Genomic DNA, 57671 nt, shown 5'->3' on the forward strand with positions numbered 1-57671 from the left:
CATGGGCGGCGTCCCGCAGAGTGATTCCTGCGACAAGGCGCAAGACTGGGCGCTCCCCGCCATCAAGTGCTGCTGCACCGACTCCAATTGAATCCCCCCACTCTCTCCCTGTGACACCCAACCTTCGCCGAGTCCGGAGCGACAGCGCAGCGTGGAGGCGACCATGAGCGCCCTGTCGAAGCTCGGCACCCTCACACAGCCTTGGTGCTCGGCGCCCAGGACATGGTCCAGCTCGGCCCCGAGGACGGAGTGCTCCAGGCCGCCGCCGACGCCGCCGAGTGGCGCACACCCCTCGAAGGCGCCGCTTGACATCGAACGCGGGATTTGACTCGCTGTCCCCATGGCCCCGCGCGAGGTTCCGATCGTCCTCGGCATCTTCGTCGCAATGGCGGCCCTCGTCGCGTTCGCCGTCGCCGCGCAGCTCGATCGCGCCGAGCCTCGCCCCGAGGGCGCGCGCGTCGTTCAGCTCGACCCGCGCGCCCGGCACGCGTCCACCGCGGACGGTCTCGCCATCGGCGGCGTCGCCCTCGCCGGTCTCATCACCGCAGCGACCGCAGTCCGCGCGCAGCGCCGGCGGAGCGCGGCGCGGGGTACGGACGCCGGCGCGCCCGCGGGACCTGGCCCCGGGGGCCGGATGTTCACGCGGCGCGCGGTCCTGGCCATGTCCCTCTGGACATGTTTCGATGTACCTGCTCTATGGTACATGCTCCGGCGGCCGCCCGCCGAGCTGCCGCTGTTTATCGGCCCGTGTGTCCTGCTCCTGCCGCCGATCCGCGTCTACCTCCGCTACCGCGACGGCGAGGCGGAGTGGGTCCCGTGGATCCTCGGGTGCGCCGCGATCACCCTCGCTATCACGGCCGACCCCCGGAGCGCGTGGGCTGTCGCGTCGCTCGCGCTGGTCTGCCACGCCTGCGCGCTCGCGCAGGAGCGCCGCAGGCGGCAGACCGGATGAGCTGACGTCACCAGCGACCCAAGCGACGCGACCGGGTCCTTCGCCTGAAGAACCCGGTCGTCGCGCTCGTGATCCGGCGCTCAGCCGGCCGCCCGGAGGAGCATGGCCAGCGCGCGCGGCAGCGTCGGCGCCCCCGCGCCGAGGAGCAGCGCCACCGGGTCCATCGACTTGGCCCGCTGCCGCTGCAGCTCGCTCTCGGGGTAGCGGCGCGTGATCATGTGCCAGTCGAGGATCCCCGCCATCCAGTCCTTCAGCCCCTCGATGTAGGCGTCGAGGGCTTTGCGGGCCTCGTCGTCGAGCCCCGTGTCGGCGACCAGCGGCGGGATGTCGTGGGCCAGGATGTGCTGGAACTGCTGCATGCGCGACGTCATCAGGTCGTTGGCGACCTCGACCGCCCGCTCCCGCGGGATGTCGAGGAACGTCTGCAGCACCAGCACGATGTTGTGGAGCTCGCCCTCGAACTCGATCTCCTTCTGGTACGAGAAGATGTCGTTCATGAAGCAGGCGTAGTCCTGCGCCGAGTCCTCGAGCCCGCGCAGCGGCCGGGACAGCAGCACCTCGCGCGGGATTTTGCCGCCCTTGGTGACGCGCGCCAGGTTCATCGTCATGTCGGAGCCGAAGGTGCGGCGCCGCATCTCGACGTAGTCGACCGGATCGGGCACGCGGTGCTGCGTCTGGTTCATCAGCTCCCACAGCCAGCTCGCCGTCATGTCCTCGACGCTCTTGCGGAAGACCTTGCGCGCCTCGACGTCGAGCCCCGCCACGGTGCGCAGCCACACGTCGAGCAGGCCGGCCTCGAGCGGGTTCGCCGGTGGCGGCGTCGGCTGGCCGTCGACCGGCATGAACAGCGACAGGCGATCGTTCTGCAGCTTGGCCGCCGCGAAGTTGCGGGTGGCGCCGAACACCACCGGGAAGTAGTCGTCGCCGTACGTGCCCCACGTCAGCCACGCCGACGACACGTCGAGCTCGGGCCCCGTCGCGTCCGGGTGGAGCCGCGCCGAGCACTCCGCGAAGTCGTAGCCCGCCACGCGATCCTCGTCCCAGATGCAGCCGCCCGGCACGCCCGGCACCGGCGCCAGCATCCCGGTCGCCCGCGCGTAGTCGATGCAGTGCCGCTTCGCCCGCTCGAGGTTGGGGTTCACGCGCGCCGTGTACGGCATCGTGAACGCCGGCAGCGTGGTCGGCCCGACCGGCTGGAACAGCAGGTGCGAGAAGTTCTTGATCCGCTTGAGCCCGAGCGCGCCCGGCGACACCCCGATGCGCACGCCCGAGGTGCCGAGGCCGGTCGGCCCGTTCAGCACCCGCTCGATCAGCGTCGCCGCGCGGCTGGCCGCGTCGGACGCCGCGCCGCGGCCGAGCCGGCGCTCGGTGCCGACGCGGAAGCTCGTCGGCAGCGCCTCGGGCGACAGCTCGATCGACTTGCCCTCGCCGCCCTGCCCGCCCTTGTTCATGTAGCGGCTCGAGCGCATGTGCCACTCGTGCCCGCCCGACTGCCAGTCCTGCAGGCCCTTGACGTACTTGAACACGTCGAGGCGCTCGTCGGGGGTCAGCGCGTGCTCCTCGAACAGCGGCGGCAGCTCGACCAGCGCCGTGTTCTCGAACTGCTGCAGCCGCGACGTCAGCAGGTCGTTGGTGATGTCGGCCGCCTGCTGGGTCGGCACGCCGAAGAAGCGCTCGACCACCAGCACGCAGTTGGCGTTCTCGCCCTCGCGCTCGACCTCGCGCTGGTACGAGAACAGGTCGTTGCGCAGGTGCACGCCGTCGCTGAACGTGTCCTTCAGGACCCGCAGCGGCCGCGTCTCGGCCACCCGCGCCGGGATCTCGGCGCCCGCCGCGTGCTCGACCAGACCGGCCGACCACGGCGCGCCGCCGACCTTGCGCCGCATCTCGATGTACTCGATCGGGTTCGAGACCCGGCTCTGGCGGATGTTGCCGAGCTCCCACAGCGACTCCTCGAGCAGGTCGCGCGTCGCGATGTGAAAGCGCCGGCGCCAGTCGGCCGAGCGCGACGGCGCGGTGCGCCGCCACAGGTCGAGCAGCCCGGCCTCGACCGGGTTGGTCGGCTCCGGGATCGGCGTCGCCAGGTCGACCGGCATGAACGCCCGCAGCCGCGCCAGGTACTCCTTGGCCCCGGCCATGTCCTTCGTCCGCTTGTAGACCTCGAGGAAGTGGTCGTCGAAGAAGAACACCCACACGTACCAGTCCGTGACGAGGTCGAGGTCCTCGCTCGAGCAGTCCGGATGCGTGTACGCGCACAGCAGCGCGTAGTCGTGGTTGTCGAGGTCCTCCTCGGTCCACACGCCGGTGTCGATCATCTCCATCGCGTAGGCCCACTCCTTGGTGTGCCTGCGCGCGCCCTCCAGGTGCGGATTGATCCGCGCCGGGTGCGGCATGTAGAAGTCGGGCAGCTGAAACGGCTGGCTCATGATCGCCCCTACGCCCCGATCTCCACGTCCTCGAGCATGCCGAGCGCGTCGGGCACCAGCACCGCCGCCGAGAAATAGAGGCTGACCAGGTACTCCTGGATCGCCCGCTCCTCGACCCCGATCGCGCGCACCGACAGGCTCGGCTCGACCTCGTCGGGGATGCCCTGCTGGTACAGCCCGATCACGCCCTGCGAGTCGGCGCCGGTGCGCATCGCCAGGATCGAGCTGGTGCCGTCGCTGCGGATCGGGATCTTGTCGCTCGGGACGATCGGCACCCCGCGCCACGCCGTCATCGCCGCGCCCTCGATCGCGGTCGGCTGCGGGTACAGCCCGCGGCGCGTGCACTCGCGGCCGAACGCCGCGATCACCCGCGGGTGGGCCAGGAAGAACCGCGTCGAGCGGCGCCGGGACAGCAACTCGTCGAGGTCCTCCGGCGTCGGCGGCCCGCTGCGCGTCGGGATCCGCTGCTTGAGGTCGACGTTGTGCAGCAGCCCGAACTCGCGGTTGTTGAGGAGCTCGTACTCCTGCCGCTCGCGCAGCGCCGAGATCGTCAGGCGCAGCTGCTCCTGCGTCTGGTCCATCGGCTCGCTGTACAGATCGGCCACGCGCGTGTGCACGCGCAGGATCGTCTGCGCCACCGACAGCTCGTACTCGCGCGGGCGCAGCTCGTAGTCGACGAAGCTGATCGGCAGCGCCGCCTCGCCGGTGTGCCCGGCCGACATGGCGATCGCCTGCTGCCCGCTCTTGTCCTGCGGCTGGTCCCGGCGGCGCGCGTAGGCCTCGACGTGGGCCTTCAGCGCCGGCGAGTCGGCGGCCGCCTGCAGCAGCACCTGCTCCGACAGCGTCAGCACGGTGCAGCGCGTGACCGCCTTGACCGAGTACGGCCACGCGTCGCCGGTGGTCGCCAGGCCGTCGTCGCCGAAGTGGTCGCCGTCGACCAGGTGCCCGAGGACCAGCGCATCGTCGTACTTGCCGGGGGCCAGCTTGATCGCCTTGCCGTGCGCCAGCAGCACCACCGAATCGGCCGGCGTGCCGGCGGCGACGATGATCTCGCCCGGCGCCACCTCGCGCTGGACGAAGCGGTCGGCCAGCGCCGTCAGCACCGCCTCGTCCTCGAATCCGCGCAGCAGCGGCAGCTCGGTCAGCTCGCGCGGGATGACCTGCACCCGCGGCCCGGTGCTGACGAGGCCGACGCGCCCGTCGCCGATCGTGTAGGTCAGGCGGCGATTGACGCGGTAGGTCCCGCCGGGCACGTCGACCCACGGCAACAGGCGCAGCAGCCAGCGCGGGGTCACGCCGACCATCTGCGGCGGCGATTTGGTGGTCGTCGCCAGGTTGCGCGCCGCCGCCGTGGCGAGGCTCGCCTGCACCGATTCCGTGAACTTCGACGTGTCCGTCATGACCTCATGCTCCTCTACTGCGCGTATCCGTGATCACCAGGGCCTCAGCGGCCGATCTCCGCGTCCTCGAGCACCGCGAGCGCGTCGGGGACCAGCACCGCCGCCGAGTAGTAGGCGCTGACGAGGTAGGAGATGATCGCCTTCTCGTTGATGCCCATGAACCGGACCGACAGGCTCGGCTCGACCTCGTCGGGGATGCCCGGCTGGTGGAGGCCGATCACGCCCTGGTTCTTCTCGCCGGCGCGCAGGAGGATGATCGAGCTGGTGCGCGTGTCGGTCACCGGGATCTTGTTGCACGGCAGGATCGGGACCCCGCGCCACGCCGGCACGTGGTGCCCGAGCAGCTCGACGCCGGTCGGGTAGATGCCGCGCTTGCTGCACTCCTGGCCGAACGCCGCGATCGTGCGCGGGTGGGCCAGGAACGCCGTCGGCTCCTTCCACACCAGCGCCAGCAGCTCGTCGAGGTCGTCCGGGGTCGGCGGGCCCGAGCGCGTGTGGATGCGCTGCTTGAGGTCGGCGTTGTGCAGCAGGCCGAACTCGGGGCTGTTGATCATCTCGTGCTCCTGCCGCTCGCGCAGGGCCTCGATGGTCAGGCGCAGCTGCTGCTGCGTCTGATTCATCGGCTCGTTGTAGAGGTCCGCGACGCGCGAGTGCACCTGCAGGACCGTCTGCGCGACCGAGAGCTCGTACTCCCGCGGCGACAGCTCGTAGTCGACGAACGTGCCCGGCAGCGCGACCTCGCCGCGGTGGCCGGCCGCCAGCGCGATCTCGGCCTCGCCCTGCCCGGTCTGCGGCTTGCTGCGGGCGGCCTTGAACCGCTCGACCTGGGTCCGCAGCGCCGGCGACTGCTCGACCGCGTCCTTGAGCGCCTTCTCGGGCAGCGTCAGCGCGATCACGCGGGTCACGGCCTTGACGCTGAAGCCCCACACGTCGTGCTCGTCGACCAGGTTCTGGTCGCCGAAGTGGGCCCCGTCGCCCAGCACGCCCAGCACCGTCTCGTCGCCGTACTTGCCGGCGCCGATCTTGTTCACCTTGCCGTGGGCGATGAGGAACACCTGATCGGCCGGCTTGCCGGCCTCGACCAGCACGTCGCCCGGCTTGTACTCGCGCTGCACGAACTTGCCGGCCAGCGCGCCGAGCACCTCGACGTCCTCGAACCCGCGCAGCAGCGGCAGCTCCGTCAGCTCCTGCGGCACCACCGACACCTTGGCGCCGACGTTGGTGAAGCTGAGCCGCCCGTCGCCCACCGCGTAGGTCAGGCGGCGGTTGACGCGGTAGACACCGCCCGCGGCGCGCACCCAGGGCAGCACCTTGAGCAGCCACCGCGAGCTGATCCCTTGCATCTGCGGCTCCGACTTGGTCGTCGTCGCCAAATTCCGCGCTGCTGCGGTCGCCAGGCTGGTCTGTTGCGCGCCTTCACCGGGTTTCTGTGCATTCGTCATGACGTACCTCGACATTGCTCCCACTGCGACGATTGACCCGTCCTCCGAATCTGCGCGTGGATCCCCCCTGGGCAATTGGGCGCAGTCATTCGGAGGTCACAAGAACCGTACAGGCTCGTGACATCCCCGCGCGAACCGATCGCGCGAAAGTGTGTCGATTGAATTTGTGTTGAGGGACCTAGTACCCAGTCAAAAATAGGCTGTCAATGTAAAATTCGACGCGCGCTCGCGAGCACGCAATCGCACCTGCGCGGCCGCGGAGGTGGCATGAAACGCCCGTGGGCGCCCACTGGGCGCCCACTGGTGACGCTCATCACGATTGGCGAATACGCGCGCTCATCAGATTCGCCGGCGGACAATCGGGGGACAACCGGCCTCGACGGCGGAGCCCCCTTTGCGTAAGAATCAGGCCCGGATGACCGCGGCAACCCTCGTGAATAACGCGCTCGTATTCGGCGCGGCGCTCCTCTTCGTCATCTTCGTGTCGCTGTTCTTCTCGCGGCAATCGGCCCGGCTGCTGCGGGTGGCCCTGCGCCTGGTCCGGGCGCCCGACCACGAGGCGCAGGCGACGGCGCTGGCCCGGCGCGCCTCGCGGGCGATCATCGTCGTCGCCACCGTGGTCAGCATCGCGCTGATCTGTGCCGCAGTGGCCCTCACCATGTACGAATTGGACGTGGCCCCGATGCTGTGGGGGTGGGCGCAGGGCTCGGTGCTGCGCGACCCGGCGGCGGCGCTGCAGCTCGTCCTGGCGCTGGCGGGCGTGGCCGCGGCCGCGTTCGTCATTCACCGCTTCATCCGCGTCGTCGTCCGCTACCTGATCGCCGGCCTGCGCAAGAGCCCCGCGTTCGCCCGCCACGACGAGCAGCTCGCCACCCTGCTGGGGCGCCTCCTCGTGACCCTGCGCTGGGGCACGCTCCTCGGCGCCCTCGCCCTGTGCGCCGCGCTCGCACCACCGCCGGAGCTGGTGAACCGGGCGCTCGACACCGTCACGGTCGTGGTCCTCGGCGTCCTGATCGCCCGCACGATGATCGTCATCGCGCACCTCGCCGTCGACGTCGTGGTCCACTTCGCCCACGGGCGCGAGACCCACCGCACCCTGCGCTACGTCGGCCGCCTCGAGCACCTCGCGGGCATCACCAAGCGCACGCTCGATTACTTCTTCTTCGTCGGCGCCGCGACCTGGATCTTCGATCAGGTCCGGCCGGGCGGGTGGCTGTCCGAGATGGGCCTCATCGGCATCCGCCTGATCGGGCTGGTGTACGCCGGCCGCGTGATCATCGAGGTGTTCGAGCTGTTCGTCCGCGAGCTCCTGCTCGCCGATCCGAACAAGCGCAGCGAGGCCGAGCAGAAGCAGCGGCTCACCCTCGTCCCGGTCGCCAGCAGCATCCTCCGCTACGCCATCTACTTCTGCATGACCGTCATGGGCCTGCAGGAGCTCGGCGTCGACACCTCGCCGATCCTCGCCGGCGCCGGCCTGCTCGGCCTCGCCGTCGGCCTCGGCGCCCAGGCGTTCGTCGGCGACGTCGTGTCCGGCTTCTTCATCCTGTTCGAGGGCATGTTCCACGTCGGCGACCGCGTGCGCGTCGGCGACGTCGTCGGCGACGTCGAGGAGATCGGCATCCGCGTGCTCAAGATCCGCGACGAGGCCGGCGTCCTGCACTGCATCCCCAACGGCGAGGTGCGGAGCGTCGCCAACCACGCGCGCCTCTACGTCAACGCGATCGTCGAGTTCACCCTCCCCTACGCCGCCGACGTGCAGCGGATCGTCGACGACCTCAAGGCCCACCTCGTCGCCTACCGCGAGCAGTGCCCCGATATCCTCGAGGACTCCGAATTCGTGGTCCAGGATCTCGCCGCGACCGGCGTGCTGATCCGCACCGTCACCCGCGTCAAGCCCGGCCGCGACGACGCCACCTCCGAGCTGCTGCGCGGCGAGCTGCTGACCGCCCTCGTCGCCGCCGGCGTCGCCCCCCAGTCGTGCCAGATCGTCGCCATGACCGGGCAGGGCCTCCGCTGACGGCGGCGGCCGTCTCCTGATCCATGTCCCTTCGGACAGACTGCCCATTCACCGGCGAACGCGACGATTCACGGCAGTCCCGAGGTTCCCACCTCCCCCTCGCTCGTCTCCTTCGCCGGCAGTTCCGATCCACGTCAGAGCCTGCGCGCGACGCCACCCACTACAGTGCTCGATCATGACGCGGACGATATCGATATCATGGGGCGCCGCGGCGCTCGTCCTCGCGCTGGCGTGTAATTCGGGCGGCGGCGGCGTGGGCACCGATCAGCCCCCGGAGGACCTCGACGACGGCAGCGACGATCCCCCCTCGACCGAGGGGTTCACCGACGGCACGCCGCAGCCTCAGCCCGTCCCGGACGTCGGCCCCGGCCCCGCCTTCGAGTGCGACCCGTGGCAGCAGGACTGTCCCGAAGGCCAGAAGTGCAATCTCTACAGCCTCGACGGCGACAAGGAGCTCGACGGCGCCAGGTGCGTCCCGCTGGTCGACCCGGCGCAGCAGCAAGGCGAGCTGTGCTTCGCCGAGGACGGCTACGGCGCCGGCCTCGACGACTGCGACGCCGGCCTGGTGTGCTGGGACGTCGCCCCCACCGGCGCCGGCCATTGCGTGAAGATGTGCGACGGCGCCGCGGGCGTTGCGACCTGCCCCGAGGGACAGCTGTGCACCAAGGGCTTCGGCGACTACAACTACATGTGCCTGTCGCCCTGCGACCCGCTCGAGCAGAACTGCATCGAGGGCGAGCTGTGCGCCTCCGGCAGCGAGGGTTACGTGTGCGCCCCCGACGCGTCGGGCGTCGAGGGCCAGATCTACGCCACCTGCAAGGCCGCCAACGCCTGCGACCGCGGCCTCCTGTGCGCCCCGCCCGAGGCCGCGCCGGGATGCACCGCCGGCCCCACGGACGGCTGCTGCCTGCCCTTCTGCGAGGTCGGCGGCGTGTGCCCCGACGGCCTCGAGTGCGTCGCCCTGCACGACCCCGAGCAGCAGCCCGGGCTCGATGCGATCGGCGTGTGCGCCAGCCCACCCTGACCGCTCGCCTCGACATGTCTGAATGGACATGCCCTGAAGGACATGCCCATTCCGCGCCGGCTCAGGCGCTCGCCTCGCGGTCGAGCAGCGCCCGCTTGCGCTCGACGCCCCAGCGGTAGCCCGACAGCCCGCCGTCGCGCATGACCACGCGGTGGCACGGGATGGCGACCGCGAGCGCGTTGGCCGAGCACGCCTGGGCGACCGCCCGCACCGAGCGCGGCGCGCCGATGCGCTCGGCCACCTCGGCGTAGCTGACCCGCTCGCCGGCCGGGATGGCGCGCAGCGCCTGCCACACGCGCTGCTGGAACGCGGTGCCGCGGACATCGAGCGGCAGGTCGAGCCCGACCCCCGGCGCCTCGACGAACGCGACCACCGTCGCCACCTGGCGCTCGAACTCCGGGTCGCCGCCGATCAGCTCGGCGCGCGGGAACCGGTCCTGGAGGTCGCGCACCAGCCGGTCCGGATCGTCGCCCAGCAGGATCGCACAGACCCCGCGCTCGCTCGCGGCGACGAGGATCGATCCGAGCGAGCACTCGCCGACGGCGAAGCGGATCGCGGTCGCCGCTCCGCCGGCGCGGTAGGCCGACGGCGTCATCCCGAGCACCTGATCGGCGCGCTCGTAGAAGCGCCCGCCCGAGCCGTAGCCGGCCCCGTAGATGGCCTCCGTGACCGTGCTGCGGCGCCCGAGCTCGTCGCGCAGGCGGGCGTCGCGGTGGGCCGCCGCGTAGGCCTTGGGCGTCAGCCCGGTCACCGCCTTGAAGATCCGGTGCACGTGGTACGCGCTGAGGCCGGCGCGCTCGGCCACCGCCTCGAGGCTCGGCGCCGTCTCGGCCGCCTCGATGAAGCGACACAGCCGCGCCACCAGCTCCGCCTTCAGCTCGGCCCGCGACGGCTGACCCGGCTTGCAGCGCTTGCACGCGCGGAAGCCCGCGGCCTCCGCGTCGGCCACAGTGGTGTGAAAGGCGACGTTCTCCGGGCGTGGAGTACGGGACGCGCACGACGGCCGGCAGTACACCCCCGTCGTCACGACCGAATAGAAGAAGCTGCCGTCGGCGGCCGGATCGGCCGCGACCACGGCGGGCCAACGAGGATCGCTCGTCACGGCTGCCGCGCGCGCTTCGGACCTGGTGGACATGACGTTCTCCTCTCCGTGGTCGGCGGACCTTCGCCGCCGCCGCAGCCAAGCTAGCCGCTCGCCCGGCGCGATGCACTCCGGGTCTTGCTCTCGAATTCGAGGCTGCCGCGGCGAACGCGCAAGACGGCTGCTTCTGCCGACTGCGCGCCCGCCTGCGCGACAATATGTCTTCAGGGACATGTGCCGATCGCCGCGCGCAGCGCCCGCTCGCCCGCGGTTGCGCCCGCGCGATCCATCGCGCATCCTGGAGACGAAGCCCGCGCTCTCGGCGGGCTTCACGCTTTTTGTCCGAGGGCATTTTCCCATGCAACCATCCCCACCGATCACGATCTCTCGCCTCGACCTCGGCCGGCTCAAGCGCCTGCTCGCCAGCCCCGGCGTGCGCGACACCGACGCCGCGCTCGCCCTCGACGACGAGCTCGAGCGTGCCGCCGTCGTCGACCCCGAGGCGCTCCCGCCCGACGTCGTGTCGATGAACTCGCGCGTGCGCCTGCGCGAGCAACGGACCGAGCGGGAGCTCGAGCTCACCCTCGTCTATCCGTCCGACGTCGGGCCCGACCGCGTCTCCGTGCTCGCCCCCGTCGGCAGCGCGCTGCTCGGCCTCAAGGTCGGCCAGGACATCGAGTGGCCGCTGCCCAACGGCCGCATCGCCGAGCTCCGCGTGCTCGAGATCCTCTACCAGCCCGAGGCCACGGGCGACGACCTCGACGCGTGACACCGGACATGTCCGAATGTGCATGTCCATCCAGACATGGGAAAAGAGCCATGCCTGTATGAACATGCTCGTTCAGACATGTCACACGAATGACGGCGCCGGGCCGCTGTCCCCGGCCCTCCAGCCGGCCGCTCGCGCGCTCGCGCCCACGGTCGCGGCCGCCGGCCCCACGGCCGTCGACCCCGCTCGGCTCCGCCCGACCTGACGTGCCCGGGCGCGGAGCGTCTGCGCCGGACGTCTGCGAGCACGGCCGCGAGCACGTCGCGCGGCGCACCTGCTCCCGGGCCGCTCGCCGCCGCCATGGCCAGCGCCTGCGCGATCCATCACCGCACCGCCACGGCCGCCCGTGATGTCTCGCCCCCGCCGCGGCGTTCCCGGGCCGTTGGCGCCCGCGTAGCCTGGCTGGGATGTCGGCAACCTCGTCCTCGCTCGCGTGCCTCCGCGTCGCCCTGCTGCACGCCCTCGGCGTGACCCTCGCCCCCGGCTGCACCCGCCCTCCGCTCGACGACGCCGGCACCGCAACCGCCACCGCCACGGGCACGAGCACGAGCACGAGCAGCACCCCCCTCAACACCTCGACCGCGCCCGGCGACACGACCGCCGCGCCCGACCCCACCACCGGTTCGGCGACCACCGCCACCACGCTCGTCAGCACCGCCACCACCGCCGCCGACAGCGGCACGGGCCTCGTCACCACCACCGGCGTCGAGCCTGCGACCACCACCACCGGCACCACGACCGGCACCAGCACCGGCGACGTCGGCGGCACCACCGGGCCTGCGTGCGTCAGCCTCATGGATCTCGGCGACCCGTTGATGCCGGCCGACCTCATGGAGATCCCCGGGTGCGAGGATTACAACGCCAGCGACTGTTATGATTACATGCGGATCTGCGTCCCGCTGCCCGACGGCCTGGACAGTTGCGACGCGTGCGCCCCCGACTGCATCGGCCCGATCCCCGAGCTGTGCCCCGATTTCGGCTTCCAGCTCGCCTGCGGCCCGTTCACCGTCGACGGCGAGTGCTGTCACGTCATCCAGTACAGCTGGAACTGCACCGACGGCCGGCCCTTCCTGGTCGAAGGGACAGCTCGCACCGCCGCCGCGACCCGCCGCCGCGACTGGCTGGCCGACGCGCCCGGCCCCGCCGACGAATTCATCGCCGTCCTCGATCCGGCCGCGCGCGCCGAGCTGGCCGCGCTGTGGACCGCCGACGCCCTCGCCGAGCACGCCTCGGTCGCCTCGTTCGCGCGCTTCACCCTCCAGCTGCTCGCGCTGGGCGCCACCCCGTCGCTGGTCCAGGACGCCTGCGCCGCCCAGCTCGACGAGGTCGTCCACGCCCGCCTGACCTTCGCGCTCGCAGCGGCCTACGGCGGCGCACCGGTCGGCCCCGGCCCGCTGGCGCTGGACGGCGCGCTCGCCGGGCCGTCCGACCTCACCGCCATCATCGTCGCCGTCGTCCGCGAGGGCTGCGTCGGCGAGACCCTCGCCGCGGCCGAGCTCGACCTGGCCGCCCGGACATGTGACGATCCCGCCCTCGCCGCCACCCTGCGCCGGATCGCCGCCGACGAGCAGCGCCACGCCGCCCTGGCCTGGCGCACCGTTCAGTGGGCCCTCGGCCGCGGCGGCCCGGCCCTGCGCCGCGCCGTCGCCGACGCGCTCACCGTCCGCATCGTCGCCCCGCCGCCCGACCGCCTCGATCCCGCGGTTTTGCGCCGCCACGGCCGCCTGCCCGCCGCCGAGCGCGTGGCCCTCGCCGCCCAGTGCATGCGCTCCGTCGTCATCCCGTGCGCGCGGGCCCTGCTCGACGACCTCGCGGTCGCCCGCCCGACCGCCGACCTCCTGACCTGACAGCAGCGACGCGCGCTCCGCTCGGAGCCGGTCTCACGATTTCCGCCGCGGACGAGCGCGCCCGGCCCCGCGTCCGCGTCTTCTGTTACCATCGGCGCGTGCGCGTCCCCGCCTCCGCCTCCTTACATTCGCCTGCCCCCTCGCGCCGCGCCGGCGGGCGGAGATTCGCGTGGAGCCTCCTCCTGTCTCTCGGGACAGCCGCGTGCGGCCGACCTCCCGCCGACGAACCCGCGCCCGCCGCGGCGCCCGTCCCCGCCGCCGACGTCGACCGAGCCTTGCCTCCGCCGGCCCCGCCGGCCAGCGTCCGCGGCCGCAAGGTCCTCGCCGAGGCCACCTCCGCGTATTCGAAGATCCGCGTGCAGCAGCGCGGCACCCGGCGCACCCTCGGCTTCGTCCGCGAGCGCGGCGACGAGTTCGTGCAGACGATCGTCGACCTCAAGGACCCCGACGCGCCGGCCCACGGCTACGCCGAGGCGATGGCCGCCCCGTTCATGGTCGTCGACGACCCGCGCGAGCTGCTCGTCATCGGCCTGGGCGGCGGCACCCTGATCCGCTTCTTCCATTCGCGCGCGCCGGCGGCCCACATCGACGCCGTCGAGATCGACCCCGAGGTCGTGCGGCTCGCCGCCGAGTGGTTCGGCGTGGTCCCCGGCCCGCGCCTGCGCGTGTTCACCGACGACGGCGTGCGCTTCATCGCCGGCGAGGGCGATTCCTACGACATCATCTGGCTCGACGCGTACCTCGACCCCGGCGCCCCGGGCACCGACAACGCCGGCGTCCCCGAAGAATTGCGCGGCCTCGGCTTCCTCCGCCGCGTGAAGGCCCGCCTGCGCCCCGGCGGCGTCGCGGCCTTCAACATTCATCATTTGACCGGCTACCACGAGCACGTCAATGCCATCGCCGAGGTGTTCCCCCGCGTATACGTGGTCCGCCGCCCCGGCTCCAACGAATGGATCATCCTCGCGCTCGAGCAGGACACGGAGCTCGACGCCGAGGCGCTGCGCCGCCGCGCCGCCGCCCTCGACGCGCCCGGCACCTGGGGGATCTCGTTCGCAGCGCTCGCCGAGGTCACCACGCCGTGGCAGCGGTCCCCGACCTGAGCTTCGGCGACTCCGCGATCGCAGGTGCCCGCGGAGTCGTGTCCCCGCGCGGATCCGCACGAGCCTCGCTAGGCCGTGACACCTCCGTGTCAGCGCACGCGGCCGCCGGCGAGGCCCGCCGGCGGCCTGTGATATGACCGAGCGAGGGAGACTGTAGCGTGACCCGGAACAGCCCACTTTCCGCCCCAATCGCCGCTCTGACGCTCGCCGCCGCCATGGCCGCCTGCGGGGACTCTGCCGCCGTCACCGACAGCGGGACGACGACCACGGGCTCGACCACCTCCATTGAGGAGCCGCCGACCGGCACCACCACCGGCGGCACCACCCCGACGACCACCGACGGCACCACCACCGAGCCCGCCCTCCCCGAGCCCGACCCGAACGTCGACTGGCCGACCCTCGAGTGCGACCCGCTCGACCCCAATTATTGCCTGTTCCCGTTCCCCAACAATGTCTATACCACCGCCGATCCGAGCACCCCGACCGGCCGGCGCGTCGCCCTGCCCGCGGGCTCGCTGCCGATGTCGAGCGGCGGCGTGCTGCCGCAGACCGAGGTGTTCGCCGAGCTCGACGGCTTCTCGGGCGGCCTGCCCGGGATGGTCCACATGCCCGGCGCCACCATCACCGGCCTGCCCGGCCCGTGGAGCATCGAGCTGTCGATCACGACCGACAGCCCGACCATCGTCCTCGACGCCGAGACCGGCGAGTTCGTGCCGCACTTCTCCGAGCTCGACATGTCGCTGAGCGACGACTCGCGGCGCACTCTGCTGATTCGCCCGGTCCACCGCCCGCGCGACGGCGCCCGCTACATCTTCGCCGTCCGCGACGTCGTCGACGCCGGCGGCCAGGCGCTCGCGCCCTCGCCGGCGTTCGCCGCCCTGCGCGACCTGACGCCGTTCCCCGACGACCCGTCGATCGACGCCCGCCGCCCGCTCTACGCCGACATCTTCAAGCGCCTCGGCGAGGCCGGGATCCCGCGCGACAACCTCCAGCTGGCCTGGGACTACACCGTCGCCAGCACCGAGAACACGACCTCGCGCCTGCTGCACATCCGCGACGACGCGCTCGCCCAGGTCGGCCAGGCCGGCCCCGCCTACGAGATCGACAAGATCACCGAGGATTGCCAGGAGCACATCGCCCTGTGCGTCGACGGCAAGATGACGGTCCCGCTCTACCTCGACAAGCCCGAGTCGGGCGGCCGCTTCATCCTCGACGACGACGGCCTGCCGACGCAAAACGGCACCGCCGAATTCCCGTTCACCGTCCGGATCCCCCACAGCGCGTTCACGGCCCCGTCGACCCCCGTCGCCTACGGCCACGGCCTGCTCGGCAGCCGCAGCCAGGTCGGCGCCGGCCACTTCGCCGAGTTCGCCGACACCTACAATCACATCCTGTTCGCGGTCGACTGGATCGGCATGGCCGAGGACGACATCGTGACGATCGTCGGCGCGCTCGGCTCCGGCAACCTGCACGAATTCGCCGCCGTCCCCGACCGCGGCCAGCAAGGGATCCTCAATTTCATGCTCGCCACGCGCATGATGCTCGGCGACTTCGCCAGCGACCCGTCGCTGACCTACCAGGGCGAACAGGCGATGTTCGACACGTCGGCCGCGTATTACTTCGGCAACAGCCAGGGCGGGATCTTCGGCGCGACGCTGATGGCAGTCCAGGTCGACGTCACCCGCGGCATGCTCGGAGTGCCCGGCCAACCGTACAACATCCTGCTCAACCGCAGCGTCGACTTCGACAACTTCTTCCAGGTCGTCAAGGGCGCGTACCCCGACCCCATCGACATCCAGGTGGTGCTCGGCCTGGTCCAAATGCTGTGGGAACGCGCCGAACCCAGCGGCTACAGCCACCACATCCGCAACCCGCTGCCCAACACGCCGGCGCACGAGGTGCTGCTCCACGTGGCCATCGGCGACCACCAGGTGACGACCCTCGGCGCCCACATCATGGCCCGCTCGATCGGCGAGGTGGTCAACATGGCCCCGGTCAATCGCTCGATCTGGGGCCTCGAGGAGGTGGAGGGCAGCCACACGGGCTCGGCGATGGTCGAGTTCGACTTCGGCCTGCCGCCCGAGCCGACGATCAACGTGCCGCTGCGCGAAGGCGAGGACCCCCACGGCGGGCCGCGCAAGCTGGCGGCCGCGAACGCGTCGATGAACAAGTTCTTCCGCGAGGGCATCGTCGAGACGAACTGCGACGGGGCTTGCGATCCGGAGTGAGCTTCCTGGCCCCGAGGACAGGTTCGGCATTGAGGACAGGTCCCGTGTTCGCAAGCGCGGGGCCTTTCCCTTGCGTTGAGGACATCTCCGTTGATCGCAGGCGCGGGGCCTGGAAGACCTGGGTGACGGCGGACACGGAGCGGCGGACTGGGCCCCTCGCGACGGCGGGCCCCTCCCGTTCCACGTGCTCGGCGCCGTCGCTTCGTTCATGAGCTGTCGTTGAGGACAGGTCGGTTTCGCACCTCACGGACTGTGCGCCTGCGCGCGGTGGAACGCGGCTCCGTCCCGCCTGCGTCCCAGTCCGCCGCTCCGTGTCCGCCTGCGACGGCCGTCGCGGGCCCCGCTCTTCGCCGCCCGACGAACCACGGGATCGTCGCGGCGACTTCGCCATCCGACGAGCCGCGAGGCCGCCGCGGCGACTTCGCCATCCGACGAGCCACGAGGCCGTCCTCCGCCGCTCCGTGTCCGCCCGCGACGGCCGTCGCGGGCCCCGCTCTTTGCCGCCCCACGAGCCCGAGGCCGTCCGCGGCGACTCTGCCACCCGACGAGCACGAGGCCGTTCCGCGGCGGATTCAGGGGGCGCAGCGGCGGCCGTCGCGGGCCCCGCGCTTCACCGCGCCCCGCTCCTCGTAGCTTCTACGAGCGGCCACGGGGACGGCTACGCCTCGCGCGACGCGAAATTGATTGCGACGGCGGCAGCGATCGGCAAAGGTGATGCATCTTTCCCTTGCGCCCGTCCGCGGGCACTGGAGCCTCACTTAATATGTCCAGCATCGTTGTTTCGCCTGCTCTTTGTCGCACCTTCTCGTTGTTGTGCATGACCGCCGGCGTCGTCGCCTGCGTCAAGCCGGATCCGGCGCCGGGTGACACGGATCCGTCGGCCACGGACACTTCAGGCCCGATGACCGAGGGGCCGACCACCGTCGAGCCGACCAGCGATTCGCCCACCGAGACCGGCGAGCCCGGTCTGCCGGACGATTGGGACTCCGAGCTCGAGCCGAAGCCGGGGACCCGCCTGCGCCCGATCCTCCGCGTCGCCGACGACGGCTCGAAGTACCTCGTGGCGTGGCAAGACACGCTGCTCGACGTGCGGTGCGCGTTCCGCAGCGGCGCAGACGGGGTGCAGCGCTGCTATCCGGAGGCGCGGGGCGAGCTGGAGTTCGGCGACGCCAGCTGCACGCTCCCGATCGTGCGCGACCAGGATTGGTCGCAGACGCCGTCGAAGATCCTCGAGGTCCGCAACGAGGACGACCTGTGCAACCCCGGCACGTTCTTCCGCCTCGGCGAGCCGTTCACGGGCACGGTGCACTTCGGCATCGGCGGCGAATGCCACGAGATCGGCCAGGACCCGGGCTATTTCCTGGTCACCGAGGTCTCCCCCGCCGAATTCGTGACCGCCACGATCACGCCGGCCACGGGCACGAGCCGGATCGTCCCGCTGATCCTCGACGCCGACGACGGCTCGCGGGCGATCGTGGGCGCGTGGGACCGCGAGCACGCCGAGCACGTCGCGGCCGGAGAGGGCGCGGAGGATCTGCGGTGGTTCGGCCGCTACGAGCCGATCAGCGTCCGTCTGTTCGGCGACGCCGCCTGCAGCGTGCCGATCGGCGCCAGCGCGTGCCTCCCCGCCGACGAGACCCCGGGGACGGCGCGGCGCTTCGAGTGGCAAGGCTGCGAACAGAAGGTGCTCGATCGCCGGCGCGTCGTCGCCCAGATCGATCCGCAGCAGGTGTTCCGCCCGAGCGGCGACCAGTGCGGTTCGCTCGACCCCCAGCTGTTCCAGGAGCTGTGGTCGCTGTCCGACGTGCTCACCGACGACGACTTCGGCCTCGTCACCGTCCACCACGTCGACGGCGCCCGCCTCCGCCACATCCTCCACGGCAACCCCGAGGGCGAGCCGTTCCTCGCCTCGGGCGAGTTCTTCGACCCCGAGCTCGACTCCACCTGCCGGTTCCGGCCCTGGGGCGACCAGCCGGTCTGCGTCCCCGTCGTCGCGGCCGTCGCCGTCAACAGCTTCCTCGACGCAGCGTGCACGCAGCAGATCGCCTACGCGTCCGTCGACGACAACTGCCTGGAGTCCCCGCCGCAACCCGCGTGGGCCGTCGGCTCCACCTTCGACGGGTCGGTGCAGCTGTTGCCGGTGCTGGCCTCGACCCCGAACTGGGGCGGCTTCCGGCTCGACGCGAATGACGCCTGCGTCGAGGACTTCGAGGGCCCGCCCGGTGGCTCGGAGCTCGTCATGTTCACCGTCGGCGCGCCGCTGCCGGCCGGGGCGGTGGCCGCGACCGATGTCGTGCAGTAAAGGCGCGCGACGGATCGTGGGCCCATACGAGTACCTGTCGTCGAGGACAGGTACACACGCACCCTGCAGGCGAAGAGCTTCGCGGGTGACGCGAAGCAGTTCGGACCGCGCGTGGCCCGCGGAGGACACGAACCTCCCGCGCCTGTCCCTCGCCGAAGACGTACGGAGCGAGGAGCGGCACGCGGCTGCGAGTCGGCTAGCATTCCGGAATTCGCCGGAATCACTCGATGTCCTCGCTCGCCCTCGCCCTCGCCTTCCTCCTCACCTCGACCGCGCCGCCCCGGGCCGCCGCCGCCCCGCCGCCCGCGAAGGCCGCTCCGCCGACCGCCGATCTCGACGCCAAAACCCGCGCGGCGATCGAGGCGGTCGCCTACGATTACGTCGACGGTCAGCTGGAGGGCGACGCCGAGCGGGTGGCGCGCGCGCTGCACCCCGACCTGGCCAAGCGCGCCGTCGCGGCCGCGGGACCGACCGCGCGCGAGGTGTTTCCGCTGCGCCGGATGAGCGCCGACGAATTGATCGACCTGACGCGCCAGGGCGCGCTCAAGACGCCGAAGGAGCAGTGGAACCGCTCGGTGCGCGTGCTCGACGTGACCGGCACCGCGGCGGTGGTGCGCGTCGAGACGCCGTGGTTCGTCGACTACTTCCACATGGGCCGCTTCGGCGACCGCTGGCTGATCGTCAACGCGCTGTGGTTCAACAAGCCGCAGCCGTCCTGACGCGAAAACGACCGTCGTCGCAGCTCGCTGACGAGGCGCATGTCTGCCGATTCACGACCTATCCCTGAGGACAGGTCGGCATCCTGCCGCGCTACTCGTCGTCCTCGTCCGGCGGGACGTTGGCCTCGGCGGCGAGCGCCTCGGCCTCCTCGCCGAGCGCCCGGTGGGCCCTGGCCAGGTTGCGCCAGCCGCCGGCGAATGTCGGATTGGCGTCGAGGTAGCGGCGGACGTGCGGGATGGCGATCGCCGGGCGCCCGAGGGCGAGCAGCGTGTTGCCCAGGTTGGCGTGCGACGGCAGGTGATCGGGATCGACGATGAGCGCCTCGCAGTACGCGTCGACCTTCGCATACAGGTCCGTGAGCGCGTTGCCGTACTGGAAGTGCACGTTCGCGTGGTGGGCGTGGCGCCCGCGCAGCGCCGCGAAGTGCTCCGCGCCGTCGGCCTCGCGCTCGAGCGCGTGCAGCAGCCGATGCCCGGCGTTGAAGGCCCGGTAGTACGAGCAGCGCGGGGCGAACATGCGCCGGCCTTCGCCGAGCCGGCGCAGGGCGTCGTCGTCGAGGTCGTCGGGCTCGTCGCTATCCCGGTCGGCCATGCCGATCGCAGTGAGCGAGGGCCGATTCGCCACGAGGGCCTCGAGCACGGCCACGCGGTTCGAACTCCAGACGCCGAGCTCGGTGATGTTCGACGGAGCCGCGAGCGCCACCGCCGGATCGATCGCACCGCTCGCCTCCCACCCCAGCCGGCGGAGCCGAGGACAGCGCGCCTGCCACAGCGTGCCCAGCACCCGATCGTCCAGCCCGTCCTCCGAGTACGTATTCGAGCGGACCCACAGCGTCGTGAGCTCCGGCAGGTCGAGCGCGGCGAACGACGACGTATCGTCGATGTAGAGCTCGAACACGAGCTCGGTCGCGTACGAGAGCGCCGCGGCGGCGGCCACCATGTCCCCCGACCCCTCGCCCTCGGCGAGGACCTCGCCGGTGTCCTGGTCGACGTATTCGCCGTTGAGGTGGAAGCGAGTGACGCGCAGCGGATGTTGCCTCGCGACCTCGACCCACGCGTCGAGCTCGTCGTCGAACAGGACCTCGATCTCCTCGAGTCGCGCCAGGGCCGGCGGGCCCGCGGCGATCTCCGGCCACAGCTCGCGCGCCTCCCGGCAACTCAGCGTGATCCGACGGACCCAGCCGTCGATGATCGTCGCCCTGGTGTTCGTCGGCAACGGCCCGAGCAGCTCGGCGCGCGCCTCCTTCAACAGCTGACGCGCACGCTTGACCTGCTTGGCGTCGAACTCGACCTGCCCGCGCGTGGCGAGGAACTCGAGCAACCTGGCGTGCTTCGGACCCACCGGATCCACCCCCGGCGAGAGTGATGCCTTGGAGGAATTACGACGGGACTTTGCTTTCGTCATCGCGCTCACCGGAGCCAATGGGGGATCGGAGCAGTGACTCGGTGCGCGCGAACCTATCACGCTCGCGCTCGGGAGCGTGCCTCGAGCAGGAACTGGTGGGCCCCCCGGCCAGAGCTTCCGCACCAGGGCAATTCCCATCGACGCAGCGTGGTCCCCCTGTGTCGGAGGATCCCCCACGACCATGGATCAGGCATTCATCGACCGGCTCGCCCCCTATGCGACGAGGAGGCCCGCGGCGAGATGTACGAATATGCCGGCGCGAACGCTCGCAGGACGAATGCTCTCACTGCGTCGTCAGGTCGGCGGCGCCGCGAACACGTATGTCATCACCAGGTTGGCCCAGCAATCCTCGCTGCCGCGATTGATGTACGAGTGCGGCACGTCGGCGACGAACGAGATCGCGTCGCCCCTGGCCAGCTCGAACCGCTCGCCGCCGACCTCGATCTCGAGCTTGCCCGCGGTGACGACCAGGAGCTCCTTGGTGCCCGGGCGGTGCGCCGCCGCGTCCTCGCGGCTGTGGGCGGCGAAGAACAGCTCGTAGAATTCGGCCGACGTCTCCTCGTTGAGCGGATAGAGGGCGCGCGAGGAGAAGCGGCCGTCGGGGCTCACGAGGCGGCGCGCCTCAGCGGCGCGCATCACCCGGGTCGCCACCCGCTGCGGGGTGCTCAGAAGCGCCGAGAACGGCACGTCGAACGCCTGGGCCAGCTTCCACACCACGCTGACCGAGGGCGACACCCGGCCGTTCTCGATCTGGCCGAGCAGCGCGCGACCGAGGCCCGTCTGGCGCGCCAGCGCGTCGAGCGACAGGTCGCGGCGGCCGCGGAGCGCCCGCAGGTTGTTGCCCACCACCGCGTCGAGCGTCGGCTCCGGCAGCCCGCACGACGACGCGGCGGAATCATCACGCGCAGCCGGCTCGCTCGCCGCGGGCTCGCGCCGCGGCGCCTGCGGCCGCTCGACCGGCAGGCCCGCGTCGGCCCACGCGATCGTGCCGCCCTCGAGCGAGTAGACCTCGGCGACCCCGGCTTGCTCGGACAGCTTCGCCGCCGTCAGGCTGCGGGAGCCGCGGGCGCACACCAGCAGCACCCGGTCGCCGCGGAGCCTGGCGCGCGGGTCGTCGCGGAGCTCGCCGAGCGGCACGAGGCGCGCGCCGGGGACGTGGCCCGCGGCCCACTCGTCGGGCTCGCGGACATCGACGACGTCGACCTCCCCGGCGGCGACGAGGGGCTCGGCTTCTCGGGGACTCAGGATGCGCGGCACCGGCTCATCATAGCGCAGCGGCTACCCCCGCCGCGCCCCATGACCGGCCTGCAGCCGCCGCAGCGCGGCCGTCAGCGCGTCGATGTCCTCGTGCGTGTTGTAGGGCGCGAGCGAGGCCCGCACCGTGGCCTCGACGCCGAGGCGGCGCAGGATCGGCTGCGCGCAGTGGTGGCCCGAGCGGACGGCGATCCCGTCGCGGTCGAGCAGGCCGCCGACCTCCTCCGTCTTCTGCCCGGCCAGCACGAACGACAGCACGCCGGCCCTGTCCGGCGCGCTGCCGATCATCGTGAGCCCCGGCACGGTCGCCAGGCACTCGGTGCCGTGGACCAGCAGGTCGTGCTCGTGGCGCGCGACGTTGGCGAGGCCCACGCGCATGAGCCACTCGAGCGCCGCCCCGAGCCCGACCGCGTCGGCGATGTTGCCCGTGCCGGCCTCGAAGCGCGCCGGCGCGGGTTGATACGCCGTGCGCTCGAAGGTCACGTCGGCGATCATGTTGCCGCCGCCTTGCCACGGCGGCGTCGCGTCGAGCAGCGTCTGCCTGGCGAACACCACGCCGATGCCGGTCGGCGCGAACACCTTGTGGCCGGAGAACACGTAGAAGTCGCAGCCGAGCTGCTGCACGTCGACGGCCATGTGCGAGACCGCCTGCGCCCCGTCGAGCAGCACCAGCGCGCCGTGGCGGTGGGCCATCTCGATCATCGTCCGCGCCGGCGTGATCGTGCCGAGCGCGTTCGACACCTGCGGCAGCGCGACCAGGCGCGTCCGCGGGCCGAGCAGCTTCTCGTACTCCTCGAGGACGATCTGGCCGGTGTCGTCGACCGGCGCGACCCGCAGGCGGGCCCCCCGTTCGGCGCACAGCTGCTGCCACGGCACGATGTTGGCGTGGTGCTCGAGCCAGGTGATCACCACCTCGTCGCCGGCGGCGACGTTGCGGCGGCCCCAGCTCTGCGCCACCAGGTTGATGCCCTCGGTCGCGCCGCGCACGAACACGATGTCCCGGGTCGACGGCGCGTTCAGGAACTTGCGCACCGTCTCGCGCGCCGACTCGTAGGCGTCCGTCGCCCGCGCCGCCAGCGTGTGCGCCGCGCGGTGGATGTTCGAGTTCTCGCGCTCGTAGAAGCGGGCCAGGCGCTCGATCACCGCCCGCGGCTTCTGCGTGGTGGCGGCGTTGTCGAGCCACACCAGCGGCTTGCCGTGGACCCGCTCCTGCAGGATCGGGAACTCGCGGCGCAGCGCGTGGGCGTCGAACATCCCCGCGGAGCGCTGCAGCGGCGTCGCCAGCGGCGAGACCTCGTACGTCGGCACGTCCACCGTCGGCAGCGACACCGAGTCGGGCGCCGCCAACCAGTACGGCACGGCGGCCTCCTCGGCCGCCGCGGGCGTCGTGAAGCGCTCGTCGACCAGCGCCAGCGCGGCCCGGGCCGGCAGCGAGAGCGCCGCCGGATCGACCTCGCCGAGCCCGTCGAGGCGCAGCGGCGTCGCGAACGGTGACGCCGGGAATTCGCCCGGCATCTGCGTCGGCGGCGGCGCGGACATCGGCTTGACCGCCGTCAGCGCGCGCGCGATCTCCCCCTCGGCCAGCGCCGTCGCCGTCGCGCCCGCGTCGGGCTGCAACGACAGCTCGAGCCCGCGGACCAGCTCCACCGGCGCCGGCACATCACCTGGCCGCAAGGACAGCTCATTCGCCCGCGCGCCGTCGCCCGACGCGAACGACGGCGACGACGCACCTGGCCGCGAGGACAGCTCCGCCGCCCGCGGGCCGTCGCCCGGCGCGAACGACGTCGTCGAGGCACCCGGCCTCGACGACAGACCAATCCCGCGCGCGGCAATTGCCTGCGCCGGGCCCGGCGCGTCCTCTCCTGTCCCCAAGGACAGATGGGCCGCGCGCGCCGGATCCGGCGGCGCCGGCGAACCTGGCCGGGAGGACAGCTCCGCCGTGCGGGGCTCCGCCTGCGGCAGCGACGGGGACGCCGCCGCGCCCGCCTGCGTCGGCAGCCCGGGCGACGCGCGCATCGCCTCGCTCGCGCCGGGCGGCGCGGCGAACAGGTCATTGGCCATCTTCCCGACCAGCAGCGCCAGCGCGCTCGGGTCCCAGTCGGGGTGGGTCGGCGCCCCCGGCACCTGGGCTCCGGCGAGCGCGACGCCCGGGGTCGGCGCGGCGCTCGTGGGCGTCGCCGCCGCGCTCGGCAGCAGCGACGTGGCGAGGCCCAGCTCCTTCGGATCAAGTGTATTCATAGTAGTGATCGAGCGCGACGCCCTCGAGCATCCCGAGCGCGTCGTGGGTGAGGACCGCGACCGAGCAGTAGAGCGAGAGCAGGTAGTAGGCCGCGCCCGCCTGGTTGATACCCATCAGCCGCACCGACAGGCTCGGGCTCACCTCGCCGGGGATGCCCGGCTGGAACAGGCCGACCACGCCGCGCTTGCGCTCGCCGGTGCGCAGCAGCAAGATGTCGGTCTTGTTGCCGCGGAGCGGCAGCTTGTCGCACGGCACCAGCGGCAGGCCGCGCCAGGTCAGGAAATGCGAGCCGAACAGCATCGTCGTCGCCGGCGGCACGCCGCGGCGGGTGCACTCGCGGCCGAACGCCGCGATCGCCTTCGGGTGGGCCAGGAAGAACGCCGGCTCCTTCCACACCATCGAGATCAGCTCGTCCATGTCGTCCGGGCTCGGCCGACCGCTGCGGGCCGACAGCTTCATGTCCGGGTCGACGTTGTTGAGCAGGCCGTAGCTGCGGTTGTTGAGCAGCTCGCGCTCCTGCTTCTCCTTGAGCTTCTCGACCGCCAGCGTCAGCTGCTCCTTGACCTGGTCCATCGGGCTGCGGAACAGGTCCGACACCCGCGTATCGATCTCCACCGTCGTCGTGATCGACGTCAGCACGTACTCGCGCGGCTGCACGTCGTAGTCGCTCAGCGCGCGCGGCAGCTGCTCGCCCGACTCCGGGCTGCAGCGGACCTCGAAGTCGTCGTCGAGCGCCTGATTGAGGCGGTAGACGCCCGCCTCCACCGGCGTCCACGGCAGCATCTGCGTCAGCCAGCGGGGCGTCGCGCCGCGCCATTGCGGCGGGGTCTTGGTGGTGTTCGCGAGCTGCCGTGCGGCGCGCTCGCCGATCGAATTCCGTCGTTCTGCCATTCGGTCTGCCATGGTCGAGATGCTCCGAAAGAACACCGTCCGCGGGCCGGTCGGGGGGTCCGTGCGACGATGGGCCAGATTAACAGAAACACCGCGTTCACAATCGCCGCGATTGCCTCGATCGATCGCGCGATGGTCGCGACATAACAACGTTCGTATGACTCACGGATCACCCGATCGCTGTGCACAGCGCGAGGACGACGGTCCGCCGCCTGGGTCTCGCGCACCTCCGACGGGCCTCGGCCTCGTCGGCGGCCGCGTCGCCGGAGATCTGTTCGACGCGGCCGCAGGGCCCGCAACCGCGCCTCGCCTCCAAACGTCATGGGCCAGGACCCGCCTCCTCCGCGCCTCAGCGCTGCCGCCACGAAGCTGAAAATCCCCATCTCCGCAGACTGTCATCAATACGGGCTCGCCGTCGGCCGCACGATCATCTCGCTGACGTCGACGTCGTCTGGTTGCTCGATGGCGAACCGGATCGTGCGGGCGATCGCCGCCGCCGGGATGCTGATCCGGCGGAACGCCTTCATCCCGTCGCGCGCCTCCGGATCGGAGATGCTGTCGGCCAGCTCCGACTCGGTCACACCGGGCGAGATCACAGTGACGCGGATGTCACCGCCGACCTCCTGGCGCAGCCCCTCCGAGATGGCGAGGACCGCGAACTTCGTCGCGCAGTACACCGCAGCCGTCGGCACCACCACGTGGCCGCCGATCGACGACAGGTTGATGATCTGCCCGCGCTTCTGCTCCTGCATCACCGGCAGCGCCGCCGCGATCCCGTGCAGCACCCCGCGGATGTTGACATCGATCATCCGATCCCACTCCTCGACCTTGAACGCGTCGAGGCGCGACAATGGCATCACCCCGGCGTTGTTGACGATCACGTCGACGCGGTCGAACGCCGTGCGAGCGAACGCCACGAACGCCGCCACCTCCTCGCGCTGCGTCACGTCCACGCGGCGGTAGCGGACCGATCCGCCGGCTGCCGCGATCTCGTCGGCCAGGGCCACCAGCCGGTCGGTGCGCCGGGCCCCGAGCACCACGTGCGCCCCGTGTTTGGCCAGGAGGCGCGCCGTGGCCTCGCCGATGCCGCTGCTCGCGCCCGTGATCAATACGACCTTGCCTTCGATTCCAGCCATCGTCCTTCTCCCTCGTGTTCGTCGCGGCGGCCGCGGTGGTCCGCGGCGCCCGACACGGACAACATAAAAGCCCGCGCACGGGCTCGTTAGCCCGTTTCTCGCCGCTTCTTGCCCGATCCTCCGCCGCCTCGTCGCCGGCCCCGCGACCTTGTCGCCACCGCATGGCGCGAGTAAGCTCGATCGATGGCGACCAACGCGCCCGCGGCGGAACTGGCGGCCCAGATCGAGCGGCACACGCCCGACGACGGCGTGCACGGGACCGCCATCCCGCGCCTCTCGCTGATCCGCCTGTCCCATCCCGGCGAGCCGCTGGTGCTCCTGCACGAGCCGGCGGTGTGCATCGTCGCCCAGGGCAGCAAGCGCGTGCACCTGGCCGACGAGGTCCTCGTCTACGACGCCTCGCGCTACCTCGTCGTCTCGGTCGACCTCCCGATCACCGGCCAGGTCCTCGAGGCCAGCCCGCTCGCCCCCTATCTGTGCATTCGCCTCGACCTCGACGCCGGCGAGCTCGCGCGATTGCTGCTCGAGCTCGGCCCGCCCGCGCCCGCCTCGCAAGGCCCCACGCGCGGCCTCTTCCTCAGCGCCATGACCCCGGCCATGCACGACGCCGTGCTCCGGCTCGTCCGCCTGCTCGACACCCCCGAAGACATCGCCGCCCTCGCCCCGCTGGCCGTGCGCGAATTGATGTACCGCCTGCTCAAGGGCGACGAGGGCTGGCGCCTGCGCCAGATCGCCGGCGGCGACGGCCAGGCGCGCCGGATCGCCCGCGCGATCGGCTGGCTCAAGCAGCACTTCGCCGAGCCGCTGCGCATCGACGAGTTCGCCCGCGAGCTGCACATGAGCCCGTCCTCGCTGCACCACCATTTCAAGGCCGTCACCGCCATGAGCCCCCTGCAGTACCAGAAGCAGCTGCGGCTGCAGGAGGCCCGCCGGCTGATGTTCAGCGAGTCGCTCGACGCCACCACCGCCGCCCTGCGCGTCGGCTACGAGAGCCCCACGCAGTTCAGCCGCGAATACAGCCGGCTGTTCGGCGACCCCCCGGCCCGCGACCTCCGCCGCCTGCGCGACACCGGCGGCCTGGTCCGCCCGGCCTAGTTCAGCCTCCGAGGGGTTGAGTCTGTTGCCGTTCGCAGCGAGCGACGGGGCCTGTCGGTCCGATCATGCGTCGCCCGGAGCTGCCGGCAGCGTGAAGAAGAAGGTGCTCCCTTCGCCGACCCGGCTGTCGGCGCCGAGCTCCCCGCCGTGCGCGTCGATGATGGTCTTCGCGATGAACAGGCCCAGTCCAACACCTCGCGGATCGTCGGCCGCCACCTGCACGAAGCGCTCGAAGATCACGTTCAGCTTGTCTTCCGGGATGCCTGAGCCGGTGTCCGACACGGACAGGCGCACGAGCTTTCCCTGCGGCTCCACGCGGACGACGATCTTGCCGCCCGCGGGGGTGAACTTGACGGCGTTGGCGAACAGATTCGTGAGCACTTGCAGGATGCGTTCGTGGTCGAATGTCGCCGGCACCGGGAGCCCCGGCGCCTCGAGCATGAGCTGTAGCCCTCTCGCCGCGCTCACCGGCTGAAAGATCTCGACGGCCTCGCGCGCGAGTCGGGCGACGTCGTCACGTCGGGTCGTGATCCTCAGGCGTCCTGCCTCGATACTGGCGAGATCCATCAGATCGTCGATGAGCCGCTTCATGCGAGCGACACCCCGCTCGATCTTCTCCGCGTGCGCGATGACCCTGCGCCCCGGCTCGTCGCCGGTCGACTGCTGGATGAGCACGGCCGCGTGCAGCGCGATGCCGTTGAGCGTCCCCCGAAGCTCATGGCTGACCACGCCGAGGAAGTCGTCGCGCGACGCGAGCGCCTGATCCGCAGAGCTCCGCTCCGCCTTCAGGTTTCGATCCGTCGCCTCGCGCTCCAAACCCAGCAGGTCCTGCAGATCGCGGCTCCGCTGCTCGCGCTCGATGAGGACCTGCTCGTCCGCGACGAGGCGCTCCTGGCGAAGCGCCTCGTCTGCGTCACCCCTCTCCTGCAGGACACGCTCCTGGGCCGCGGAATTTTCGTCCCGCTGTCCGAGCAGGTCGTCCGCACGCCTGCGAGCCTGATGAAGGACGACGTCCGCGCGCTCCCGGGCCCGCCGGACGACCTCGTCGGCGCCCTCTTCCCGAAGCTCGCGCCGCAGGCTCAACTCGCGGTCCGACTTGTCCCGCTCTGCCGTCAAGCTGCGGTCCGTCTCGCCGCGTTCCGGATGTGGCTGCTTCTTCGTCGAGCCCATGCGAGGTTTCTAGCAAGCTTTCGTGGTCCGACGAACATGTATGTACTTCGGACCAGCGCGTCCGCGCCCCTCTTCGCCGGCCTGGTCCGGTCGAGCTCGCTGCGGTAGGGTGATGGCGTGCGCGACCTCTACGTCGTCCTCGGCATCGAACGCAGCGCCGACGCCCGCGCGATCAAGCGGGCCTACCGCGAGCGGACGCGGCGCTTCCACCCCGACGTCAACCGCGGTCGCGCGTGGAGCGAGGAGCTCTACCGCGAGATCGTCGACGCCTACACGATCCTCGGCGACGACCGCACCCGCGCCCTCTACGACGAGTTCGGCGAGCTCTCGCTGACCCGCGGCTTCGATCCGGCCCGGGCCCGCGCCGCCCGGGAGCGCGCGCGCCCGGACGACCGCGGCCCGCCCGGTCCGCCGTGGGGCTCGGGGCGCACCGCAGCCGCCGACACCGACGCCGGTGACGACCAGGACCAGCCCGACGACGCCGACGAGCTCGACTTCGCCGATCTCAAGCACGCCCGCCGGACCGTCTTCGACGACATCCTCGCCAGCTTCTGGCGCGGCCGCGACGTCCACCTCGACGACGACGACGACGCCGACGACCTCGACGGCGGCATGGGTCGCGACGCCCGCGCCGAGGTCGCCGTCCCGCTCGCGCGCGCCGTCGTCGGCTGCAGCGTGCAGGTGCGGGTCGGCGCCGCAGGGGGCGGGCGGATCGTCGACGTCGCCGTGCCCGCGGGCACCCTCGACGGCGCCGTGGTCCGCCTCCCCGGCCAGGGCGAGCCCGGCAGCCCGCCCGGCGACCTGCACGTCACCGTCCGCGTCCTCCCCGACCCTGCGCTGACCCGCCGCGGCCTCGACCTCCACCTCGACGTCGCCGTCACCTTGCTCGAGCTCTACCGCGGAGACGCCATCGACGTCGCCACCCCGCGGGGCACGATTCGCGTCAAGGTCCCGCCCGCCTGCGCCCCCGATCACAGGCTGCGGCTGCGGCGGCAGGGCGTGCCCGGCGAAGGTGACGCCGTCGGCGACCTCTACCTCGTATTCCGCGTCCGCCTCCCGTCCGCCGGCGACCCCGAGCTCCTGCGCGCGCTCGAGCGCCTGCAGGCCGACGCGCGCCCGCGCGGCTGAGCGGCCCCGGCCCGCCGCGACCGGCGCCGAGGGACATGTCCTATTCGACATGTCCTTACAGTCATTCATGAGACCCGCCCGCCGCTCGCTTGCGACGTCGCGCCCGCGCGGCATGCTCGCGCCACCATGCCCGAGGTCCTGACCCGCCACCCCGACACGGTCATTCAAGTCCTGCGGAGCGGCGGCGCCGCGTGCGGCGAGGGAGCGCCGCAGAAGATCTTGACCACGTGCCCACGCGACTCGTTCTGCGCCCTGCCCGGCGGCGAGACCTGCGTCTACGACATCGCCGACGTCGGCGAGATGACCCAGATCTCGCCCGCGGACCTCGAGCCCTACGTGTGCTCGCAGGCCGGCGGTTGTACGGCAGCCCGCGATCACGGTGACGGCCTGCTGCTGCTCGGCGGGCTCATCGTCGGCTTCGCCCTCGGCCGGGCGCGCCGACGTCCCCCTGTCGGCCGCGCGGCGTGACTGGCGATGTCGAGCGCCGGTGCCGGCCGCGGCCCGAGGCATCCTCCGCGCTGCCGGACGGCGTTCACCTGCCCGTGGTATCCTGCCCGCGGTGCCGACGACGACCTCGGGCGAATATCATCTCACGCGAGAGGGCGACCTCGCCCACATCAAAGTCCGGGGGCTCTTCGACCTCGAGGTGGCGACGGCGCTGCACGAGCTGCTGGCGCAGATCCAGCGCGACGTGGGCCGCAGCTACGTGCTCTGCGACCTCTCGCAGTTCACGGGCATCCCGGCCGACGCGCGGCGCCAGATCGGCGAGTGGAACAAGACGCATACCGTCGCCGGCGGGGCGATCTACGGGGCCAACTTCGCCATGCGGACGCTCGCCACGCTGGTGCTCCAGGCCGTGCGGCTCGTCGGCAACAACGTCGACATCGAGTTCGTGCCCGACGAGGCCGCGGCCCGGCGGTGGATCGAGGCGCACCGCGCCAGGCTGGTGGTATCGAGCGGAGGTCCCCATGTCCACGAGTGACGTCGAGGCCGTCCTCGCCGACGAGCCGGACCGCTACCATCGCCTCCTCGCCGTCATCGGCCTGGCCTCCGTCGGTGAGTTCGCCAAGGCCCTCGCCCAGCTCTCGACCGCCCGGGAGGACGCCTTCGGCATGCTCGAGGAGGGCCTGCGCCTGTTCATCACCGAGCTGCAGATCACCCACGACGAGCGCGAGCAGGCGCTCACGGCCCTGCTGCGCGCCAACCAGGACATCGAGCAGAAGCTGGCCCTGATCGAGGCCCAGCGCCACGAGATCCGCCAGCTGTCGTCCCCTGTCCTCGACCTCTGGGAGGGCGTGCTGGCCGTCCCGATCGTCGGCACCCTCGACCACGCGCGCGCGATCGAGGTCACCGACACCCTGCTGCAGCGCGTGGTCGCCACGCGCGCGCGCTCGGCCCTCGTCGATCTCACCGGCGTCGCCGACGTCGACGCCGGCACCGCCGACCACCTGCTCAAGCTCGTCGCCGCCGTCAAGCTCGTCGGCTGCCAGTGCGTCGTCACCGGAGTCAGCCCCGCGGTCGCCGAGACGCTCGCCGCGCTCGACGATGCGCCTCGCGCTCTCCGCTGCCTGCCCAACCTCCGCGAGGGCCTGCGTCACTGCCTCACCGCGCGCGCCGCCTCGCGGGCGAGCACCGCAGCCGCCGGCTGACCCTGCCGCGAACGGCTCGCCCTGCCGACTCGTGCCATATCCTGAGCCGGAGGGATCATGACGGCCCGGTTCAATCACACGATCATCCACGCCAGGGACAAGCGCGTCTCCGCCGATTTCCTCAGCCAGCTCCTGGAGCTCCCCGCACCGGCGCCGTTCGGCCCGTTCCTCAGCGTCCAGCTCGGCAACGACGTCGCCCTCGACTTCGTCGACGACGACGGGGAGATCGCGAGCCAGCACTACGCATTCCTCGTCAGCGAGGCCGAGTTCGACCGGATCTTCGCGCGAATCGTCGGCCGCGACCTCGCCTACTGGGCCGACCCCGGCCGGCATCGCCCCCGCGAGATCAACACGCGAGACGGCGGACGCGGCGTCTACTTCGAGGATCCCAGCGGGCACTTCCTCGAGATCCTCACCCGCCCCTACGGCAGCGGCGGCTGACTGGCCTCGCGCGTCGCAGCGGCCTCTGCACCGCGGCGCCTGTCTCGCCCGGCGGCCGACCCGACGCGGCGGCCGGGGCGGGGGCAGCGCGAACGGCAAGACGACGTTTGTTCACGCCGCGCGGCGACGCCCGAAGTCTCGCGCCGCCGATCCTCGCAAGACCGCGACGTCGTGCGACGGACCTGTGAACCGCGGCGCTCGGCCACTCGGCGAAGTGAGCTAGCCCGGCGCCGTTGCAGGTGCATCCCCGAGACCGGGGGTTTACAGTCGTGCGCTGCCGATCCGACCGAGAATCATGACCGTCCCGACCGAGCTCATCAGCAGCGCTGCTCGCATCGCGCTGCCCGACGCCGACGCGTCGATCGCCTGCGAGGCGGACTTCGCCGGAGCCGCGGAATGACGGACGGGGACGACCTGCAACCGCGCGACGCTGCGCCGGCGGACGCCGCGGGCCCTGATCTCGCGCGGGCGCAGCTCGAGCGCCAGCTCGCCGGCGAGCGCGAGCGGCTCATGATCACGCTCGCCAGCATCGGCGACGCCGTCATCAGCACCGACATCGCCGGGCGCATCACCTTCATCAACCCGGCGGCCGAGGCCCTGACCGGGTGGACCGCGGCCGAGGCCGCCGGCCAGCCGCTCGCCGGCGTCTTCCGCATCGTCGACGAACACACCCGCCGCCCCCTCGACCCCGCGCTCCGGGCCGTGCGCGAGGGCACCGTCCTTCACACCCGTTTGATCGCCCGCAACGGCGCCGAGCACCCCATCGACGAGAGCACCGCGCCGCTCCGCGACGCCGGCGGCCGCACCGTCGGGGCCATCCTCGTGTTCCGCGACGTCACCGAGCGCCGCCGGGCCGACGAGGCGCGGGCCCGCCTCGCCGCGATCGTCGAGTCCTCGGAGGACGCGATCGTCAGCAAGACCCTCGACGGCGTCATCCGCACCTGGAACGCCGGCGCCGAGCGGCTGTTCGGCTACCTCGCCGGCGAGGCGATCGGTCGTTCGATCACGATCATCATCCCCCCCGAGCGCCTCGACGAGGAGAAGCGGATCCTCGCCCGGCTGGTCCGCGGCGAGCCGGTCGACTGGTTCGAGACCGTGCGCGTGGCCCGGGACGGTCGGCGGCTCGACATCTCCCTCACCGTCTCGCCGATCCGCGACGCCGACGGCAACGTCATCGGCGCATCGAAGATCGCCCGCGACATCACCGCGCACAAGCGGGCCCAGGACGCGCTGCGGGCCAGCGAGGAGCGCCACCGCTTCCTGCTCGAGCTCGAGGCCGCCATCCGCCCGCTGACCGACCCCGACGAGACCATGGCCGTCGCGGCGCGCCTGCTCGCCGAGCACCTGCGCGTCGATCGCTGCGCCTACGCCGAGGTCGAGGACGAGTCCGTGTTCGTGATCACCGGCGACTACACGCGCGGCGTCGTCAGCATGGTCGGCCGCTGGCCCGTCGCCGCGTTCGGCCCCGCGTGCGTCCGCGCGATCCAGGCCAACGAGCCCTACATCCTCGACGACATCGACGCCGAGCCGGGCGCGGCGAACCTCACCGCCTACCGCGCCGCGGAGATCCGGGCCGCGATCTGCGTCCCGCTGCGCAAGGGCGGCAAATGCACCGCCGTCATGGCCGTCCACCAGCGGGCGCCGCGGAGCTGGACCGCCGACGAAACCTCGCTGCTGCGCACCGTCGCCGATCGCTGCTGGGAGGCGCTCGAGCGGGCCCGCGCCGCCCGTCAATTGCGCGAGAGCGAGGCCCGCTACCGGGCGATCGTCGACTCGACCCCGGAGTGCGTCAAGCTGGTCGACCCCGACGGCATCATCCTGCAGATGAACCCCGCCGGCCGGCGGATGATCGAGGCCGACGAGCAGTCGGCCCTCGGCCGTCCGGTCTACGACGTCATCGCGCCCGAGCACCGCGACGCGTTCCGCAGCTTCCACGAGCGGGTCTGTCGCGGCGAGCCCGGCACGCTCGCGTTCGACTTCGTCGGGCTCCGCGGCACCCGGCGGCACATGGAATCCACCGCCGTCCCGCTGCGCGCCCCGGACGGCCGCATCGCGCAGCTGGCGATCAGCCGCGACATCACCCACAGGACCACCGCCGAGCGGGCGCTCGCCGACAGCCGCGCCCGCCTCGAATTCGCCGTGCGCGTCGCCGGCGTCGGCTTCTGGTACTGTGATTTGCCGTTCGACGTGCTCGATTGGGACAACCGCGTCAAGGAGCACTTCTGGCTGCCCCCCGGGGCGCACGTGACGTTCGAGACGTTCTACGAGCGCATGCACCCCGACGATCGCGAGCGCACGCGCGCCGCGATCGACGCCTCGATCCGCGATCGCGTGCCCTACAACATCGACTATCGCACCGTCGATCCCGCGACCGGCGCCATCAAGTGGGTCAGGGCGCTCGGGGGCACCGCCTACGGCCGCGACGGCCGCCCCGTCCGCTTCGACGGCGTGACCGTCGACATCACCGACCGCAAGCTCGACGAGGAGCGGATCGCCGCTGCGCTGGCGCGCGAGCAGGAGCACGGCCGGCTCGTCCGCGCCGTCGCCGACGCCTCGCTGGCGATTCACTCCGCCGGCGAGCTCGAGCAGGTCCTGCAGGCCGTGGCCGACGAGGCGCGGCGGATCGTCGGCGCCGCGCACTCCGCCTCGAGCCTTGTCGACGACCACCGCACCTACGCCAGCGGCGTCCTCCCGCCCGTCGGCGCCGCCGCGGCCCTCGTGTGTCGCACCAACCGGCCGCTGCGGCTCGCCGGCGCCGCCCTCGCCGCCTCTGCCGATCCCGACGCCCCCGGCCAGCGGCTGCCGCGGGGCTGGCTGGCCGCGCCGTTCATCGACCGCGACGGCAAGAACCTCGGCCTCGTCCAGCTGTGGGACAAGCAGGGCGGCGAGTTCAGCGAGAGCGACGAGGTCGTGCTCGCCCAGCTCGCGCACATCACCTCGGTGGCGCTCGAGAACGCCCGGTTGAACGCCGCCCTGCGCGAGCAGGACCGGCGCAAGGACGAGTTCTTGGCCCTGCTCGCCCACGAGCTGCGCAACCCGCTCGCCCCGCTGCGCAACGGCATCGAAGTGCTGCGCCTGGCCGACGACTCCGCCGTGCAGGAGCGCGCCCGCGACGTCATGGATCGTCAGCTCGGGCACATGGTGCGGCTGATCGACGACCTCCTGGACGTCTCGCGCATCAACCGCAACAAGATGGAGCTGCGGCGGTCCCGGATCGCGCTCGCCGACGTGCTGAGCAACGCCGTCGAGACCGCCCGGCCGCTCATCGACGCCGCGCGGCACACCCTCGAGATCGTGCTGCCGCCCCGGCCGGTCATCCTCGACGCCGACCTCACCCGCCTCGCCCAGGTGTTCAGCAACCTCCTCACCAACAGCGCCAAGTACACCCGGCCCGGCGGGCACATCCGGCTCGCCGCCGAGCTCCACGGCGGCAGCGTCAGCGTCTCCGTCCGCGACGACGGCCTCGGCATCCCGCCCGAGTCCCTCTCGACCATCTTCGACATGTTCTCGCAGATCGACCGCTCGCTCGAGCGCAGCGGCGGCGGCCTCGGGATCGGCCTCGCGCTCGTCAAGGGTCTCGTCGAGATGCACGGCGGCACCGTCGTGGCCGAGAGCGCGGGCCTCGGCCAGGGCAGCACCTTCACCGTGCGGCTGCCGGTGGCCGAGCTGAGGCCCGAGCAGCCGGGCGCGGGGCGCCTCGGCCCGCGGGCGCCGGGCGCCGGGCGCCGCGTCCTCGTCGTCGACGACAACGAGGACTCCACCACGACCATGGCGATCATGCTGAGGCTTCTCGGCCACGACGTCCGCACCGCCCGCGACGGCCTCGACGCGGTCGCCGAGGCCGAGGCCTTCCGGCCCGACGTCATCCTCATGGACATGGGCATGCCGCGCCTGAACGGCTACGACGCCACCCGCCGGATCCGCGCCCAGCCGTGGGGCGGCGGCATCTTCGTCGTCGCGCTCACCGGTTGGGGCCAGGAGAGCGACCGCGCCCGCTCGCGCGACGCCGGGTGCAACCGTCACCTCGTCAAGCCGGTGAGCCTGGCCGTCCTGCAGAAGTTGTTCGCCGAGCTCGCGGACGCAGACGCACCCTCGCCGCGCTGAACTCGCCGTCGCGACCCTCGGCCCGCGCCCGCTGCAGCGCCGCGGCGAACTCGTGTAGCGTGCCGCGTCATGCCCTCCGCGATCGTCCGGCCCCTCGCGCTCCTCGCCGTCGTCGCTGCGTGCGGCGACGACCCCGGCCGCGCCGGCGTCGGTCCGCCCGCGACCACCAGCTCGACCGGCGGCACCACCGGCGCTGCCACCGACGATCCGACCACCACTCCCGGCAGCACGACCGACGCCGCCACCACCTCCGACGTCCCCACCGAGCCCACGAGCACCACCGGCACCCCGCTCGACGCCTGCGGCGGCTGCGAGGCCGGCGAGCTGTGCGACCCGGCCCAGGGCTGCCTCGATTGTGCCAGTGACGGCCCCTGCCCCGAGGCCGTCCTCTACGTCGCGCCCGACGGGGCCGGCAGCGGATGCACCTACACCGACCCGTGCTCGCTGCAGGGCGCCCAGGCCGTCGTCCGGATCCTCAACACCGTCATGACCGGCGAGATCCGCGTCTACCTGCGCGGCGGCACCTATGCGCTGTCGGCCCCGTGGGTGCTCACCGCCGACGACTCCGGCAGCGGCGGCCACGACGTCGTCTGGCGCGCCTTCCCCGGCGAGGCCCCCGTGCTCAGCGGCGGCGTCCCCGTCGGCCCGTGGCGCCTCGTCGACCCGGCGCTGAACATCCATCGCGCGGCTGTCCCTGGGGACAGCCGCCACCTGTGGATCGGCGACGACCGGGCCGTGCGCGCCCGCGGCCCCGCGGCCCCCGGCTTCGTCGAGACCCCCACCGGCTACACCGCCCCCGACGCCGCCATGGCCGCCTGGGCCGACATCACCGCCGTCGAGGTCGTCGGCCACCGCTTTTGGAAGAGCTTCCGCTGCCCGCTCGCGGCCGTCGCCGGCACCGCCCTCACCGTCCAGGACCCGTGCTGGACCGACGCCCAGCTGCACAAGGACATGGACGTCGACTTCACCCTCGACCTCCCGCAGTGGTTCGAGAACGCCCGCGAGCTGCTCGACGAGCCCGGCGAGTTCTACCTCGACCGCGGCGCCCTTGTCGTCGATCACATCCCGCGCGCCGGCGTCGACCTCGCCACCGCGCCCGCGATCGTACCTGTCCTCGAGACCCTGCTCCACGGGGCAGGTACGATCGACGCCCCGCTGCGGCACGTCCGCTTCGAGGGCCTCGGCTTCGCCCACGCCGGCTGGCTGGCCCCGAGCGGCCCGCAGGGCTACGTCGAGTTGCAGGCCGGCATCCGCCTGGTCGGCGGCGGCACCTGGGCCAGCGAGAAGACCCCCGCCGCCGTCCGCTTCGAGGCCGCCGACCACGTCACGATCGCCGGCTGCAGCTTCACCCACCTCGGCGCCGGCGGCCTCTCGTTCGAGCTCGGCGCGCGCGACAACCTCGTCGTCGACAACCGCTTCGAGGACATCTCCGCCGGCGCGATCCAGCTCGGGAACGTCACCGAGACCTGGCACCACCACCCCGACGATCCGGCCACCATCGTCGCCGGCAACACGATCCGCAGCAACTTCGTCACCCGCACCGGCGTCGAGTACCCCAGCACCGTGGCGATCTGGGCCGGCTACACCGAGGGCGCGCGGATCGAGCACAACGACCTGTTCGACCTGCCCTACACCGGGATCTCGGTCGGCTGGGGCTGGGGCGCCGTCGACGTCGACGGCCCGACCCCCGCCTCCTCGCTCGACAACCACATCGAGAACAACCGCGTCGGCTATCACATGCGCGTGCTCGAGGACGGCGGCGGGATCTACACCCTCGGCGCGCAGCAGGGCTCGACCACCTCCGGCAATTACGTGCACAACCAGGGCCACCCGTACGGCGCCCTCTACCTCGACAACGGCACCCAGCATTACACCGTCAGCGGCAACGTCGTCGAGAAGGTCGACTACTGGCTCCTCTGCACCACCTACGCGACCGACGCCACCAACAACACGATCACCGGCAATTACAGCGAGCTCGACAACCCCTTCGTCCAGCCCGACCCGCCGCACCCGTCGAACACGATCGCCGGCAACGTCGTGTTCGGCGCCGTCATGCCGCCCGACGCCCAGGCCATCGTCGCCGCCGCCGGCCTCTTGCCCGAGCACCGCGCCATGCACCCCGACGAGCTCGCGCGCGGCCTGCCCGCTACCGCCTCGTCGATCTACGACCCCACGCACCCCGAGTCGCAGGGCAACGACGGCGACGGCCGCACCGGCTGGTCGCCGAAGGGCGCCGACGAGGATCCCTCGCCGTGGTGGCAGGTCGACCTCCAGCAGCCGCGCGCCCTGTCCGGCGCCGAGGTCGTGATGCGCTGGGAGCTCGACCAGCCCGCCACCCGCGCCGACCTCGAGATCGTCGGCGCCAATCAACCCGACGCCGGCGACGCCGTCTTGCTCGCGCGCCTCGGCGCCACCCCCCTGCCTCACCGCGCGATCTGGCCGGCCCGCTGGACCGACCGCACACCGTACCGCTACCTCCGCGTCCGCAAGGCCGGCACCGGCTACATGTACCTCGGCGAGGTCCGCGTGCTCGCGGCCCCGTGAACGATTGCACGCATGTCCCTTCGGACCTGCTCCGAAGGACATCCGGCGCGCGAGCGCGTCACGGCGCGCTCAGCACGAGCTCGACCTCCTCGCTGTGATTGCACGTGCCCGTCGCCTGGACCATGCCCTCGGCCTGCGGCTCCCCCTCGTCCGGGTACACCTTTTTGTCGTCGGAGCCGGCTCCCGAGGGCTCGATCGGGCCGCATTCGCCGCCCGTCGCCGGGTCGATCCAGGCCAGGATTCGGGTCGTCTGAACCTCCCCGTCGCCGCCGCTCTCGACGGAATATCGGTTCGTCTCGCCGCAGACCACGGCGACGGCGCGATACGTGGGATCGAACCCTCCCTCGGGTTCGACGTAGACGTACAGGATCCCCCTCTGCTGCTCGCTATAGGCGGCGACGACCTCCTCGGGGAGCTCGATGTTGATGTGGAGGCTGTAGCCGCTGTCACAGGCGAACGAGAGCGCGAGCGCGACAGCGTAACGGAGGCGGCGATACGCGTAGGCCATGTGGGCATGGTGGCACGCCGTTCGCCGCCGCAAGCGCCCCCCGGCTCGCCGCGCGCCGTGATCCGACACGAGGCTCCGTCCCCCCTGCACGCTTGCCCGTCGCTTCGCCTCGTGCGTCGCGCTCGCGGGCCGTCGACCGGCCCACGACGCCGAATGCCTCGAGTGTCACGAGGCCGCACGAGCTCGATCGAGCCGATCTGCCCACGAGGTCGAGGTCTCGCGCCGACGCACGGACGTCCTGCGCCTCGATCCCGCCGCCGGCTGGCGACCCGTCGCGCCCCTGCCGACCCCCCGCAACTTCGCCCGCGCCGTCGTGTTCCGCGGCGCCGTCCACGTCGTCGGCGGCAGCCTGGCCCCGCAGATCAGCCACGCCCCCGCCGGCAGCGCCCTCGTCGAGCGCCTCGCCTGCCGCGAATGACGGCGCTCGCCGCCGTCACGAATGCCCACACTCACGCGCGCGCGAGCCCGGCCGCCAGGCCCTCGGCCAGGCGGGCGACGAACGCCTGCTCGTCGTCGGCCCCGATCTCCTCGGCGACCTCGTTCATCAGCGTGTAGACATTCGCCATCACGAACACCATGTCGACCGGATCCGGCGCCTCGCCGATCGCCAGCCGCGTCAGCGCACGGGCGACCAGCGAGTGACCCGCCTGCAGCACGATCCCCTGGTCGAAGCGGGCGAGACCCGGCTCCCGACCTGTCCCGATGGCCAGGCGATCGAGGCGCAGCCGCTCGAGCGTCGACCCGTGGCGCGCCCGGGCCCACTCGAGCTCCGCGCGCACCAGCGCCAGCAGCTGCAGCTCCGGCGTCGGCGCCGGCACCGGCTCGCTCGTCGGCGTCGCCGGCACCTCGACCGGCGCTGCCGCGGGCCTCCCCCCCGTCGCGGTCGATTGCGCCGTTTCGCCCGCCTGCTGCGCCTCCGCGGCCTCCTGGGCCTCCTGGCGCCTTCGCGCCGCGCTCGCCCGCGCCTGTCGCAACGCCGGCGGCACCAGCTCGGCCAGCGCCGCCCGCAGCTGCGTCAGCGCCTTGCCCAGCTCACCCAGCACCGGATCCTCGCAGGCCGCCAATTCCCCGTCGACGTACGCCAGCCACTCGGCCGCCGCGTCGCGTTCGCTCGCGTTCATCCGGCCGCTCGAGCGCACCTGCTTCGCCAGCGTCTCGTACAGCCGGCACACCTGCTTCACCAGGCTGCTGCGCTGGCGCGCGTCGAGCACCGACGCGCTCGTCAGCCCCTCGCCGCTGACGATGCCCGCGCACGGCAGCGCCGCGAGTGCCATCATTCGCCCGATCTCCCGCCCCTCGTGCCCCAGCGCCACCGTGTCGTCCTTCGTCGGCGTCCGCGGGATCCACAGGTGTGCCTGCAATCCGCCCGCGATCGTCGCCTTGCGATCGACCCACGCCACCCGCCGCAGATCCGGCACATCGCACGGCGGCGAGGCGATCCGCGCCCGCATCGCCGCCACCACCTCCGCCCAGCGATGGTCGATCGCGGTCACCTCGCCGATCGCCTCGAGGCAGCGCCGCGCCGGCGGATCGACCGCCAGGATCGACCGCCCCGCCGCGATCGTGTCCGGCGGCGCCGCGACCGCTCGCGTCACCACCTCGATCGCCCCGCGCTTGCGCCCCTCGACCTCCGCCAGCGAGCACGGTCGGCCCCACACATCGACCAGCAGCGGCAGCGAGCGCACCGCCTCCACCCCGCGTCCCGGCTGCGAGCCGTCCCGCTCCGCCCGCTCGATGCGCCGCGCCGCGTACTCGAGCAGCAGCACCCGCGCCGCCTCGCGCTCCTCGTCCGGCAGCGACGCGTGGCGCTCGCACAATTCCGCCACCAATCCGTTGGCCGCCCGCCGGCAGCGGCGCAGCAATTGCCCGTACCGCTTGCTGCGCGTATCGACCTCGCCGTCGTGCGTCAGCGGCAGCTCCGGATCGCACGCGATCGCCAGCAGCGGCGCCCCGGCGTCCTCGTGCACGAACTCGCCGATCTTGCGCCCGTCCATGCAGACGGCGATCCGCAGCGCCCCGTCGCTGCGCCCGCGCTGCAGACCGACCTCGCCCTCGACCTTCGCATTGTCGCCCGCCAGCGACGTCGTCGCCCACACCGCCGCCGGGTCCAGCGTCAGCGACGTGACCGTCGGCAGGTCGGCCAGGCGCCGCTCGAGTCGGCGCGCCCGCAACCGCTCACCGCCGTCGACCAGGCGCGACTCACCGACCCAGTGGCGCAGCGCCGCGATCGCCGGCGCCTCCTCGCGCACGATCGGCGGATCGGGCAGCGCCGCTCCCGGCGTCGTCATCGGCACCCAGGCGATCCGGCCCTCCGCCGCCACCACCGCCTCGACCTCCTCGAGGCTCAACACGCGCCGGCCGAGCGTGGCGAACAGCGGCACCTGCAGCAGCTCCGGCGCCTCGCGGACCACCTCCTCGCGCGTGCACTGCGTCAATCGCAGCAGCAGCTGCGAGCGCAGCCACGTCCACGTCGCGTCGTCGACCTCCGGGCCCGTCATCCACCGCCGCACCACCCCCGCCACCAGCGACCACGCCGCCCGCTGCAGCTCGGCAGTCACGGCAGCCAGCGCCTCCTCGTCGGCGACATCGTCCCAGCTCGCGTTCGGCTCCAGCGTCTTCGCCGACGCCACCGCCGTGATCGGCGCGAACCCCAGGTCGAGCGCGCGCGTCACCAGCGGTCGGCCCTCGAAGCGCAGCTCGACCGACGCCGGTGCGCCCACCTTCACCGGCCCGCGCCCCCCGGACGGCGGACGCAGGATCACCACCGCCTCGACCCCGTCGTTCGCCCACACGCGGCTCCACAGCCCCGGATCGAGCCCCGCGGCCCGCAATTCCGCGACGCTCGCCTCGGCCGTCGCGACGATCGAGCGCTGCGGCTGCGCCCGGAATTTGCGCCCACGCCGCTGCTGCGCGAGCGTCGGCGCCCACGACCGCAGCACCGCCTCGCCGCCGAACAGCCCCGCCAGGATCTTGCGGTCGCCGCGGCCGAGCCGGACGACCTCGCGGCCCAGCCCTGGCTCGGATCCCTCCGAGCGATCGACCTCCTCGAGTCGACCGACCTGCGCCAGGCGTCGCGCCAGATCGTCCAGCGATCGCCGCGCCCCGTCGAAGTCCTCGAACAGCGGCACCTGCCGCAACCTCGCCCACGGCTCTGCTTCGCTGCGCAGCTGCTCCGGCGCCGGCAACCACCGCGCCACCTCGTCCGCGTCCGGCCAGTGCGCCTCGGGCACCTGCAGGCGCTCCCACAGCCCGGACCGCGCCTCGGCGTCGAGCGCCAGTAGCAGCCACCCCTTCACCAACCCGCGCAGCCCCGCCTCGTTCCGCGAACCGCCTGCCCTCTCGGCCCGATCGACCAGCGGCCCCGGCAGCGCCGCCAGCGTCCGCAGCATGATCTCGACCAGCGTCCCGTCGCGCGCCGCGTCGTCGAACAGCGCGCTCGGCGTGAACGCGGCCGCGACCGCCAGCTCGAGCCCCGGCACGCCCAGGTCGACGTCGACCTGTCGCAAGAGACAGCCCTGCGCGATCAACCAGATCCGCCCGTCCTGCCGCCCCCCGTCGACCGCCTCCATCGTGATCCCGAGCTCGCCGTCGATGCCCGGCCCCGCGAGCGGCGCCCGCAACAGATGGCGCCCGGACGCGGACAGGCGCGGCGACAGCGGGCGCTTGTGCCACTCCAGTCGCGCCTTCTCGCGCCGCTGCGCCGCCGCCAATTCGTCGTCGACCGCGACCATGTTGCACGACAGCAGCCGCGCCACCTCGCCCGCCTGGTCGCGGCCGATCCGCGGGATCGGCGGCCCCTCGGCCTTCAGCTCCGGATAGCTGCGGATCGCGTGGCGCAGCTCGCGGACCCCGCTGTCGGGATCCGTGCGCACCGCCCCGGCCAGCGCCGCCAGCGACACCCGCGCCTCCTGTCCTCCAGGACATGTCCTCGCGTCCATCCACGTGATCGCCCGGGCCAGCGGCGCCACCTCGGCGCGCTTGCGCAGGTCGCGGAGCTTGAGGAATTGCAGCACCTCGCGGCGCGCCCGCGGCAGCGCCTGCTCGATCGTCAGCCGCCCCTGCTCGGCGGCCTCGACCAGCCGCGCGTACAGCCCCCAGCGGGCCGCGCGGATCAGCCCCGCGACCTGCTCGAACCCGTGGTCGGCGACGATCTTCGCCATCGACACGTCCTTGCGCAGCGCCTCGGCCTCGACGATCGCCACCAGCCCCGGCCCGCAGCCCGCGAGCGGGTGCGTGTCGATCCACACCCCGTCCTTCACCAGCCGCACCTCGGCCGCCGGCTCGTGCTCGACCAGCCCGATCACCCCCACGACGCCCGGCTCGGCCAGCTCGTCGACCACCAGCGCGCGCTCGATCTTCGGCCCCCCGGCGATCGCCACCCCGTCGAGGCTGATGGCGATCCGCGCGTAGCGGCAGCGCTCGCGCAGGTGCACCTCCTCGCCGAGGCTGCCGCGCAGGTCGCGGAAGAACGCCACCAGCAGCCCGAGGCGCAGCCGCTGCGCCACGTGGATCGTCGTCTCCGCGATCGGCGGATCGATCGCCGTCAGCGCGTCGTCGCGGCCGGGCGCCAGCACCAATTGTTGCGACCCGCTGCGCACCACGATCCGCCGCGGCTCCAGGCCGAGCGCCGCGTTGAGCCCGAGCGCCAATTGCCGGACCCCGCGCAGATCGGCCCCGTCGCCGTCGGCGAAGATCGAGCCCCACAGCTCGTCGAGCTCCGCCGGCGTGAACGGGCGCCCGTCGAAGCGCATGCGCATGTCGTCGGCGTCGATGTCGAACGCGATCGTCGTCGCCCCGCGCAGCACCGCCGCCTGCACCAGCTCGAGCACGTAGCGGCGCGCGTCGGCCAGCTGGAACTTCTGCATCTTCGCCCGCGCCTGCGCCCGGTCGAGCGTGAAGCGACCGCGCGAGTCGACCTCGCCGCCGGCCCGCAATTCGTCGAACAGATCGTTCAGCCGTCCATCCGTCGCCATCGCGCCTCCGCGGCCGCGCTCGCCAGCTCGGCGTCGGTCGTCGAGCTCAGCTCGCCGTGCAAGAAGAACGACTTGATCGCCAGGTACGCCGCCAGCTCCGGCTCGCGCCTCGCGACCGCGCGCAGGTGCAGCAGCGTCGGGTGGCCCGCCGACAGCACCAGCGCCCGGCCGCTCGCCAGCCAGCCGCTCGCCAGCTGCCCGACCTCCGCGATCGGCGTGCACTCGCCGAACCTCGCCTGCGTGATCGCCACGCGCCCGGCGATGGCCGACTCCGGGTAATCGAAGCGACCGACCGTCACCTCGCGGACCTTGTACCCGCGCACCTTGAGCAGCGCCCGCATCGCCGCGCACAGCGGCGCCCACGATTCGACCTCTGCCGGCGCGAGCGGCAGCGCCGTGCACCAATGCGTGATCGGCGTCGCCCAGGCCGCCGTCGCCGTGTACACCAGCGTGTCGATCGCGTCGCGCGAGCTGCACGCGACCACCGTGTGATCGTCGGCCAGCATCGCCGCGACCAGCGGCGACATCGCCGTCGCGCACAGCACCGGCTTGCCGCGGGCCCGCTCGCGCAGCGTCTTCATCGCCACCGGCGGCCCGCCGAGGGTCGGCACGATCGGCGCCGCCAGCCAGCGCGGCTCCGCGTATCGATCATGGAACGGCGCCTCCGCGCACTGGTACAGCCGCTCGCGCACCTCCGGCGCCACCGCCTCGCCGGCCGCGATCCGCTCGAGCGCCGCGAACACGCGGTCCATCAGCGGCCCGCGCGCCACCCCCTGCACGATCGTCATCGCCTTGGCGTAGTTCTCGTCGCGGATCACGTTGTCGCGCGTCAGCGTGTGCTCGAGGAAGCGCGAATCGATCTTGTAGGCGATGAACGGCAGCGACCCGTCGCGCTCCTCGTGCAGCGTCAGCCCGCCGTGGTAGTAGCCGCGCAGCGCCTCCGCCTCGTGCACGATCGCCATCACCAGCGCCGTGCCCTCCTCCTCGTGCGTCACCTTGCACAGCCCGTCGATGTCCATCGGGCCGCTGACCAGCTCGTCGTCGAGGCGCAGCTCGACCTTCACGTGCTTGCACCAATACGCCAGCGTCGCCCGCGCCCGCTCGCGCGCCTCCTCGACCTCGGTCGCCGTCGCCGCCTTGTACAGCCGCACCGTCGTGCCCTCGACCGGATCGTGGAGGCGGATCCGCTCGAACGTGCGGTCGCGGCGGAACACCACCCGCCACCACTCGCCGGCGCGCCCGGTGTCGACGCAGATCAGCTCCGGATCGATCGCAAACACCGACACGAAGCCGATGCCGAACTTGCCGATCTTGGTGTAGTCGCCCTCCTTGGCCGACGAGAACAGGCGAGTCAGGCGCGAGTCGATGATCTCGCGGGTCATCCCCTCGCCCGCGTCGGCGACCTCGATGATCATCGCGCCGCGCCCCGCGTCGTGATCGATGCGGACGTCGACCTGCGGGCTGCCGGCGTCGATCGCGTTCTGGATCAGCTCGCGGAGGAACGCCCACGGATCGGCGAACTGGTGGACGAGGCCCTCGAGCGCGTCGCCGACGTTCGTGATCTCGGAGGACGGGGCCGCCACTTCGCAGCCGGCACCGTACCCCCGAGCGCGACCGGCGATCAAGCCACGCGGCCTCAGAAGCGCAGCGCGAGCCCGAATCCGACGCCGAGGCCGCGCGTGCTCGCGGGCGGAACCGCACCGCGACCTCCGTGCCATCGAGCGCGCGGAGAAGCGACAGACTGTTGTGATACGTCCGACGACGACGATGACGCGGCGTCAGCCGCAGCCGTCGCCGTCCGGGCAGTCGTTGTTCTCGTCGCGCGGGATGGTCTGATCGCAGCCGGCGATGTCCTCGAACGTGTTGCTGGCCGAAAAGTCAGGTCCGCCGCCCTGCCAGCCGCGCGCGATCCCGTGGCCCGCGCTGTGGGTGATCGTCGTGTTCTGGATGAACGCGCTCGCCGGCAGCCCCTCGATGAACAGGATGCTCGCCTCGTCGGTGTCGGCGCAGGTGAAGCCGACGCAGCTGCACTCGCCGCCGGCGTACTCGACGCGCGCGTGCTCGAGCCGGTTGTTGGCCGCGGGCACGCTGCCGTACCACAGCCCGACCCAGTCGCCGGCCGCCGGGTTCGGCGCCGCCGACGTGAACGTGATCGGCTTCTCCGGCGTGCCCACGGCCACCAGGGCGCCCGACGCCGGATTGACGTCGCTCGTCCAGTGCTCGACCTGCAGCGCCGTCCCGGGCAGGAACTTGATGGTCACCCCGGGCTCGATGGTCAGCGTCGTCAGCGCCTGCGCCGGTCCGCCGATGTTGAAGCGCGAGCCCTCGAACTCGCCGAAGTGGTACGGCACCCCGAGATCGCGCATCGTCCCGTCCTCTTGCAGGCCCGAGCTGCTGTTCGCGCCCTCGTCGTCGATGTGGATCTCGTCGACGAGGTTGCCGGTGTAGTCGCCGTCGGGGAGCGTGTCGAGCGCGTGCTCGCCGACCCACAGCGGGTACGGAAACGCCTCGTTGCCGCTGCCCCGCACCACCAGCTGCGTCGAGCCCGGCATGAAGCCCGAGGTCCACTGCGCCACCGCCCCGCTCCCGAGCGAGTCCTCGATCGTCACGTGGTCGACGCGCGCCAGCTTCTTCGTCGGCGTCTCGCTGTCGCCGCGCAGCATCAGCGACGCGCCCAGCAGGAATTGGTCGGACCCGCCGCCCGCCAGCGTCGTGTGGGCCAGGAACAGCTGCGCCGGCGCGTAGGCCACGATCGCGCCCCACGGCTCGTCGCCGTCGCGCACGAACCGGATCGGCCGCTCCGGCTCGCCCTCGGCCTTCAGCGTCGTCACCTCCGTCGTCGCCGTGTTGCCGAACACCAGCGACGCATCGGCCTGCATCCGCACCTCCGCGCACGGCTCGATCGTCAGCGTCGCGCCCTCCGGCACCGACACGAAGCGCGTCACGATGTGCGGGCTGCCCTCGGCCGTCCACACCTCGTTCATGCCCAGCTCGCCGTCGTGCATCGTCGGGCCTGCGGGCGCCGGGCAGGCCTCGGCGGCGGTGGTCGGCTGCTCTGCCGTCGTGGTGCCGGGGTCGGTCGTGTTCGGGTCGGTGTCGGGCGAGTCGGTGGTCGCCTCCTGCGGAGGCGGACACGCGCCGAGAGTGCACAGGGCCAGCGCCGCCGCGGGCAGCGTCCTCATCGAGGTCTTCAAGGTCATTCTCCTTCGCTCGGTAACTACGGGCCATGTAGCCGACGCCCCCGAGCCCACGGATCACGCCGGCCTCGCGCGGCGGCCTCGACGAGCTCACATCCGTGCGAATTCGCCGCCGAAACCTGCGACGAGACCGCTGCGACCGGCGCCCCCGATCCCCCGCCGTCAGCCCGAGTTTGCGACCCCGGCCCCGCGATCGCCGCGGTGACACTTCCGGCGCCGCGCGGTGTTGCAGCCGGACATGCAGCCCCGAACCGCCCACTACGCGCTATCTCTCCTTCTTGCGGCCGCCGCCTGCGACAGCAACGACGCTCCGCCGGAGGAGCCGACCATCGCCGAGCTGGCCGCGTGCGACGAGTCCGACATGCAGTTCGTGCCGTTCATGGGCCCGGCGTTCGACGACAACGGCGAGCTCGTCGCGCCGCTGCCGCTCCCGCACGTCGTCGCCACCACCACCGGCTGGCACACGCCGGAGAACCGCGACGCGCTCGACGCCGAGACCCAGCTGCCGGTGATGGACATCTTCACCCACGAGGGCCTGCTCGGCGCCGCCTTCGCGTGGTCCGACAAGTGCGGCAGCGCCCGCACGATCTCGCTGTGGCGCGACGACGCCTCGCGCCGGAAGTTCGTCTACGGCACCGTCCACAGCGCCGCCATCATGAAGGGGCTCAAGTACACCCGCGGGTGGGAGACCACCAACTGGAGCGAGAAGACCGCCGACAAGCCGCCGACCTGGGACGACGTGCGGACTCGCCTCGAGGCCATCCGCAAGTAGTCCCGACAATGCCCGCCAGGACATGCTCCAAAGGGCATGACCTGACGGACATATCATGATTCGGTCACGGCAACGCCTGCGCCAGCGCGGTCATGTCGGGGGCGCCGATCCCGGTCGGATAGTCCCACCCGGGCCCGGCCTTGTAGTGCTCGGTCGCGCCGTACTTGATGTCGCGGAACGTCTTGCGGGTGGGAGCGTGCAGGTACAGCGTCGGGTTGAGGTAGCCGACGCGGGGCAGTCCGCGGGCGCGGCGGTGCTCGTTGACCACCGCGATCATCCCGGCGAACGCCGGCGCGGCGAACGACGTGCCGCCGAAGAACTCCCACTTGGCCCAGCGGCGCATCCACATCGGGTACTCGGTCGACGAGTGGAGGGCCAGGTCGGCCATCGCGCGCCGGTCGTGGGTGACGTCGCCGTCCTGCCAGTACGGGCGGGCGAACGTCTTCGCCGGACCCGAGCCCGACATCACCCACGCCCACTCCGACTCGATCACCCCCTCCGGGTCGGCGATCAGGCGCGTACCGCCGACGCAGGTCACGTAGGGGCTGCTGCACGGCGTGTCGGGCATCCCGGAGTCGCCGCTGGCCGAGATCAGCGTCATCCCGAGCGCCGCGCCCATCAGCGCCGACTCGTCGTACTGGTGGCGCAGCGGCTTCGGCTCGGAGTCCTCGCGGTGGGCGAACGAGAACGTCAGCACCTCGACCTTGTTCTCGGCGATCGCGTGGTTCCACGTGAACAGCAGCGACGTGTTGCGCGCGTCGGGCCCCTCGTACACCGTGGTGGCGGCGCCCGGCGCCATCGCCGTGGCCCACTGGGTGTCGAGCGCCGTCTCGGTCACGCGCTCGAACACCGGCTCCATCACCGCCACGCGGGTCGGCAGCTCGCGCTCGATGCCGAACGACTTCCAGAAGATCTGCAGGTCGATCGAATGATAGGTCCCGGCCGCCACGATCCCGAGCGTCGAGCCCTTGCCGGTGAATCCGGCGTCGAACAGCGGGTGCATGTTGTAGGCGCCGTAGAACACCCGCGGCCCGTACGCCTCCGGCCCCGGCGGGTCGGACACCACCTCGCCGACCTCCTTGGACAGCTCGCCCTTCTCCGCCGGCAGGTCGGCGGTACAGAGCCCGTTGGTGCGCTCGGCCACGAACTTCGGCAGCGTGAAGCGATCGAGCGTGCAATACACCGGGAACGGCGGATCTTCCCACAGCGGGTTCTTGCGCATGCAGATGTGCAGCTCGGTCTGGAACGTCGCGTTGAAGTCGGCCACCGTCCCGGAGAACTGGACCAGCAGGCGGTTCTTCGCCTCGAAGTCGATGCTGAAGCCGCGCGAGCGCAGCCAGTTCTCGACCAGCGCGACGTCGTTCTCCGGCGGCGCGTGGTCGGCCATCCACGCCTCCACCGTCATGTACCGGCGGAACCACGGGCCCGACGAGTACATCAGCGCCACCCGGCTCTCGAGCAGCCCGCGCTGGCGGGTCGGGAAGCCGATCAGCGCCCGGAACTGGTTGTCCGGCGGCGCCGGGCCCTGATCGTCGTACACCCCGGGCAACGGGCTCGGCAGCCCGTCGGGCTTCTCCGTCGGCACCATCTCGCCCGGCGGCAGGCACAGCGGATCGCTGCCGCACGGCCCGATCGGGTCCTCGGGCCCCGTCGTCACCCAGCCGGACGAGCCCGACCACCCGCCCATCGTCTCGAGGCCCGGGTCGGTCGTGTCGCTGCCGCCGCTGGTGTACGACTCGGTCGCGCTGCCGACGGCCTCCTCCTCGCCGCATCCGGAGAGGAGCGCCAGCGCGGCGACCCGCGACGCGACACCCCCGAGACGTCCCACCGCACATCCCGCGCGATTCATCATACGCCGCTCCCCGTGCCGCGCGCCTCGTCCGGGGAAATCCGGGCGTGGGGGCACGGCTTGACCGTGTTCGAGGTTCATCGCCCCGCAAGCGAACTCATGCGATTTGCCGCGATCGCCCGGGTCCTGCGATGAATGACGGCACCACGATCGCGAGCGAGCGGCCAGCGCCGATCGACCGGCGTACGCGGTCGCCGCTCACGAGCGGCCGGCCATGAACGCCTCGAGCTGGCGCCGCGCCTGCCGCTGCAGCGAGCGCTCGAAGAACCCGGTCCACCCGAGCAGCAGCCCCGGCGCGCCGATCGCCTGGCGCGCCCACGCCCACAGCGGGAACTCGTCGTCGTGGCGCACGATCTCGCCGTCGCGGAATTCGAAGCGCGCCTCGACCACGTTGTGCACCTTGCGCCCGGTCCTGAACGTGTACCACGCCTCCCAGTGGGCCGAGCCGCGGGCGTCGTCGGCGGTGACGTCGCGGAACTCGATCCTCAGGTCCTTGCCGCGCTCGCACAGCATGCGCCACATCTCGCCGGCCTCGCGCCCGCGCAGGCCCGGGAACGCGTGATCGCTGAACACCACGTCGTCGGCGTAGCAGGCCGCCATCCCGGCCGCGTCGCGCGCGGCGAAGCAGGTGTAAAAGCGCTGGATCGTCTCGGCGTTGGCGTGCATGGCCGCGCAGTCTACCGCGGCCGCGCGCGTCCGGGCAGCGCCGCGAAACGCCCCGGTGGAGGCCCGCTCGGGGCCTCGCGCGGAACCGAACATCCCGCGAATGCACCCGCGATCGCCGGGCTTGATCGACCCATTCGCATCGGCCTACTGTGCTCGCGCGTGAGCGAGGAAGGTCCCTTCGTCGCCGCCGGCGACGACGACGCCCTGCGGTTGCCCGACAGCGCCGACCTGCTCCGGCACCTGCGCTTTTGGCCCAAGGACGGCCGGATCACCCTCGGCGACGAGCGCATGGTCCTCGTCCACGTCGGCGCGCTGGCGACGCTGCGGCGCGAGCTGATCGCCGCGCTCGGCGTCACCCGGGCCCGCGCCGTGCTCACGCGCATGGGCTACGTCTCCGGCCAGCGCGACGGCGAGTACGCGCGGCGGATCCGCGGCAGCGCCAGCTACTACGATTTGCTGGCCGCCGGCCCGCAGCTGCACGCCCTCGAGGGCATGGTCGCCGTGCGCCCGCTCGAGGTCCAGTTCGACATCGAACGCGGCCACTACCGCGGCGAGTTCGCCTGGCGCAGCTCGGCCGAGGTCGAGGCCCACCTCGGCAGCGAGGGCCCCGCCGCCGAGCCGGTCTGCTGGACCCTGATCGGCTACGCCAGCGGCTTCACCACCGTCTTCATGGGTCGCCCGATCGTCTACCGCGAGGTCGCGTGTCGGGCCTGCGGCGCGCGCCACTGTCGACTCGTCGGCCGGCCGCTCGGCGACGACCTCCCGCCGCCGGGCTTCGAGTTCCTCGCCGAGCGCCCGCACGCCGCCGCGAGCCCCTCCGAGGCCTCGCGCGCCGCCGCCGGCGACCACGGACCGGTCATCGGCGCCGCCACCGGCTTGCGCGCCGCCTGGGCCCTCGTCGAGCGCGTCGCCGCCACCGCCTTGCCGGTCCTGTTCGAGGGCGAGCCGGGGGTCGGCAAGCGGCACCTCGCGCGCGCCCTCCACGACCGCAGCCCGCGCGCGAGCGGCCCCTTCGTGGTCGTCCGCGCCGGCGCCCTCGATCGGGCAGGCCTCGCCGACGCGCTCGCGCGGGCCCGCGGCGGCAGCCTCCTGGTCGCCGACCTCGATCGCCTCTCGCCTGAACTTCAGGACAGATTACTTCACGCCTTCGACGCCGGCGATCACGACCTGCGCTGGCTCGCCAGCACGCGCGCCGACCTGCGTCGGGGCGGCGGCGTGCGCGACGAATTGGTGCAGCGCCTCGGCGCCTTCCCGATCTGGCTGCCGCCGCTGCGCGAGCGGCGGGAGGACATCCCGCTGCTGCTCGGCCGCTTCCTCGCCGAGCACGCGCGCGCCCCCGGCGAGCGGCCGCGTGGCGTCACCGAGGCCGCCAACAACGCCCTGCTCGACCACGACTACCCCGGCAACGTGCGCGAGCTGTGGGCCCGGGTCGCGCGCGCCGCGGTGCTCGCCGGCGACGACGAGCCGATCGATCGCGGCCACCTCTTCGGCGGCGACGAGGCCCCGCCCGCGCGGCTCGAGCTGGCCCCCGCCGGCGTGCTGCAGCCGCTCGCCGCCGCGCCGGAGCCCGCGCCTGCCGGCATCGACGATCTGATCGACGCCTTGCTCGAGCGTCGCACCGGCATCGACGCGCTCGAGCAGGCCCTGATCCGCGGCGCCGTCGAGCGCGCCGGGGGCAACCTCTCCGCCGCCGCCCGCCTGCTCGGCCTCACCCGCCCGCAGCTGGCCTACCGCTTCCGCAAGACCGACGGCTAATGCCGCGACCGGGGCATTTCGCTCCTTCCTCGCGCCGGGAGCCGCGCCAGTGGAACGAATCGCACGGCGACAAGCGGGCCGGCGACGCTCTCCGCAGGCGGGCGCGGAGCGGCGGACTGGGGCACAGGCGGGACGGAGCCGCGTTTCACCGCGCGCAGGCGCACAGTCCTCCGGGCGCGAGATTCACCTGTCCTCCGAGCCATCATCTGTCCGAAGGGACAGCGCCGAGCACGTGAGACGGGAGGGGCCCGCCGTTCCGGGGGCCACGGTCCGCCGCTCCGCGCCCGCCTCACCCGGCTCTCCGCGGCCCGCGTCTCCGGCCAGCGAAAGTCACGCGATCTGCGTGTAGCGGACGATCTGCGGCGGCACGGCCAGGAGCGGCCCGAGCTTCCCCAGCACCGCACCCACGTGCGGGCTCGTCATGTGGGCGTCGACCGCCGGCACCCCGTCCCACTGCTCGATCGTGATGAGCTGGTTCGGGTCCGACGACTGGCGGTGGACATCGAAGCGCAGGTTGCCGGGCTGCGAGCGGCTGGTGCGGGCCAGCTCGGCGAGCAGCGCCGCCAGCTCGGCGGCGTGCTCCGGGCGGGCCTGGAGGGTGGCGACGACGTGGACGTGATCTTGAGCGTGGGTCATGCTGCGCAGGCTGTCGCGCCGGCGCCTCGCTGTCACTTGCTCAAATCGTCGAGCGCCCGGCGGCCTCGGGCCCCCCGATCTCACCGGATCGTCAACCGCGCGCGCGCCTCAGTTGAGCAGCTTGATCTCGGTCACGATCCCGCCCTCGACCGCCACCTCGATCTCGTTGAACGTCCCGTCGCAGGCGCTCGTGGCCTGCACATAGCGGCCGGTCTTCGGCCCGCTCGTGCAGCGGATGAAGGTGTGGAACGCCACCTCGCGCTCGCCGGCGGACTCGCGCTGCGTGTCGGCCGGCGGGCCCCAGGCCATGAAGGCCGCGAACTCGTGTGCGCCGGCCTTCAGCTCGCCGCGGGTCGCGACCGCGCGCTCGGTCTCGGGGAGCGCCTGCCACCTGTCCCAAACAACCTTGCTCTTGAGGAAGGTCTGCCGCTGGGCCGGCGGCGTCTTGAGGAACGCCGCCTTGTCCTCGGGGTTGTCGAGGTTCTGGTAGAAGCGCCGGTCGAGACCTCTCAGGCGGTCCGGCGACGAGGCGCAGGCGAGCGCGCTGCAGACCAGCGCGCCGAGGAGTGTACGGAGGTTCGGGTGTGACATTCGGTACCTGCGAGTGACGAGGCGCCCGTCCGCGCGCCCCGTCGAGTGACGCGTCGACGCGGCCGGCCGGTCGCGTCTTCTCGTCGCCACGTCAACCGGCGGTAAACGAGGATCGCGCTCGGTTCACACGCGCCGCGACGTCGACGTCGGCGTTCGTCGCGCTCGTGTTCGGCCCGAGGGCCCGTCGTCGTCGTCCGCGGACAAGCGCAGAAATGGCCCGGGGCGCCTCCGGTTGAAAGGCCCGGGCACCTGTGATGATCTTCGCCCGCGATGCAGGGAACATGGTTGGGGCGAGTATCGAGCTGTCTGTTGTTGGTCGTCGGCGCCGCGGGCTGCGGTGACAGCGGCGGGACCGTCACCGCGAGCGGCGGCAACACCACGGGGCCGACCACCGGGGCCACCACCGACGGCACCGGCGACCTCACCACCACCGCGCCGACCACCGGTCCCACCTCGGGCATGACCTCGAACGAGAGCATGACCGGCGACACCGTTCCGACCGGCACCGCCACCGACGGCACCGCCACCGACACCACCGACGGCCTCACCGCGACCACCGGCGACGACCTGTGCGAGGGCGGCACCCTGTGCGGGCAGCCGGCCGCCTGCTGCCCCGCCGGCAACGAGTGCCTCGCCGACAACTGTCTGCCCGTATGTGACAGCGGCGTGTACTGCGGTCCCGCGCTCGAGTGCTGCGGCGGCGGCCAGGTGTGCTCGGGCGCCGAATGCGTCACGCCCGGTGCGCCGTGCATGGACTCCTACGACTGCGAGCCCGGCCAGTACTGCGAGCAGACCCTCGGCCAGTGCCTGCCGCAGCCCGATCCGCTGACCTGCGAGATCGTGCCCGAGTTCGACACCCTGAACGCCAAGCCCGAGTGGTCGTGGACCGAGGAGGAGATTTTCTCGAGCCCTGCGGTCGCCGACCTCGACGGCGACGGCGTCCCCGAGGTCGTCGTCAACACCACCCGCTACAAGGAGTCCAACGACTACGTCGTCGGCGTCATCATCGTCCTCGACGGCGCCACCGGCCTCGAGAAGTTCCGCATCGACCACGACCCGAACAACAACAAGTTCGGCTCGCACGGCCGCAGCACCATCGCCGTCGGCGACGTCAGCGGCGACGGCCTGCCCGACATCATCTACGCCGGGCGCCCGAGCGGCGGCAAGAGCCCGGTCCACGCCGTCGACGGCATGGGCAACCACCTGTGGACCTCGCACACCGGCGACAACGTCTCCGCCACCACCCGCGTCGAGAACGGCGGCATCACCCTCGCCAACTTCGACGACGACGAGATGGCCGAGATCGTCATCGGCGCCACGCTCTTCGATCACGACGGCCTCGTCGTGTGGAACCTGAACAACAACGGCGGCATCGTCGGCTCGCCGGCCGACTACCAGGGCGGCCTCTCGGCGGTCGCCGACATGACCGGCGACGGCTACCCCGAGATCGTCAGCGGCAAGCAGGCCTGGAGCGTCGACTGGACCCCCGGCGCGCCGCCCACGGTCGTCGTCACCGAGCTGTGGAACAACACCAACGGCGGCGACGGCTGGCCGGCGATCGCCGATCTCGATCAGAACGGCACGCCCGAGGTCATCCTCGCCGCCAGCGGCACCGTGCGCGTCCTCGACGGCCTCACCGGCAAGCTGTGGTGCGGCGTCGATCCGACCGGCGTCATGTGCGACGGCAACGACGGCCTGCGCACCCAGCCGCGCAGCATCCCCGGCGGCGGCCTCGGCGGTCCGCCGACCGTCGCCGACTTCGACGGCGACGGCCGGCCCGAGCTCGCGGTCGCCGGCGCCTCGCGCTACACCGTGTTCGACCTCAACCGCGACGGCGAGGAGATCGTCAAGCCCAACGGCGATCCGATGCCCGCCGCCGGCGCCATCTATCGCCGCTGGTCGGCCGTCACCCAGGATGAGTCGTCGAACGCCACCGGCTCGTCCGTGTTCGACTTCCAGGGCGACGGCGCCGCCGAGGTCACCTACAACGACGAGTGCTACGCCCGCGTCTACTCCGGCAAGGACGGCACCGTCCTGCTGCAGATCGAGAACTCGAGCGCCACCATCCACGAGTACCCGCTGGTGGTCGACGCCGACGCCGACGGCAACTCGGAGATCCTCATGGTCGCCACCAACCTCGCCGGCTGCAACGCGCCGGGCTACCAGGACCGCCGCGGCGTCTTCCTCTACGGCGACGCCGGCGACGGCTGGGTGCCCACGCGCCGCGTGTGGACGCAGCACACCTACCACGTCACCGGCACCACCTCGGCCGGCAACGTCCCCCTCACCGAGCAGGACAACTGGACCACGGCCGGCCTCAACAACTACCGCCAGAACGTCCAGGGCGAGGGCGTGTTCAACGCCCCCGACCTCACCGTCGAGCTCTCGATCGGCCTCGGCTTCTGCGCCGAGCAGCTCGAGCTCATCGCCACCGTCCGCAACGAGGGCGCCCTCGGCGTGCCCGCCGGCGTCGCCGTCGACTTCTACCAGGGCCAGGACGCCACCGGCACCCTCCTGAACAGCACCGTCACCGTCACCCCGCTGCTCCCCGGCGGCTCCGAGAAGGTCAAGCTGCTGGTCCAGGCCCCCCCGGGCGACATGACCGCCGACTACTACGTCGAGGTCGACGCCGCCAGCCAGGGCAACGGCGCGATCCTCGAGTGCAACGAGGACAACAACAGCGACTTCACCACCGCCGCCGCCTGCCCCGCGCCGGGCTGATCGGTCATGGTCCCGGGGACATGCTCCCCGGAGCATGTCCCCACGTTCATTCGCCGCTCACTTCGGCGGATACGGCGTCCCGTCGCGGCGCACGAACACGCCGCCCGCGATGCGCATGTCGATGTCCGGGTAGTCCACCTCGTCCTCGGGATCGTCGCTCCCGACCTCGAGCACCACCGCCTCGACCGCGCCGCGGTTCTGCAGGTGGTGCCCGTTCGCCACCCCGTGGCGGAACCCCGCGCACTCGCCCGCGCGCAGCAGCGTCTCGCCCTCGTCGGTCACCAGCACCACCTCGCCGGCCAGCACGTACACGAACTCGTCCTCGCGCGTGTGCCAGTGGCGCTGGCTCGACCACGTCCCCGGCTGCAGGTGCAGCAGGTTGACGCCGAACTGCTGCAGCCCCGCCGCCGCCCCGAGCCGCACCCGTCGCCGCTGCTGGCAGGGCGCGTCGAACGGGGCCGGGTATGCCGAGCCGCTCCGCGTCGGCGCCGTCTCGATGTCGATCTTCATACCCGTGTTCGTGCCAGACTCCGCAGATCTTGCAACCGTGATCCAGCCGACCGCGCGCGACCGACCCGTTCGGCGCGAGCACGTCGCCGTTCACCTGCACCGCGAGCCTCGGCCGCGTCGTGCTCACCTGTCGCGCCCGGGCCACCACGCGCCGGAACGCCGTCTCGCCCCGGCCTTGCAGCACGCGCCGCCCCGCGCGGTGCAGCGGTACCACCGTGATATCTTCCCGGGGGATTGCCCATGTCGAAGCCAGCCGTCGCCTTGCTCGGTCTGCTCGTCACCGCGTGTCCCGATCCCGACGACGCCGACCTGCCGTGCCCGCTGCGGCCCGCCGACAATTGCGACGTCCGCGACAGCGAGTGCCAGGAGCACGTGCGCGGCGTCATCGCCTGCGTCCGCGAGGCCGAGCATCCGCTGCCGGCGATCCGGGTGATGGCGCACAGCGATTACATCCGCGAGTATCCCCCGACGCTGACGCCCGCGGAGCAACGGCAGGAGGACCAGGAGGCGCGCGCCGCCGAACTCCTGGGTCTGCTCCCCCCGGGATACAAGCCATCGACGGCGACCGAGGCTCGGCCCCCGTACATCCACGTCGACTACGCGAGCGGAGGCATCGTCATCGGCGTCGATCGCAGCGACCCCGAGCGCGAGCTCTTCGGCCTGCTCTACGCCATGGCGCTGGCGCACCGGGACATGGAGTCCGACCTGTCGGCGCGGCTGGCGGCGCAGGCCGCCTCGTGGGACCGCCGGCACGCGTTGTACGCCGCCGCCGCCGGCGAGAGCACCTTCTTCGCCGATCTGGCGTGGTCCCGCACGCGGGACCGCGACACCGCGGCCGCGCGGCTGTCGTACGAGAACAGGATCCGGGACGCGCAGGACCTGTTCGCCGATCCGGCGGAGCCATATACAACCGCCATATCTGGCTTCCTGTACGCCCACGGCGCGGAGTACATGCGCCACGCCTACCTCGCCGGCGGCCCCGAAGCGGTCACCGCCGCGTTCGAGGAATCCAGCGGGTCCATGGCCCACGCTCTCGGTCGCTGGGACCTCGAGATCGACGGCGCCTTCGCCGAAATCGACGCCCCCGTGCCCGATCCGCCGCCGGGCTTCCGCTACATCGATCAGGACAG

The 57671-nt window shown here is 72.2% G+C and carries 40 protein-coding genes (1 of these 40 running past the window's edge); 21 read left to right on the forward strand and 19 right to left on the reverse strand.

All coding sequences use genetic code 11. From position 1 onward, the window contains the following. The first annotated feature begins 340 nt into the window (after nt 1-340). Nucleotides 341-952, forward strand: coding sequence for a hypothetical protein (locus K7C98_RS14785; RefSeq protein ID WP_224192295.1), 612 nt, complete (start codon nt 341-343; stop codon nt 950-952). An 80-nt stretch (nt 953-1032) separates the two neighbouring features. On the opposite strand, the gene K7C98_RS14790 is transcribed toward K7C98_RS14785, so the two are convergent. Genes K7C98_RS14790 through K7C98_RS14800 form a run of 3 tightly spaced genes read right to left on the reverse strand, consistent with a single transcriptional unit; the run spans nt 1033 to nt 6220 of the window. After that, on the reverse strand, nt 1033-3378 hold the full coding sequence (locus K7C98_RS14790; RefSeq protein ID WP_224192296.1) for a terpene synthase family protein: 2346 nt from the start codon (nt 3376-3378) through the stop codon (nt 1033-1035). 8 nt (nt 3379-3386) lie between these two features. Continuing rightward, nucleotides 3387-4778: a family 2B encapsulin nanocompartment shell protein gene (locus tag K7C98_RS14795; protein ID WP_224192297.1), complete on the reverse strand. Its 1392-nt coding sequence runs from the start codon at nt 4776-4778 to the stop codon at nt 3387-3389. Between the two features lie 44 nt (nt 4779-4822). Then, on the reverse strand, nt 4823-6220 hold the full coding sequence (locus tag K7C98_RS14800) for a family 2B encapsulin nanocompartment shell protein (RefSeq protein ID WP_224192298.1): 1398 nt from the start codon (nt 6218-6220) through the stop codon (nt 4823-4825). Nucleotides 6221-6635: 415 nt separating this feature from the next. Here K7C98_RS14800 and K7C98_RS14805 point away from each other — a divergent pair, with 415 nt between their 5' ends. Both K7C98_RS14805 and K7C98_RS14810 read left to right on the forward strand, forming a co-directional pair. Next, nucleotides 6636-8237: a mechanosensitive ion channel family protein gene (locus tag K7C98_RS14805; RefSeq protein WP_224192299.1), complete on the forward strand. Its 1602-nt coding sequence runs from the start codon at nt 6636-6638 to the stop codon at nt 8235-8237. A gap of 175 nt (nt 8238-8412) precedes the next feature. Next, a complete protein-coding gene (locus tag K7C98_RS14810; protein ID WP_224192300.1) occupies nt 8413-9261 on the forward strand; it encodes a hypothetical protein in 849 nt (282 codons plus the stop codon). Nucleotides 9262-9322: 61 nt separating this feature from the next. On the opposite strand, the gene ada is transcribed toward K7C98_RS14810, so the two are convergent. Next, nucleotides 9323-10396, reverse strand: a complete 1074-nt coding sequence (ada, locus tag K7C98_RS14815) for a bifunctional DNA-binding transcriptional regulator/O6-methylguanine-DNA methyltransferase Ada (protein ID WP_224192301.1) — start codon at nt 10394-10396, stop codon at nt 9323-9325. 304 nt (nt 10397-10700) lie between these two features. Between ada and rnk the strand changes: the two genes are divergently transcribed. From rnk to K7C98_RS14845, 6 genes are all read left to right on the forward strand, one after another. Next, nucleotides 10701-11111 (forward strand): nucleoside diphosphate kinase regulator, encoded by a 411-nt coding sequence (gene rnk / locus K7C98_RS14820; RefSeq protein ID WP_224192302.1) that lies wholly within the window; start codon nt 10701-10703, stop codon nt 11109-11111. 407 nt (nt 11112-11518) lie between these two features. Next, nucleotides 11519-12958: a ferritin-like domain-containing protein gene (locus K7C98_RS14825; protein WP_224192303.1), complete on the forward strand. Its 1440-nt coding sequence runs from the start codon at nt 11519-11521 to the stop codon at nt 12956-12958. Nucleotides 12959-13233: 275 nt separating this feature from the next. Then, on the forward strand, nt 13234-14058 hold the full coding sequence (locus K7C98_RS14830; RefSeq protein ID WP_224192304.1) for a spermidine synthase: 825 nt from the start codon (nt 13234-13236) through the stop codon (nt 14056-14058). A 215-nt stretch (nt 14059-14273) separates the two neighbouring features. Then, complete coding sequence (locus tag K7C98_RS14835; protein ID WP_224192305.1) at nt 14274-16286, forward strand: hypothetical protein; 2013 nt, start codon at nt 14274-14276, stop codon at nt 16284-16286. An 817-nt stretch (nt 16287-17103) separates the two neighbouring features. Then, nucleotides 17104-18588 carry a hypothetical protein gene (locus tag K7C98_RS14840; protein WP_224192306.1) on the forward strand — a complete coding sequence of 495 codons (1485 nt, stop codon included), beginning with the start codon at nt 17104-17106 and terminating at the stop codon, nt 18586-18588. Nucleotides 18589-18815: 227 nt separating this feature from the next. Beyond that, on the forward strand, nt 18816-19307 hold the full coding sequence (locus K7C98_RS14845; RefSeq protein ID WP_224192307.1) for a nuclear transport factor 2 family protein: 492 nt from the start codon (nt 18816-18818) through the stop codon (nt 19305-19307). A 91-nt stretch (nt 19308-19398) separates the two neighbouring features. Here K7C98_RS14845 and K7C98_RS14850 read toward each other — a convergent pair whose 3' ends face one another. From K7C98_RS14850 to K7C98_RS14870, 5 genes are all read right to left on the reverse strand, one after another. Further along, a complete protein-coding gene (locus K7C98_RS14850; RefSeq protein ID WP_224192308.1) occupies nt 19399-20649 on the reverse strand; it encodes a hypothetical protein in 1251 nt (416 codons plus the stop codon). 357 nt (nt 20650-21006) lie between these two features. Then, complete coding sequence (locus K7C98_RS14855) at nt 21007-21969, reverse strand: rhodanese-like domain-containing protein (RefSeq protein WP_224192309.1); 963 nt, start codon at nt 21967-21969, stop codon at nt 21007-21009. Nucleotides 21970-21990: 21 nt separating this feature from the next. Then, nucleotides 21991-24204 carry a family 2A encapsulin nanocompartment cargo protein cysteine desulfurase gene (locus K7C98_RS14860; protein ID WP_224192310.1) on the reverse strand — a complete coding sequence of 738 codons (2214 nt, stop codon included), beginning with the start codon at nt 24202-24204 and terminating at the stop codon, nt 21991-21993. After that, complete coding sequence (locus K7C98_RS14865) at nt 24191-25096, reverse strand: family 2A encapsulin nanocompartment shell protein (protein WP_224192311.1); 906 nt, start codon at nt 25094-25096, stop codon at nt 24191-24193. The genes K7C98_RS14860 and K7C98_RS14865 overlap by 14 nt, the downstream gene beginning before the upstream one ends. A gap of 398 nt (nt 25097-25494) precedes the next feature. Beyond that, nucleotides 25495-26232: an SDR family oxidoreductase gene (locus K7C98_RS14870; protein WP_224192312.1), complete on the reverse strand. Its 738-nt coding sequence runs from the start codon at nt 26230-26232 to the stop codon at nt 25495-25497. Nucleotides 26233-26415: 183 nt separating this feature from the next. On the opposite strand from K7C98_RS14870, the gene K7C98_RS14875 reads away from it, so the two are divergent. Next, a complete protein-coding gene (locus tag K7C98_RS14875) occupies nt 26416-27327 on the forward strand; it encodes an AraC family transcriptional regulator (protein WP_224192313.1) in 912 nt (303 codons plus the stop codon). Nucleotides 27328-27390: 63 nt separating this feature from the next. On the opposite strand, the gene K7C98_RS14880 is transcribed toward K7C98_RS14875, so the two are convergent. Then, entirely contained in the window at nt 27391-28497 is a 1107-nt protein-coding gene (locus K7C98_RS14880) for a sensor histidine kinase (RefSeq protein WP_224192314.1), read from the reverse strand. A 117-nt stretch (nt 28498-28614) separates the two neighbouring features. Between K7C98_RS14880 and K7C98_RS44795 the strand changes: the two genes are divergently transcribed. The 7 genes from K7C98_RS44795 to K7C98_RS43605 all read left to right on the forward strand — a co-directional run bounded on the left by K7C98_RS44795 (nt 28615) and on the right by K7C98_RS43605 (nt 38363). Further along, on the forward strand, nt 28615-29625 hold the full coding sequence (locus K7C98_RS44795; protein WP_224192315.1) for a DnaJ C-terminal domain-containing protein: 1011 nt from the start codon (nt 28615-28617) through the stop codon (nt 29623-29625). Between the two features lie 126 nt (nt 29626-29751). After that, a complete protein-coding gene (locus tag K7C98_RS14890) occupies nt 29752-30093 on the forward strand; it encodes a hypothetical protein (RefSeq protein ID WP_224192316.1) in 342 nt (113 codons plus the stop codon). Nucleotides 30094-30184: 91 nt separating this feature from the next. Further along, nucleotides 30185-30607, forward strand: a complete 423-nt coding sequence (locus K7C98_RS14895; RefSeq protein ID WP_224192317.1) for an STAS/SEC14 domain-containing protein — start codon at nt 30185-30187, stop codon at nt 30605-30607. Continuing rightward, nucleotides 30594-31274 carry an STAS domain-containing protein gene (locus K7C98_RS14900; protein WP_224192318.1) on the forward strand — a complete coding sequence of 227 codons (681 nt, stop codon included), beginning with the start codon at nt 30594-30596 and terminating at the stop codon, nt 31272-31274. Before K7C98_RS14895 ends, K7C98_RS14900 begins: the two co-directional genes overlap by 14 nt. Before the next feature lie 57 nt (nt 31275-31331). Continuing rightward, entirely contained in the window at nt 31332-31715 is a 384-nt protein-coding gene (locus K7C98_RS14905) for a VOC family protein (RefSeq protein ID WP_224192319.1), read from the forward strand. A gap of 396 nt (nt 31716-32111) precedes the next feature. Further along, the gene (locus tag K7C98_RS14910) at nt 32112-35819 is read left to right on the forward strand and encodes a PAS domain S-box protein (RefSeq protein ID WP_224192320.1); all 3708 of its coding nucleotides are present in this window, start codon (nt 32112-32114) and stop codon (nt 35817-35819) included. Between the two features lie 69 nt (nt 35820-35888). After that, nucleotides 35889-38363 carry a discoidin domain-containing protein gene (locus K7C98_RS43605; RefSeq protein WP_263429514.1) on the forward strand — a complete coding sequence of 825 codons (2475 nt, stop codon included), beginning with the start codon at nt 35889-35891 and terminating at the stop codon, nt 38361-38363. 58 nt (nt 38364-38421) lie between these two features. Here K7C98_RS43605 and K7C98_RS14920 read toward each other — a convergent pair whose 3' ends face one another. The 4 genes from K7C98_RS14920 to K7C98_RS14935 form a co-directional block, all read right to left on the reverse strand. Beyond that, nucleotides 38422-38871 (reverse strand): hypothetical protein, encoded by a 450-nt coding sequence (locus K7C98_RS14920; RefSeq protein WP_224192321.1) that lies wholly within the window; start codon nt 38869-38871, stop codon nt 38422-38424. 449 nt (nt 38872-39320) lie between these two features. Further along, complete coding sequence (locus K7C98_RS14925; RefSeq protein WP_224192322.1) at nt 39321-43844, reverse strand: hypothetical protein; 4524 nt, start codon at nt 43842-43844, stop codon at nt 39321-39323. Beyond that, nucleotides 43823-45427 carry a sacsin N-terminal ATP-binding-like domain-containing protein gene (locus K7C98_RS14930; protein ID WP_224192323.1) on the reverse strand — a complete coding sequence of 535 codons (1605 nt, stop codon included), beginning with the start codon at nt 45425-45427 and terminating at the stop codon, nt 43823-43825. Before K7C98_RS14930 ends, K7C98_RS14925 begins: the two co-directional genes overlap by 22 nt. A 195-nt stretch (nt 45428-45622) precedes the next feature. Further along, nucleotides 45623-47038, reverse strand: coding sequence for a hypothetical protein (locus K7C98_RS14935; protein WP_224192324.1), 1416 nt, complete (start codon nt 47036-47038; stop codon nt 45623-45625). A 241-nt stretch (nt 47039-47279) separates the two neighbouring features. On the opposite strand from K7C98_RS14935, the gene K7C98_RS14940 reads away from it, so the two are divergent. Then, complete coding sequence (locus tag K7C98_RS14940) at nt 47280-47813, forward strand: hypothetical protein (RefSeq protein ID WP_224192325.1); 534 nt, start codon at nt 47280-47282, stop codon at nt 47811-47813. A 64-nt stretch (nt 47814-47877) separates the two neighbouring features. Here K7C98_RS14940 and K7C98_RS14945 read toward each other — a convergent pair whose 3' ends face one another. Both K7C98_RS14945 and K7C98_RS14950 read right to left on the reverse strand, forming a co-directional pair. Continuing rightward, nucleotides 47878-49641 (reverse strand): S53 family peptidase, encoded by a 1764-nt coding sequence (locus K7C98_RS14945; RefSeq protein ID WP_224192326.1) that lies wholly within the window; start codon nt 49639-49641, stop codon nt 47878-47880. 219 nt (nt 49642-49860) lie between these two features. Then, nucleotides 49861-50328 (reverse strand): nuclear transport factor 2 family protein, encoded by a 468-nt coding sequence (locus K7C98_RS14950; protein WP_224192327.1) that lies wholly within the window; start codon nt 50326-50328, stop codon nt 49861-49863. A 159-nt stretch (nt 50329-50487) separates the two neighbouring features. Between K7C98_RS14950 and K7C98_RS14955 the strand changes: the two genes are divergently transcribed. Then, nucleotides 50488-52083 (forward strand): XylR N-terminal domain-containing protein, encoded by a 1596-nt coding sequence (locus K7C98_RS14955; RefSeq protein ID WP_224192328.1) that lies wholly within the window; start codon nt 50488-50490, stop codon nt 52081-52083. Nucleotides 52084-52413: 330 nt separating this feature from the next. Here K7C98_RS14955 and K7C98_RS14960 read toward each other — a convergent pair whose 3' ends face one another. Continuing rightward, nucleotides 52414-52719 (reverse strand): putative quinol monooxygenase, encoded by a 306-nt coding sequence (locus tag K7C98_RS14960; protein ID WP_224192329.1) that lies wholly within the window; start codon nt 52717-52719, stop codon nt 52414-52416. Between the two features lie 108 nt (nt 52720-52827). Next, a complete protein-coding gene (locus tag K7C98_RS14965) occupies nt 52828-53310 on the reverse strand; it encodes a hypothetical protein (RefSeq protein ID WP_224192330.1) in 483 nt (160 codons plus the stop codon). Between the two features lie 309 nt (nt 53311-53619). Here K7C98_RS14965 and K7C98_RS14970 point away from each other — a divergent pair, with 309 nt between their 5' ends. Further along, a complete protein-coding gene (locus K7C98_RS14970; RefSeq protein ID WP_224192331.1) occupies nt 53620-56031 on the forward strand; it encodes an FG-GAP repeat domain-containing protein in 2412 nt (803 codons plus the stop codon). Nucleotides 56032-56088: 57 nt separating this feature from the next. Here K7C98_RS14970 and K7C98_RS14975 read toward each other — a convergent pair whose 3' ends face one another. Continuing rightward, on the reverse strand, nt 56089-56541 hold the full coding sequence (locus K7C98_RS14975; protein ID WP_224192332.1) for a cupin domain-containing protein: 453 nt from the start codon (nt 56539-56541) through the stop codon (nt 56089-56091). Between the two features lie 240 nt (nt 56542-56781). On the opposite strand from K7C98_RS14975, the gene K7C98_RS14980 reads away from it, so the two are divergent. Next, on the forward strand, nt 56782-57671 hold the 5' portion of the coding sequence (locus tag K7C98_RS14980) for a hypothetical protein (RefSeq protein WP_224192333.1). It continues 250 nt past the right edge of the window; the window shows 890 of its 1140 coding nt (coding positions 1-890); its start codon is at nt 56782-56784; its stop codon lies off the right edge, out of view.

The organism is Nannocystis pusilla (genome assembly GCF_020073745.1).
Taxonomy (GTDB): domain Bacteria; phylum Myxococcota_A; class Polyangia; order Nannocystales; family Nannocystaceae; genus Nannocystis; species Nannocystis radixulma.

Excerpts from the sequence above, each read along its gene's own strand:
- K7C98_RS14920 (WP_224192321.1), bottom strand. The coding sequence starts at position 38,871 with ATGGCCTACGCGTATCGCCGCCTCCGTTACGCTGTCGCGCTCGCGCTC.
- K7C98_RS14870 (WP_224192312.1), bottom strand. The coding sequence starts at position 26,232 with ATGGCTGGAATCGAAGGCAAGGTCGTATTGATCACGGGCGCGAGCAGC.
- K7C98_RS14940 (WP_224192325.1), top strand. The coding sequence starts at position 47,280 with ATGCAGCCCCGAACCGCCCACTACGCGCTATCTCTCCTTCTTGCGGCC.
- K7C98_RS14890 (WP_224192316.1), top strand. The coding sequence starts at position 29,752 with ATGCCCGAGGTCCTGACCCGCCACCCCGACACGGTCATTCAAGTCCTG.
- K7C98_RS14880 (WP_224192314.1), bottom strand. The coding sequence starts at position 28,497 with ATGGGCTCGACGAAGAAGCAGCCACATCCGGAACGCGGCGAGACGGAC.
- K7C98_RS14835 (WP_224192305.1), top strand. The coding sequence starts at position 14,274 with ATGGCCGCCTGCGGGGACTCTGCCGCCGTCACCGACAGCGGGACGACG.
- K7C98_RS14865 (WP_224192311.1), bottom strand. The coding sequence starts at position 25,096 with ATGGCAGAACGACGGAATTCGATCGGCGAGCGCGCCGCACGGCAGCTC.
- K7C98_RS14950 (WP_224192327.1), bottom strand. The coding sequence starts at position 50,328 with ATGCACGCCAACGCCGAGACGATCCAGCGCTTTTACACCTGCTTCGCC.
- K7C98_RS14905 (WP_224192319.1), top strand. The coding sequence starts at position 31,332 with ATGACGGCCCGGTTCAATCACACGATCATCCACGCCAGGGACAAGCGC.
- K7C98_RS14785 (WP_224192295.1), top strand. The coding sequence starts at position 341 with ATGGCCCCGCGCGAGGTTCCGATCGTCCTCGGCATCTTCGTCGCAATG.
- K7C98_RS14900 (WP_224192318.1), top strand. The coding sequence starts at position 30,594 with ATGTCCACGAGTGACGTCGAGGCCGTCCTCGCCGACGAGCCGGACCGC.
- K7C98_RS14795 (WP_224192297.1), bottom strand. The coding sequence starts at position 4,778 with ATGACGGACACGTCGAAGTTCACGGAATCGGTGCAGGCGAGCCTCGCC.
- K7C98_RS14825 (WP_224192303.1), top strand. The coding sequence starts at position 11,519 with ATGTCGGCAACCTCGTCCTCGCTCGCGTGCCTCCGCGTCGCCCTGCTG.
- K7C98_RS14965 (WP_224192330.1), bottom strand. The coding sequence starts at position 53,310 with ATGTCACACCCGAACCTCCGTACACTCCTCGGCGCGCTGGTCTGCAGC.
- K7C98_RS14875 (WP_224192313.1), top strand. The coding sequence starts at position 26,416 with ATGGCGACCAACGCGCCCGCGGCGGAACTGGCGGCCCAGATCGAGCGG.
- K7C98_RS14860 (WP_224192310.1), bottom strand. The coding sequence starts at position 24,204 with ATGAATACACTTGATCCGAAGGAGCTGGGCCTCGCCACGTCGCTGCTG.
- K7C98_RS14925 (WP_224192322.1), bottom strand. The coding sequence starts at position 43,844 with ATGGCGACGGATGGACGGCTGAACGATCTGTTCGACGAATTGCGGGCC.
- K7C98_RS14910 (WP_224192320.1), top strand. The coding sequence starts at position 32,112 with ATGACGGACGGGGACGACCTGCAACCGCGCGACGCTGCGCCGGCGGAC.
- K7C98_RS14790 (WP_224192296.1), bottom strand. The coding sequence starts at position 3,378 with ATGAGCCAGCCGTTTCAGCTGCCCGACTTCTACATGCCGCACCCGGCG.
- K7C98_RS14960 (WP_224192329.1), bottom strand. The coding sequence starts at position 52,719 with ATGACCCACGCTCAAGATCACGTCCACGTCGTCGCCACCCTCCAGGCC.
- K7C98_RS14845 (WP_224192307.1), top strand. The coding sequence starts at position 18,816 with ATGTCCTCGCTCGCCCTCGCCCTCGCCTTCCTCCTCACCTCGACCGCG.
- K7C98_RS14975 (WP_224192332.1), bottom strand. The coding sequence starts at position 56,541 with ATGAAGATCGACATCGAGACGGCGCCGACGCGGAGCGGCTCGGCATAC.
- K7C98_RS14800 (WP_224192298.1), bottom strand. The coding sequence starts at position 6,220 with ATGACGAATGCACAGAAACCCGGTGAAGGCGCGCAACAGACCAGCCTG.
- ada (WP_224192301.1), bottom strand. The coding sequence starts at position 10,396 with ATGTCCACCAGGTCCGAAGCGCGCGCGGCAGCCGTGACGAGCGATCCT.
- K7C98_RS14840 (WP_224192306.1), top strand. The coding sequence starts at position 17,104 with ATGACCGCCGGCGTCGTCGCCTGCGTCAAGCCGGATCCGGCGCCGGGT.
- K7C98_RS43605 (WP_263429514.1), top strand. The coding sequence starts at position 35,889 with ATGCCCTCCGCGATCGTCCGGCCCCTCGCGCTCCTCGCCGTCGTCGCT.
- K7C98_RS14805 (WP_224192299.1), top strand. The coding sequence starts at position 6,636 with ATGACCGCGGCAACCCTCGTGAATAACGCGCTCGTATTCGGCGCGGCG.
- rnk (WP_224192302.1), top strand. The coding sequence starts at position 10,701 with ATGCAACCATCCCCACCGATCACGATCTCTCGCCTCGACCTCGGCCGG.
- K7C98_RS14810 (WP_224192300.1), top strand. The coding sequence starts at position 8,413 with ATGACGCGGACGATATCGATATCATGGGGCGCCGCGGCGCTCGTCCTC.